This window comes from Micromonospora sp. NPDC049559, assembly GCF_040676675.1.
Classification (GTDB): domain Bacteria; phylum Actinomycetota; class Actinomycetes; order Mycobacteriales; family Micromonosporaceae; genus JBFAPK01.
On sequence record NZ_JBFAPK010000058.1, the window covers coordinates 1 to 40,790 of the forward strand.

Annotated in this window: 23 protein-coding genes, 3 tRNA genes and 1 pseudogene; 10 read left to right on the forward strand and 17 right to left on the reverse strand. The window is 70.0% G+C overall.

The window, feature by feature from the left end:
* Positions 1–128: 128 nt before the first annotated feature.
* From AB0J86_RS36760 to bla, 3 genes are all read right to left on the reverse strand, one after another.
* Positions 129–10,724: a LamG-like jellyroll fold domain-containing protein gene (locus tag AB0J86_RS36760; RefSeq protein ID WP_363862815.1), complete on the reverse strand. Its 10,596-nt coding sequence runs from the start codon at positions 10,722–10,724 to the stop codon at positions 129–131.
* A gap of 264 nt (positions 10,725–10,988) precedes the next feature.
* Positions 10,989–11,462 carry a hypothetical protein gene (locus AB0J86_RS36765; RefSeq protein ID WP_363862818.1) on the reverse strand — a complete coding sequence of 158 codons (474 nt, stop codon included), beginning with the start codon at positions 11,460–11,462 and terminating at the stop codon, positions 10,989–10,991.
* Positions 11,463–11,664: 202 nt separating this feature from the next.
* The gene (bla, locus tag AB0J86_RS36770; RefSeq protein WP_363862821.1) at positions 11,665–12,612 is read right to left on the reverse strand and encodes a class A beta-lactamase; all 948 of its coding nucleotides are present in this window, start codon (positions 12,610–12,612) and stop codon (positions 11,665–11,667) included.
* A gap of 229 nt (positions 12,613–12,841) precedes the next feature.
* Here bla and AB0J86_RS36775 point away from each other — a divergent pair, with 229 nt between their 5' ends.
* Entirely contained in the window at positions 12,842–13,744 is a 903-nt protein-coding gene (locus AB0J86_RS36775; protein ID WP_363862824.1) for a serine hydrolase, read from the forward strand.
* A gap of 110 nt (positions 13,745–13,854) precedes the next feature.
* On the opposite strand, the gene AB0J86_RS36780 is transcribed toward AB0J86_RS36775, so the two are convergent.
* Positions 13,855–14,685 carry a GntR family transcriptional regulator gene (locus AB0J86_RS36780; RefSeq protein ID WP_363862827.1) on the reverse strand — a complete coding sequence of 277 codons (831 nt, stop codon included), beginning with the start codon at positions 14,683–14,685 and terminating at the stop codon, positions 13,855–13,857.
* A gap of 225 nt (positions 14,686–14,910) precedes the next feature.
* Between AB0J86_RS36780 and AB0J86_RS36785 the strand changes: the two genes are divergently transcribed.
* Positions 14,911–15,432 (forward strand): hypothetical protein, encoded by a 522-nt coding sequence (locus AB0J86_RS36785; RefSeq protein WP_363862830.1) that lies wholly within the window; start codon positions 14,911–14,913, stop codon positions 15,430–15,432.
* Between the two features lie 55 nt (positions 15,433–15,487).
* Here AB0J86_RS36785 and AB0J86_RS36790 read toward each other — a convergent pair whose 3' ends face one another.
* Positions 15,488–16,147, reverse strand: coding sequence for a helix-turn-helix domain-containing protein (locus AB0J86_RS36790; RefSeq protein WP_363862833.1), 660 nt, complete (start codon positions 16,145–16,147; stop codon positions 15,488–15,490).
* Positions 16,148–16,228: 81 nt separating this feature from the next.
* Here AB0J86_RS36790 and AB0J86_RS36795 point away from each other — a divergent pair, with 81 nt between their 5' ends.
* The 3 genes from AB0J86_RS36795 (at position 16,229) to AB0J86_RS36805 (ending at position 19,316) form a co-directional block, all read left to right on the forward strand.
* Entirely contained in the window at positions 16,229–17,791 is a 1,563-nt protein-coding gene (locus AB0J86_RS36795) for an MFS transporter (protein ID WP_363862835.1), read from the forward strand.
* Positions 17,792–17,891: 100 nt separating this feature from the next.
* Positions 17,892–18,383, forward strand: coding sequence for a hypothetical protein (locus AB0J86_RS36800; protein ID WP_363862838.1), 492 nt, complete (start codon positions 17,892–17,894; stop codon positions 18,381–18,383).
* 165 nt (positions 18,384–18,548) lie between these two features.
* A complete protein-coding gene (locus tag AB0J86_RS36805; RefSeq protein WP_363862841.1) occupies positions 18,549–19,316 on the forward strand; it encodes an alpha/beta fold hydrolase in 768 nt (255 codons plus the stop codon).
* Between the two features lie 18 nt (positions 19,317–19,334).
* On the opposite strand, the gene AB0J86_RS36810 is transcribed toward AB0J86_RS36805, so the two are convergent.
* Positions 19,335–20,306 (reverse strand): hypothetical protein, encoded by a 972-nt coding sequence (locus tag AB0J86_RS36810; RefSeq protein ID WP_363862844.1) that lies wholly within the window; start codon positions 20,304–20,306, stop codon positions 19,335–19,337.
* A gap of 420 nt (positions 20,307–20,726) precedes the next feature.
* Between AB0J86_RS36810 and AB0J86_RS36815 the strand changes: the two genes are divergently transcribed.
* Together AB0J86_RS36815 and AB0J86_RS36820 are read left to right on the forward strand one after the other, a co-directional pair.
* The gene (locus AB0J86_RS36815) at positions 20,727–21,515 is read left to right on the forward strand and encodes an MIP/aquaporin family protein (RefSeq protein WP_363862846.1); all 789 of its coding nucleotides are present in this window, start codon (positions 20,727–20,729) and stop codon (positions 21,513–21,515) included.
* Between the two features lie 123 nt (positions 21,516–21,638).
* Entirely contained in the window at positions 21,639–22,547 is a 909-nt protein-coding gene (locus AB0J86_RS36820) for an alpha/beta hydrolase (protein ID WP_363862849.1), read from the forward strand.
* Here the strand turns inward: AB0J86_RS36820 and AB0J86_RS36825 are convergent.
* The 6 genes from AB0J86_RS36825 to AB0J86_RS36850 all read right to left on the reverse strand — a co-directional run bounded on the left by AB0J86_RS36825 (position 22,509) and on the right by AB0J86_RS36850 (position 33,249).
* A complete protein-coding gene (locus tag AB0J86_RS36825) occupies positions 22,509–23,258 on the reverse strand; it encodes an alpha/beta fold hydrolase (RefSeq protein WP_363862852.1) in 750 nt (249 codons plus the stop codon). The genes AB0J86_RS36820 and AB0J86_RS36825 overlap by 39 nt on opposite strands.
* Before the next feature lie 26 nt (positions 23,259–23,284).
* Positions 23,285–25,441: a xanthine dehydrogenase family protein molybdopterin-binding subunit gene (locus tag AB0J86_RS36830; RefSeq protein WP_363862854.1), complete on the reverse strand. Its 2,157-nt coding sequence runs from the start codon at positions 25,439–25,441 to the stop codon at positions 23,285–23,287.
* The gene (locus tag AB0J86_RS36835; RefSeq protein WP_363862857.1) at positions 25,438–26,421 is read right to left on the reverse strand and encodes a xanthine dehydrogenase family protein subunit M; all 984 of its coding nucleotides are present in this window, start codon (positions 26,419–26,421) and stop codon (positions 25,438–25,440) included. Before AB0J86_RS36835 ends, AB0J86_RS36830 begins: the two co-directional genes overlap by 4 nt.
* Entirely contained in the window at positions 26,418–26,876 is a 459-nt protein-coding gene (locus AB0J86_RS36840; protein WP_363862878.1) for a (2Fe-2S)-binding protein, read from the reverse strand. Before AB0J86_RS36840 ends, AB0J86_RS36835 begins: the two co-directional genes overlap by 4 nt.
* 893 nt (positions 26,877–27,769) lie before the next feature.
* Positions 27,770–29,392 (reverse strand): fibronectin type III domain-containing protein, encoded by a 1,623-nt coding sequence (locus AB0J86_RS36845; RefSeq protein WP_363862860.1) that lies wholly within the window; start codon positions 29,390–29,392, stop codon positions 27,770–27,772.
* 83 nt (positions 29,393–29,475) lie between these two features.
* A complete protein-coding gene (locus AB0J86_RS36850; RefSeq protein ID WP_363862863.1) occupies positions 29,476–33,249 on the reverse strand; it encodes a glycosyl hydrolase family 18 protein in 3,774 nt (1,257 codons plus the stop codon).
* Between the two features lie 408 nt (positions 33,250–33,657).
* Here AB0J86_RS36850 and AB0J86_RS36855 point away from each other — a divergent pair, with 408 nt between their 5' ends.
* The gene (locus AB0J86_RS36855; protein WP_363862866.1) at positions 33,658–34,587 is read left to right on the forward strand and encodes a LysR family transcriptional regulator; all 930 of its coding nucleotides are present in this window, start codon (positions 33,658–33,660) and stop codon (positions 34,585–34,587) included.
* Positions 34,588–34,974: 387 nt separating this feature from the next.
* A pseudogene (locus AB0J86_RS36860) lies at positions 34,975–35,869 on the forward strand (IS982 family transposase).
* A gap of 240 nt (positions 35,870–36,109) precedes the next feature.
* Here AB0J86_RS36860 and AB0J86_RS36865 read toward each other — a convergent pair.
* The 5 genes from AB0J86_RS36865 to AB0J86_RS36885 form a co-directional block, all read right to left on the reverse strand.
* Positions 36,110–36,184: transfer RNA gene (locus AB0J86_RS36865), tRNA-Val, on the reverse strand.
* A gap of 13 nt (positions 36,185–36,197) precedes the next feature.
* A tRNA-Cys gene (locus AB0J86_RS36870) sits at positions 36,198–36,268 on the reverse strand.
* Between the two features lie 34 nt (positions 36,269–36,302).
* Positions 36,303–36,375, reverse strand: a tRNA-Gly gene (locus AB0J86_RS36875).
* 287 nt (positions 36,376–36,662) lie between these two features.
* Positions 36,663–37,679, reverse strand: a complete 1,017-nt coding sequence (locus tag AB0J86_RS36880) for a TAXI family TRAP transporter solute-binding subunit (protein ID WP_363862869.1) — start codon at positions 37,677–37,679, stop codon at positions 36,663–36,665.
* A gap of 5 nt (positions 37,680–37,684) precedes the next feature.
* Positions 37,685–39,880 (reverse strand): TRAP transporter fused permease subunit, encoded by a 2,196-nt coding sequence (locus AB0J86_RS36885; RefSeq protein ID WP_363862872.1) that lies wholly within the window; start codon positions 39,878–39,880, stop codon positions 37,685–37,687.
* Positions 39,881–40,096: 216 nt separating this feature from the next.
* On the opposite strand from AB0J86_RS36885, the gene AB0J86_RS36890 reads away from it, so the two are divergent.
* Positions 40,097–40,699 carry a TetR/AcrR family transcriptional regulator gene (locus AB0J86_RS36890; RefSeq protein WP_363862875.1) on the forward strand — a complete coding sequence of 201 codons (603 nt, stop codon included), beginning with the start codon at positions 40,097–40,099 and terminating at the stop codon, positions 40,697–40,699.
* Positions 40,700–40,790: the final 91 nt, after the last annotated feature.

Genomic DNA, 40,790 nt, shown 5'->3' on the forward strand with positions numbered 1-40,790 from the left:
AGATCTCCACCCCCCCCACACCCCCCTTTCCCTACCCCCCGCTGTTCCGAACTCCGGCCCGCCGGACTTTTGTGGGCGACCGGCCCCTCACGGGGCCGGCCCGCCGGACGTTCATGGTTCGCCGCGGATCATCCGCCGCTGTGACCGGTGAGCATGTTGACGATCTTCTCCCACACCTCGCTCATCACGTTGTACTTCTCGGTCGCGTCGGTGCCGTTGCGCGGCGGGCGCCGCTGGCCCGGGTACTCGGGCGGGCCCGGGTCGTCCCGCAGCGTGATGCCCCGGCCGTACTCCGTGTCGGGGGGCTTGATGCCCCAGGTCTTCGGCTGCTCCAGCGGGTCACCGGCGCGGGCGGTACCGTCCGTCGGACGTACCCGGCCGAGCTGCTGGTCGATGTCGTCCCAGTTGACCCCGTCGGGACCGTCCCCGGGCGGGCAGTTGTGCACTAGCACCGCCGTCTCGCCGGCCAGCACGTAGTAGGTGTGCACGTCGGCGACGGTGAGGTCCCGCATGTCCCTGCCGCCGAGGTGGTTGCGGACGGCGGCCACGAGGACGCGCTCCCCGTCGGCGGTCCGCAGCTCGTGGCCCGGGGTCAGCTCGCCCGCGTCCACCCACCTGTCGATGGTCTCGTCGAAGAACGGGTGGTGGGCGGTGGTCCGCAGCACCTCCGTACCGGCGAGGGCCGCGACGGCGACGGGTCCCGCGACCGTACCGGCCGCGCCGGCCCGCGCCCCGGCGATTCGGGCGACCCGGGCGACCGTGACGTCGGTCAGCTCGGTGTCCCGGTTCAGGTGCAGGTCGGTGACGACCTTCGGGGCGGACCGGCCGGTTTCCGGATCGGTCGTGGCGACCCGGTCACCGACCTTGACGTCCTTGATCGGACGCTTCGAGCCGTCGGCGAGCAGGACCTTGGTGTTCGGATCGAAGCTGTGCTTGCAACCGGAGGCCGCCCGGCCACGGTAGAAGCCGCCGACGGCGCCACCGATGGCGGCACTGGTGAGCACGCCCCGCAGGTCGACCCGCCCCGTCATGGCCAGCTGGGTCAGCGCGTCGCCGACCCCGCCCGCGGTCGCCCCGGTGAGCACCCGTCCGCCGAGCGAGCCGGCGATGCCGCCCATCCTGCCGGCGAGCGCACCGGCGACCTTGCCACCGATCGCCCCGCCCGCGGCGCCGAGGGCACCCTGGGCCGCTCCCACGCCCGCGGAGGCGAAGGCGTCTCCCCAGTTGTGGATGTCGCCCTGGGCCGCGTCCTTCGCCAGGTTGATCACCGCTGCGGCACCGACCATGCAGGCCACAGCGCCGGCCCCGGCGGTGGCCGCGGTGCAGGCGATGCCGGCGAGGATGGCACCGCCGATCGCGACGGCCTCGATGATGGCGTTCTTGTTGTCCTTAACCCACTTCTCGGTCGCGTTGTACGCGTCCTTGACCGTGTTCGCGGCCTGCTTCACGACGCGTACCGTCTTCGCGACGATCTTGCTACCGGCCTGCTTGGCCTTGTGGTACACGGCCTGCGCCGCCCGTTTGACCTGGTGGACCTTGTGGGCGACGTATTTCTTGGCCTTGTGATAGGTCTTTTTCACCCACCGTTTGGCCTTGTGGTAGGTCTTCTTCACGAAGCGCTTTGCCTTTTTGTAGGTGTGCTTCACGAAGCGCTTGGCCTTCTTGTACGCCTTGCTGACCTTCTTCTTGACCGCGCGGACGGCCTTGCTGACCTTCTTCTTCACCGCGTGGTAGGCCTTGCTCACCTTCTTCTTGGCGGCGCGGACGGCCTTGCCGACCTTCTTCTTGACCGAGCTGGCCTTCTTCTTGACCTTCTTCCAGAGGCTGCCGATGCCCCAGTGCCCGGTCGGGTCGGTCACGGTGAGCGGGTTGTCGTCGGCGTAGGCGAACCGGTTGGCGTTGACCGAGTCCGGAATCGGGTCCTCGTCGGCGGTGTCCCGGGTGTCGAACTGCGCGGTGTCGGTGTTGTACCAGCGGGCCCACATGTTGACCCGGCCGGTGACGAAGTCGGTCCACTCCGACTGGTAGCCGAGATGTCCCAGCATGCCGGCGGTGGCGACGACCCGGCCGAGCGGGTCGTACGTCGTCGAGCCGGTGAGCGCGGTGCCGGCGGCGGTGAACTGGCCGACCACGTCGGTGTGCAGGTCCGTCCAGGCCAGGGTCAGGTTCGAACCCGACGCCACGCCGAGCAGGTCGTCGTCGGCGTCGCGGGTATAGGTGGCGGTGCCGTCGGCGGCGAGGGTGTTGCCCGTACCGCTGTAGGTGAAGCCGGGCCGGATCAGCCGGCCGAGGGCGTCGTAGTCGTACGTCTCCGTGCCGGCGGGTGCCTGCTGGCTGCGTACCTGCCCGAAGGCGTCGGCCCGGGTGGCGTACGTGAGCGAGCCGCTGGTCTCCGAGGCCAGCGTGCCGCGCGCCGTGTACTGGTACGAGTCACCGCCCGCGCTGAGCAACTGGTTGCGCTGGTCGTACGTGAAGACCGTGTTGCCGATCCTCGTCCGGTTGCCGGCCTTGTCGTACTCGTACGCCGTGGTGGTGGTGCCGTCGCTGGCCGAGGTGAGCCGGTCGGCCAGGTCGTACGTGTAGGTGTTGGTGGTCGAGCCGGCGAACCCGGTCGTCGTCTTGGACTTCTCGTTGCCGTTCTCGTCGTACCCGTAGGTGATCTTCGCGATCGTGGCCCCGCCGGGGGTCTTCAGCTCGTCGCCCGTCAGCCGGTGCAGGTCGTCGTAGGAGATGCTCCGCCGGTTGCCGTTGTTGCCGTACGTGACGCTGTCGACCTGGTCCATCCGGTTGTAGCCGTACGCCACCTGCACGCCCGCCGCCGTGTTCACCACGGTCTTGACCCGGCCGGCGGTGTCGTAGCCGTAGCCGGTGGTGCCCGCCGCGTCGGTGCGGGCGGTCATCTCGCCGTCCGGGTTGTAGGTGAAGGAGGAGTTGCCGGACGGGCCGGTGGTCGAGCGCAGCAGGTCCCGGTCGTCGTAGCTGAACGTGTTCGTCCCGCCGGGGGCCGACACCGACGTCAACCGCTCGGCGAGGTCGTAGCCGAAGACCCGGTCCGGGGTGGCCACCTCGGCGCCCGTACCGGTCTGCCGCTTGAGGTTGCCCATCTCGTCGTACGTGTTGGTGACGACCACCCCGCCGGGCTGCAGCTCGGAGCGGGCCTGGCCGGCCGCGTCGTAGACCGTGGTGAACGTCCGGTCGGCCGGGTTCGGGTATCTCGACGTGGCCGGCTCGATCTCCGACTCGGGCAGGTCCCAGCTGTTGTACGTGGTGATGAACGAGCTGCCGCGCCCGTCGGTGAAGCGGGTGCGGTTGCCGTTGACGTCGTAGCCGAACGTCGTGGTGATCGCGTCCGTGCCGCTGACCGGTTGCCGCTCGGAGACGACCATGCCGGTGACGTCGTAGGCGAAGGTGACCCGGGTGCCCCGGGCGTCGGTCGAGGCGAGCACGTTGCCCTCGGGGTCGTACTCGGTCGACTCGGTGGTGAGCAGGACGCCCGCGGCGCTGTACGCCCGGGTCGCCGTGCTCCGGCCCGCCATGTCGTAGGTGACCGTGGTGTAGGTGCCGTCGGGCATGGTGGTGCGGACGAGCCGGCCCGCGCCGTCGTAGGTGTAGCTGGTGACGTTGTTCGCGCCGTCGGTGTCGGTCGCCTGCTCACCGGCCGCGTTGTACGTCGACTTGGTCAGCACGCCGGCCGGCGAGCGTTCCTGCGCCAGCCAGCCGCCGAAGCCGTACGTGTAGGTGGTGGTGTAGCTGGCGGCGTCCTGCCGTACCGCCTCGGTGGTGGTGGTCTTGCGGCCGAGGTAGTCGTACGTGGCGGCGGTCACCGCGCCCACCGGGTCCGTCTCGGAGAGCACGTCGCCGAGCAGGTCGTAGGTGTACCTCGTCTCGCCCAGGTTCGGGGCGATCGTCTTGGCGACCCGCCCGAGCTGGTCGTAGACGTAGCGGGTGGTCCGGTTCAGCGGGTCCGTGGTCGCGGTCAGCTGCCCCTGGTCGTCGTAGTCGTAGCTGGTGACCGGCCGGATCGGGGTGGTGGAGCCGGGCGGCGTGTAGGCGGGCTGCCGCACCTCGTCCACCCGGCCGGCCGCGTCGTACGCGGTGACCGTGACGTTGCCGGCCGCGTCCTTCGTCTCGACCTGTTCGCCGAAGGTGTTGTAGCCGGCGTACGTGATCGGACGGGTGGAGACCGGGGTGCCGCCGCCGCTCTCGGCCAGCACCGGCGGCGAGATGGTCGCCACCCGCTCGCCGTCCTCGTCGTACTCGTAGTCGGTGACGTTGCCGTTCGAATCGGTCTCGGCGGTGACCAGACCGTCGGCGTCCCGCTGGTAGCTGGTCCGGACCACCCCCGCGTCCTTCGCGGGCGCGGTGCCGGCGTAGACGCCGCTGATCTCCGACGCCGTCAGCGCCCGCGAGTACGCCTGCGCGTCGCTGATCGAGCCGGACCAGTAGTCGGTCAGGGTGCCGTGGTACCTGACCCGGCCCATGGTCAGCGGGCCCCGGGCCGTCCACGGGACGCGGGTGGCCGGTACGGCCGTGGTCGCCGACAGCTGACCGTTGACGTAGAGCCGAATCTGCCCGGCCGCCGGGTCGTACACGCCGGTCAGGTGGGTCCACGTGTTCACCGCGGCGGCCGTCGCGGACCTGACCTGCACGGTGGAGGTCGACGGGTCGTCCCGGTCCGGCAGCACCAGCGACCAGCGGTCACCGGCGTTGTGGTCGAACTTGACGTAGAAGCCGCTCTCCGAGTCGCCCTCCTGAGCGATCACCGTCCGGTTGCGCGACGCGTCGGTCAGGTACGCCCAGGCCGAGACGGTGAAGCCCCGCGCGGTGTCCAGCACCGGGCCCGCCGTCTCGATCACCGAGCTGGTGGCGTTGAAGCTCGCGGCTCCACCGCGCGCGGTGGACCAGGTCACGTTCGTCGCGGTCGCCGGACTGTTGCCGGCCGAGTCGGCCGCCCGCGTGCCCGTCGTCTCGTTGAGCCGCCAGCGCCCCATCGGCGCCATGGCCCCGTTGTGGGTCGTCTCGGCCAGCGGCCGGCCCACCGGGTCGTACAGGGTCTCCTGCCGGGCCACGAGCCCCGCCGGGTCGGTCAGGGTGCTGGCGACCAGGTGGTCGTCGCGGGAGTACTCGTAGGCGGTGGTGCGCTTGAGGGTGGCGGGGTCCAGCGTGGACGACTTGACCCGGCCGGCGGCGTCGACCACGGCCGTGGTGGTCGTCGCGCCGTTGTTGCTCACCGTGGAGACCAGGTTGCCGGCCGCGTCGTACGCGTTCTCCTCCACCACGAACGACTCGCCGGTGGTCGGGTCGCGGCGGGTCACCTTCGCGGTCAACCCGTTGTCCGTGTACGTGTAGGCGGTCACCCAGCCCATCGCGTCGGTCTCGGAGGCGAGCCGCCCCGCCGGGTCGTACGCCTTGGAGGTCACCACCACGTCCCGGGCCGGGCCCGGCTGGTTCGGGTCGCCGGTGAAGCCGACCACGGTCGAGGTGAGCAGGTTGCCCTCGGCGTCGTACGTCGAGGTGGTGACGCCGCCGTCGGGCTCGGTCTCGCGGACCACGTTGCCGTACCCGTCGTACTGGAGCCGGGTGGTCTTGCCGGCCGAGTCGGTCGAGGTCTCCTGCTGGCCGCGCGCGTTGTACGTCGACGACTCGGTGCGCGGCGCGTCACCGCCGGTGGTGTCCGCCACGGTCTGCGAGGTGACCAGGCCGTCCGCGTCGTACACGGTCGTCGTCACGGGCGTGTGCACCGCGCCGCTGACCCGGTTCGTCACCGGCGGCTCGGTCTGGGTCGTCACCCGCCCCAGCCCGTCGTACCGGTACGAGGTGGTCAGCCCGGCCGGGTCGGAGTCGCTCGCCTCGGTCTCGGTGAGCACCCGCCCGAGACCGTCGTAGGTGAAGGTGGTGACCTTGCCGGCCGGGTCGGTCACCTTCGCCACGTCACCGCTGCGGTAGTAGACCACCGACTGCTTCGCACCGCCCGGCGTGGTCACCGTCATCGGCAGGCCCGCCGGGGCGTACCCGCCGTCGAGGGCCGCCACGGTGGTGCCGTCCGTGTACGCGGTCGTGGTCACCCGGCCCAGCGCGTCGGTCGCCGTGGTCCGGTTGCCCTTGGCGTCGTAGGCGTAGCTCGTCAGGTACGTGTTGTCCGTCGCCGACGCCGACCGCCCGTCCCGCTCCGTCAGCAGCACGTCGTTGCGCGGGTCCGGGGTCAGCACCTCGCTGGTGGCGTCCGGGTAGTACGTCATGTAGACCGTGGAGCACCTGTTCGCCGACCGGTCCTGGCAGGTGGTCTGCGAGACGACGTTGCCACGGACGTCGTGCTCGCTGGTCGTCACGTTGCCGTTCGGGTCGGTGACCGTCCGCAGGAAGCCGGCCACGTCGTACCCGTACTGGGTCTTGTTGCCCAACGCGTCCGTCTCGGCGACCTCGTGGCCGGTCGACAGCTCGTACACGTGCTGGATCGTGTGGTCGCCCGGATCGGTGATCGTCACGATCTTCACCGGGATGCCCGAGGTCTTGTTCGCCGCGGCGAACTGCGCCGAGACCTGCGCCGCGGACAGCTGCGAGCGGAAGTACGCCACGTCGGCGATCTTCCCGGGGAAGTACCCGACCGGGTTCGCGCTCACCCCGGGCCAGCTGCTCCACTTGCCCGCGCCCACGAACGCCCGCCGCGCGTCCGTCCCGACCAGCGGCTTGGCGAGCGTCCCGACCGCCTTGCCGTCCAGGTAGAGGGTCTGGGTGCCGGCCGCGGCGGCCAGGACCACGTGGTGCCACTTGCCGTCGTTCACCGCGCCGGTCGACGTGACCGGCGCCTTGCTGCCGGTCCAGACCTGGCCGCGCAGCTTGCCGTCGGTGCCCACGTACAGCGCCGGCGTCCAGTACGTCGACGCGGCCGGGTCCTCGATCGCACCGGTCTGGTACGAGTACAGCACCCCGCCCGCGGTCGAACCGGACGGCATGTTGAACCACATGCTCACCGACGCCGGGCTCGTCGTCGGCACGTCGGCGGCCGGCAGCGACAGGTACGACGAGGTGCCGTCGAGGCTCGCCACGGTGGCGTCCTCGAACGGGCCGCCGCTCGCGCCGAGGGTGACCGTGCTGTAGGTCGCCACCGCGCCGTTGACCTCGTTGATCGCGTCGACCGTGCCGGTCTCGGCGAGCCGCCAGTAGTCGGACGGGCCGCCGGAGAGCACCGCGCCCGCGTACACCTGGCTCGACCCCGAGACGACCGGCGGGCCGAGCTTCCACACGCCGCCGTTGGCGTCCGTCACCTGCCGGACCGCGCCGGTGACCGGGTCGTAGTCGACCACCGCCGAGGCGTTGCCCGACGGGCGTACCACCGACGTCAGCGGCCGGGCCGCCGCCTTGCCCGCCGAGTGGATGTTGGTCACGTCGGCCGCGGTCAGCGGGCGGTCGAAGAAGCCGACCTCGCCGATCGTGCCGGCGAAGTACGTCGCGTAACCGGTGTTGTCCGTCGGCTGCTGGTGCGGCTGGTCCGGCCAGTTGCCGCCGATGAACCCGCCGCCGAGGTAGCTGTTCGCGGCGCTCGCCGCGTCGATCATTTTCACCGCGCCGGACTTGGTGCCCACCAGCGCGCCGTCGAGGTACAGCGACTGGCCGCTGCCGGCGGCGGATAGCACCACGTGGTGCCAGGCGCCGTCGGTGACCGGGGCGGCGGTGGCGATCGGCGCGGCGCCGCCGGTGGCCCAGAACTGGCCGTACAGCTTCCCGCTGCTGCCGATGTAGAGCGACGGGGTGTAGTTGCCCGGCGTGGTGGGGTTGGTGACCGGGTCCGCCTGGTAGCTGAAGAGCACCCCGCCCGGCGTCGTCGTCCGGAACCACAGGCTGATCGACTGGTTGCTCGCGCTGGTCACCAGCTTCGACGGCAGCTGCACCCGCGACGAGGTGCCGTTGAAGCCGCCGGCGGTCGCCGTCGAGCCGGGCAGCGGGCCGGCCTGGCCCAGGTTCACGTCCGTGTACCCGCCGCTGTCCGTGCCCTGGCTGGCCAGCACCGCGCTCGCCGCCGCCGCGACGCCGGCCCCCTCGGCCAGCCGCCAGTACGACCGGGGTCCGGCGTTCTGCACCGCCACCGGGTACCGGGTCGCCGTGCCGTACGTGTAGCTCGTGCAGGCCGTCGTCGACGTCGGCGGGCAGACCTTCGTCAGCAGGTCCCCGTCGTAGCTGTACCGCCAGGTCAGCACGGTGCTCGCGTCACCGGGCCGGACCGGGTCGGTGTAGACGGTGGCCACGTGCGGCGCGAGCGCCCCGGCCGGGGTGTCCCAGGTCAGGTACAGCGACCGGCCGGAGGCCGAGGTCACCTTCGTGACCCGGCCGGAGGTGAAGGTCAGGGTCTCGGTGCGCCCCTGCGCGTCGGCCAGCGAGGTCAGCCCGAACTGGCCGGCCGTACCGGTCGCGGTGGTGAACGCGTACGTCGTCCCGTCCTTGTCGATCAACCGGTATCCGCCGGTCACCGCCGTGAACGAGGCGAACCGGCCCGACGGCGGCGTGAACGAGCCGTCCGTGTTCCGGCCGAACGCGACCTCCTGCCCGCCGGGGTAGGTCACGGCCACCGTCTGCAACCCGCCGGCCGCGTCCCGCTGCTCGGTCGCCTTGGCGTCGAACAGGCTCGACCAGCCGGTACCGAACGCCAGACCGGAGCGCGGGTCGAGGCTGTTGTACGACCGTTCCACCGACAGCGCCGGTCCCACGGTCTGCACCGTGGCGTCCGTGGCCGACGTGGTGTAGTTGCCCACGTTCGGCTCGTACCCCGCGCCGCCGTTCTGCGCCAGCGCGGAGGTGATGAACGGCTGCGGCACCGGGGTGGTGAAGTCGTTCAGCCGCTGCGACGTGCTCACCAGCGAGCCGTCCTTCGCCCCGACCGTCCACCGGTACGACTCGGCCCACTTGAGCTTGCCCGCCGGCACCGACCAGCTGCGCGAGGAGATCCAGCCCGAGTCGGCCACCACGGTGCCGTCGCCGTCGTAGACCAGGAACTGGTACGTCAGGGCGTGCGGTGAGTCCGGGTCGTGCGCCGCCACCAGCAGCTCCGGCGTCAGCGTGGTCACCGCGCGACCCGACGGCGGGTACTGCGCGTCCACCTGCGGCGCCTGGTTGGTGTACGTGACCTGGAGGTACGGGTCCTTGCCGGCGGGGCCGTTGAGCGAGGTGAACCGCTTCCAGTGGGTCGAGTCGGTCTGCGACGCGGTGACCGCCAGGCCGTAGTTCGCGCCGCCGTTCGCCCAGTTCTGGAACGTCTCGACCGACAGCGGCACCGTCATCCAGGTGCCGAGGCTGCGGTCGCCCCCGCTGTTCGTGCAGGCCGCGCCGGGGTTGGCGGTCACCGATCCGATCGCCGGGCCGAAGGACGGCCCCGGGTAGCTGGTCACCGCGGCCGAGGTCCAGGACTGGGTGATCGGGTTGACCGAGAACGGCTTGGGCTCGCAGGTCGCCGCCCAGGAGTCGAAGATCTTCAGCGACACGGAGGTGATCGACGACCCGCCGTACGTGGCGTCGAACCCGCCGAAACCGATGAACGAGTACGCCTTGGAGGCGCCGCCGTTGTAGGTGCCCACCAGCAGTTCGTCCTCGCCGCTGTGGTCACCTGACTGGTCGTTGCGGGCGTACGTGTCGGTCGAGCCGATCAGGTTCGCCGTCGGGTCCACCGTCACCGGGAAGACCCGTGCCGGGTCGCGCAGCCATGCCTCGTCGACGGTGACCCGCAGCGCCGGCCCGCCGTCGGAGGTGACCAGCTGGTAGGAGACCCCGTTCGAGCGGGTGAAGTCGCCCGACTGGCGGTCGAACCGGGAGTCCTCCATGTACCCGGGCGGGATCGTCAGCCGCACCGCGCCGGCCGTGTCGCGCAGCGACACCGACCCGCCGGCCTCCAGCCGCGGGGTCAGGCCCTTGAGCCGCAGCGGGAAGACCCAGGAGTTGCCGGCGTCGGCCGAGTGCAGGACCAGGGACTCCTTCACCCCGCTGGCGGTCGCCGACAGGCGCACGTCGACGCCGGGCAGGACGCCCCGGTAGGTGAGGCTCTCCCCGGACGGCTCCGGGGCGACGGCGGCGGCGCCCCGCAGGCCGTACGCGAAGGCGTGGTCGACGTCCAGCCGCAGGCTCGCCAGGGCCGGGTCGGCGGCACGGCCGGCGAAGCTGAGGTCCGTTCCGGCGGCGCGCTGCCGCAGCCGGCCGTCCCCACCCGGGACCAGGGTCCGGTCGATCGGCCGCCACGTCCCGTCGGTGGCCCGGTAGTTGACCGCCCGCTCGTACACCTTGCGGGTGTAGGAGCCGTCGGAGTTCGCGTACACGTCGGAGTTCGCGGTCGCCGCCGCGCCCATCCGCCGGCTGGACCTCGGGTCGAAGCTGTGGTCACCGGCGCGCGCCGGCGTCGTCGACCGTCTCGCCTCGGCCGACGGCGGCGCGTACGGCTCCACCGCCCCGATCCCCCGGCCCGGCGCCCGGCCCGCCCCGCCCCGCGCGCGGGTGGCGTCGCCGGGGACGTAGTGGCCCTTGCCCGCGGCGGTACCCGACGGTTGCGCCGGCAGCCCGAGGACGGCGGGCAGGGCCCATCCCGTCGCCGGACGCAGCCACGACCAGAGCCAGGACATCGGGAAGTCGCGGCCGGCCGGGGCGACCCCCGCCGGTACGGCGACCGTCAACATGAACAGGACCCCGGTGACGACCGCGATCCGACGACGCGTCCGGTGCCCACCTCGGCGCTTCGGTGCCCCCATGGCGATCCTTCCCAAGCCGGAGATCATCGCACTCTATCGATCAGGCGGCCGGCCAGGAGGCGCGTCTTTCCTGGTCGATCGGCTGGCGACTTTTTTCGTGGGAGACTATATAGTCGTTGGTTTCCTTCATGCAGGGCGCGTGCGGTGCCGGTGGTCGACGCCAACCACCGTGGATCGAACAAAGAGCAGGTCAGAGGGGCACAGGCGGGCGCTCACACCGCCCGCGGCCCCCGCGCCGGGCGCGGTGTCCGCTGTGGACCTCCGTCACCTGGCGGGGCCGACCGCCTCCGTGACGGCGCGGCTCGCCGCGGCCCGTACCGCCTCCGGGGCCGACTCGCCCACGACCGAGACGTTCGGCGCGGCCGTACCGCCGCCCACCGTGACGAACCGGGCGTCGGGGAACCTCTCCGCGCCCGCCCCGACCGCGGCGACCGGTGCCGCACCGACCGCGAGGACGAGGGTGCAGCGGCTCTGCACCAGGCTGGCCAGATAGGTACGGGCGTTGTCGGCGGTCTGCTCGCCGCTGACCTTGAGGTACTGCACCCTGGCGAGCGTCTTCAGCGAGGCGTCCTGCATCCCCGCCCAGACCGGGGCGGCCTGCTCGCCGGTGATCCCCCGCTCGTCGGTGAGCAGGCACGCGGTGACGTCCCGGTACTGCCGGGCCAGCGGCTGTGGTGGCGGCGACGGCCACACCGCCCAGGTGACCAGCCCGGCGACCACGACCGCGAGCGCCGCCACCGCCCACCACAGTCGCCGCCCACGCCACCGCCCGACGGCGGCCAGCCATCCGGCCGGGATCCACCTGCGCCTGGGTCGCCCGCTCAGCCGTGCCCGTCGTCCCACCCCACCGCCCAACACGCGCCGGAGACTACCCCGGCGGCGGCCGGACCGCCGTCCCGCCGTTCTGGTCCCTGGGCGGGTGGGAGCCGGGTGACGCGGGTCAGGCTATGGTGGACACCACGTACGCGGCGGCCTCGGCGAGCAGCGCCTGGTCGTACCGGGCGTCCCTGGTGGCCTTGCTGGACATGACCGAGATGACGAGCGGCGCGGCGTTCGGGGGCCACGCCACGGCGATGTCGTTGAGGGTGCCGTAGTCACCGGTCCCGGTCTTGTCCGCCACGGTCCAGCCCTTCGGTACGCCGGCCCGGATGCGCTGCGCGCCGGCGGCGGTGGCGTTGCGTTCCAACAGGTCGCGCAGGAACGCGCGCTTCTCCGCCGGCAGGGCGTCCCCGAGCAGGATCTTCTGGTAGTCGGTACCGATGGCTCGGGGCGAGCTGGTGTCGCGCGGATCTCCCGGGGTGGCTTCCGTGATCGTCGGCTCGATCCGGTCCATCCTGGTGACCGTGTCACCAAGGCCGCGCAGGTACGCCGTGAACCGTGCCGGTCCGCCGAAGTCGCGGAGCAGGAGATTGCCGGCCGTACCGTCGCTGTAGCGGACCGCGGCGTCACAGAGGTCCCGGATCGTCATCCCGGTGGCCACGTGCCGCCTGGTGATGGCCGCGCTCTTCATCAGGTCGGCCTCGGTGTACCGGACGACCGTGTCCAGGTGCGTCATCGGCTTGTCGTGCAGCACGGCCGCCGCCGCCAATCCCTTGAACGTGGAGCAGAACGCGAACCGTTCGTCCGCCCGGTACGCGATGGTGGCCCCGGTGCCGGTGGCGAGGGCGTACACCCCGAGACGTGCGTCGAACCTCCGCTCCAACTCGACCAGCCGGTCGTGGCGCTCGTCGGCTGTCGCGGCGGAAGAAGAGGGCGCGGCGGGCGAGGTCCGCGCGGCCGTCGACGGTCGCGTGGCCGTCCCGCCGCCCTTCGTGCACCCGGCCAGCGGCACGAGTGCCGCCACCCCCAGGAGAGCGCGACGGGTGATGGCCGGTTGTCGTGACGTCATGGTTCCCCTCCGCTGAACGAGTGACGACCACTGGCGAAACTCCGCTCGCCACCGTGACCGAGTAACCCCGGACAAGATCCCCATGCCGGAATCTGTTCCGCGAATCAGTATCTATCGGGATACACAGCCCAGGCCGGACGGAAAGCAGTCTGACATCCGGCCGCACATGCCGTCCAAGACGGAAATGCGCGGACCAATGCCGATTCGGCATAGCTATAAGCTGCCAGCCGTGGCGACGACCAAGGTCCTGCGCGAAGCGCGGGAGCTACTGCACGACGGCGGTCTGCGCGGCTCGTTCCTGGTGCGTAACCTCGACACCGGCGACGAGCTCGCGATCGACGCCGACCCGCCGTTTCCGATCGCCTCCCTGGTCAAGGTGCCGCTCGCGATCGCCACCCTGGAACGGGTCGGGCGCGGCGAACTCGACCTGGCCACCGCGATCACGGTGCGGCCCGGCCGCGTCACCACCCCCGGCCCCACCGGCCTGACCAAGTTCCGGCACCCCGCCACCGTCGCGGTCGAGGATCTGCTCTACCTCAGCACGGCGATCAGCGACGGCACCGCGGCCGACGCCCTGTTCGCGCTCACCCCACCCGCCGCGGTCACCGCGGAGCTGCGGCGACTCGGCTACGACGGCATCACGGTACGTCACCTCATGGGGGACCTCACCCAGACCCCGGCCGAACGGTTCGAACCTACCGAGGCACACCTCGCCCACTCCCTCGCCATCGGTGCCGCGACAGCGGGCCAGGGGCATCCCGTGGCCCAGCTCGACATCGGGCGCGCGAACGTCGGGTCGGCCCGCGCCTTCGTCGACCTGCTGGAGGGAGTGTGGCGGCCGACGACGATCCAGCCCGCCACCGCGGCGCGGGTCCGCGAGCTGATGCGCAACAACGTCATCCGGCACCGGCTGGCCCCCGACTTCAGCTCCGACGCGTCCCGGTGGTCGTCGAAGACGGGTACGTTGCTCAACCTCCGGCACGAGGTAGGGGTCGTCGAGCACGCCGACGGGCAGACGTTCGCCGTCGCGGCCCTCACCGAGTCCCGGGTGCCGGCCGTGCTGCAACCCCAGGCCGAGGCGCTGATGGCGCAGGTCGCCCGGACGCTGCGCGACACCTTGCGAATGGCCTGACGGCCGGAAACCCACGACGACGCGGTACGGCCGGTCGGCCAGGCCACCGCGGCCCAAACCCCATTACGCCTGCCGTTCATCCGACCGGGGAAGACAGCTCCGGGGAGGCTTCAGGACCACCGTTCGCCCGCGCCGTTCCAACGTCGCAGCTGGATCGGATAGACCAGCTCGATGCGGTCGCCCGGGTAGACGGCGTCGACCACCTCGACCACGCGGCCCTCGACGTCGAGCGAGACCCGCCGCACGGCGAGCACGGAGACGCCCGGTTCGACATCGAGCCGGTCGGCCTCGTCCGGCAGCGGCGGACGCGCCGTCACGCGCTCCTCGATCCGGTCGACCTCGACGCCGACCGTGGCGAGCTGATGCTGGGTACCGCCGGGCCACGGCTCGTTCCCGGCGTCGAGCAGCTCCGGGTTCCGCGCCGCCAGGTCGTACGGCAGGTACGACCGCGCCAGGCTCAGCGGCGCCGTGTCGGTACCCGGGCGCGTCCAGTAGACCCGCCGGAGCAGCCTCGTACCGACCGGCGCCCCGAACGCGCCGGCCAGGTCCTCGTCGGCGCGCAGCTCGCCGTACTCGGCGTGGAACGTCAGGTCGGCGACCGTCAGCCCGGTGTCGAACTCCACCCCGCCGGTCGACCGCCGCTCCTCTTCGGACTTGCGGACACGGTCCTTCTCCCACTGGTACCGCTCGGCGTTGTACCGGGTGACCCGCTCGCGCGGCGCCCGGACGTACGTCCCGCGCCCCCGCTCGACCCGGACCAGGCCCCACTCGCGCAGCTGCCGGATCGCGTTGCGCACGCTCGTACGGGACAGGTGGTAGCGCTCCGCCAGCTCCAGCTCGCCGGGCAGGACCGACCCGGACGCCAGCTCGCCGCTGGCGATCCTCTCCCGCAGGTCCTCGGCCACCTGGACGTACCTCGGGCGCCAGTCCCGTCCGCTCAACGCTGGCCCCCATAATCCCTGGTCAGCAGCATCTCCGCCGAGGGTACCCGGGAGATCTCCGCAAGCCTGCCACCCGAGCTGTCGAACGGCGGAAAATCGCCCTCGCCGCCGCCCGAGCCCCGCTCGGCACCGGTCGGGCGGCGCCGCCCGCCGAGGGTTCGCCGAGGGCAGGCCGGGTAGACGCGGTACCACGTACCCGACGGCGAGTCGAGCCGAGGTGGTCCCATGTCGCGTGCCCATCGTGGCCCCCACGCCGGATCCGACCGTACCGACGGTCGGCGGACCGGCCTGGCGAATGCCCTGCTGGCCGGTGTCGCCGCCACACTCGCTCGGGAGCTGGTCAGCTCCCTGGACATGGCGGTCCGGGGCCGGCCGTACAGCGACACCCACGAGCGGATGGTGCGGCGGATCGCCGACGGCACCCACGTGAGCGTCGGGACGGAGAAGCCCGCCAGGCACCGCCTGACCGGCCTCGGGTTCCTGCTCGGCTTCGCCAACGGGGTGCTGACCGTGACGGCCTTCGCGCTGCTCACCGGGCGGCGGCGCCCACCGCTCCCGGCGGCCGCGGCACTGGTCGGGGCCGGCGGCATGCTGGTCGCCGACGCCCCGATGGCGGCGCTCGGGGTGGCCAGCCCGCGCCGCTGGGGCGCGCAGGGCTGGTTCGAGGACGGGCTGCCCTACGTCGCCTACAGCCTGGTCGCGGTCACCACGCTGGACCGGCTGGAGCGGGCACGCGCGCGGCGGTGACCGGGGCCCCGGGTCAGGGCGGGGCCGGCGGCGGCGGGAACCGGCCCGGCCGGGTTCAGTTTTCGACCGGCGGCCGGCCGATGGAGGCTATCGGGCGCAGGCGGGTCAACACGTCGAGGTTGCCCGTCGCGATAAGTCCGGCCCGTGTCGCCGCGGCGAGGTCGATCGCTCCGGTGAGCAGGTCGAGGGCCGAGCGGGGCCGCCCCTCCAGGGTGAGGTCGGGGGCGAGGGCCCGCCCCACCCTGGCCTGGACGCCTCCCGGGCCGATCTCGATGAGCGCCGCCCTGCCGGACGCGAGCAGCTGTATGACCACCGGCGGGGCGCCGGGGTCCCCGTCGGTGGTGAAGCACGAGCTGGCGTAGGCCAGCCAGTGGGGCTGGAAGGCATCTTCCTCGCGCTCGTCGGCCAAGAGTTGCAGGCCCCACATTCCCAGCGCCCTGAGGACCGGCTCCAGGGCCCGCCCGGTCGGGCTGAGCGCGTAGAGGGTGGTGGCGATGGGTGGCGGTGCCTCCTCGCGGCTGATCAGCCCGGCCTCCTCGAGCTCCTTGAGGCGGCCGGAGAGCAGGTTGGAGGCGATCCCGGGCAGGCCGTTCCTCAGGTCTGTGAACCGGCACGGTCCCTGCAGCAACAGTTCGCGGACGACCAGTAGGGTCCAGCGCTCTCCCACGAGGTCGAGGGCGCGGGCGATCGGACAGTACTGGCGATAACTACGCATCGCACAAGCGTATCAAGCAGGTAGTTGACCAGCAACACTCCCTGGTTGACTTTTTAAACCGTGTGACAGTAATTTTCAACCATGCCCCGTACGCGGTCCAAGCCGCTCATCCTCGTCGCGCTCCTCCTGGCGGCCTTCGCCGTCAACCTGGACACCACCCTGGTCAACGTGGCGCTGCCGACGCTGATCCGGGAACTGGGCGCCACCGACCGACAACTCCAGTGGGTGGTGGACGCCTACAACCTCGTCTTCGCAGCCCTGCTGCTGACCTCGGGAAGCCTCTCGGACCGCTTCGGCCGCAAGGGCATGCTGGTCGGCGGCCTGGTGGTCTTCGGCGCCTCCAGCCTCGTCGGCGGCTTCGCCACGTCCCCCGGGGAACTGATCGTCGCCCGGGCCGTCATGGGCCTGGGCGCGGCCATGACGTTCCCCGCGACGTTGTCCCTGCTCACCAACGTCTTCACCAGCCGCAGGGAGCGGACTCTGTCGATCGGCCTGTGGGGGGCGACGTCAGGCGTCGCCATCGCCCTGGGCCCCATCGTCGGCGGCTTTCTGCTCCGGCACTTCTCCTGGTCGAGCGTCTTCTACCTGCTCGGACCCGTGGCCGTCGCCGTCGTCGCCCTGGTCGCGGCCTTCGTCCCACCATCCAGGGACCGGTCCTCCAAGCACCTGGACTTCCCGGGACTCCTGCTATCCGCCGGCTTCATGGGGCTGCTCGTCTACACCATCATCGAGGCGCCCAGCCACGGCTGGAAATCCATCCCGTCGATAGCCGGCTTCACCGGCAGCGCCGTCCTGCTGGCGGCGTTCGTCATGAGCGAGCGCAGGGCCGCCCAACCGATGCTCGACGTACGACTGTTCAGGAACATGCGCTTCAGCGCCGCCAGCGCCGCCGTCACCATCGGCTTCTTCACGCTCTTCGGATTCATCTTCCTGATAACGCAGTTCTTCCAGTTCGTCCGCGGCTACAGCCCGCTCTCCACCGGCGTTCACCTGCTGCCGGTCGCGCTCTCCGTGGCCATCGGGTCCGTCGTCGGTACCAACCTCGCGGTCCGCGTCGGCACCAAGGCGATCGTCACGGCCGGGCTCGCCCTCCAGGCGATCTTCTACTTCTGGGTGGCCGCCGACCTCTCACCGACGCTGGACTACTCGATCATCGCCACCCAGATGGTCGTCTACGGACTGGGCATGGGCCTGACCACCGCACCCGCCACCGAATCGATCATGGGGGCGGTCGCGACCGACCAGGCGGGTGTCGGATCCGCCGTCAACGACTCCACCCGGCTACTCGGCGGAACCCTCGGCGTCGCCGTCATCGGCAGCGTCTACGCCTCGCTCTACAACTCGCGGCTCGGCGCGACCCTCCCCGCGGCACTTCCCGGCGCGCTCACCAACACCGCCCACCAGTCCGTCGGCGCCGCGCTCGAAATCTCCCACCAACTGGCCGCGCAGGGACAGCACGCCACCGCGGACGCGGTACGACTGGCCGCCGTGCACGCGTTCAACCACGGATTCAGCATCGGAAGCCTCGTGGCCGCCGGCGTCGCCGTCGCCGGAGCGCTACTCGCCGCCGTCTTCCTGCCCAACCAACCTCCGCAGCGCGCCGAACCGAGAGAACGCTCGGCCCAGCCGATCGAAACGCCGTAGTCCACACCACACCGCCGCCGAGGAATCCGTCGTAAGAGCCCACCCCGCTTCCGTCGACAAGGGCGCCGTCGCGGATGTGTCTCCCACCAAGGAAAGCGCGATGCCAAACACCATCATCTTCGGGTTCAGCGTGGCCGCCGGCCTGCTCGCCTGGGCCACCATATTCAAGACGTTCGTCTGGCCGCGGCTCGGCACGTTACCCATGCAGCGGCGCTACGAGCGGCTGCTCTCCATCCACTTCTTCCGCTACCTGGGAAGCGTCTTCTTGATCACGGGCGTGACCGCCCACGAACTACCGTCCGGGTTTGCCGTGCCCGCGGTCGCCGGCGACCTGATCGCGTTCGCGCTGGCGTTGCTGGCCTTCGCCGCACTGCGCCGGTCGGGCGGGAAGCAACTTCAGAACTCCCTGATCTGGCTCTTCAGCGTGGCCGGCACGCTGGACCTGCTGGCGGCGCTGACCGCCGGATATCTGCTCATTCCGGATCCGGGCGACTTCGGCGCCGCGTATTTCATTCCCACGTTCTACGTGCCGCTGTTGCTGGTTTCTCACTTCTACATACTCAGGATCTCGCTGCGGCCAATGCGCGGGTAATTCGACGGCCCGCCGGCGGCACACCCGCCGGCGAATCTGCGGCTACCGCCCATACCACGCAGGTCGTCGCTGCTACGGTCGCCTGGTGACTGTGAGTCAATTGGCGGTAGCACGCGACGGACATCGGCTGTACGCCGAGGTGAGGCCGGGCGCCGGGGTGGCCATGTGTTGCTGCACGGCTTTCCCGACAACCTCCGCCTGTACGACCGGCTGCTGCCACACCTGGACGAGCGGCGGCCGGTCGTGCGGTTCGACTTCCTCGGCTGGGGAAGCTCCGACAAACCTGCGGGCTACCCGTACACGGCCGACAACCAGACGCTCGACCTCGCCGCGGTGCTGGACGCGGTCGCGGACCGGCTGGGCCAGAACCGAGTGGTCCTCGTGGCACACGACTCGTCCGGGCCGCCCGCCATCGACTGGGCGCTGGACCACCCCGACCGGGTCAGCGCGCTGGTCCTGCTCAACACGTACTACCAGTGGCTGCCCGCCCTGCGCCTGCCACTGGCGATCGCGCTCTTCTCCACACCGGGCGTACGCGCCGTCGCCCGCGCCCTGGCCCACCGCCGCCCCCAGGTGCAGAAACGCCTCTACAGCTGGCAGGTGGCCGGGTTCATGAGCGACCCCGCGGCGCGTCGGGAACTGGTTCCGGAACTGCTACGAGCATTCCCGTCCACCCAGCCCGCGTTCTGGCGCCTCAACGAGGATCTGTTCGGCACGCTGCTACGCAGACGCCGCCGCATCCCGGACATGCGCCGGTTCACCCCACCCGTACGGGTGGTCTTCGGCGCGCGGGACCGGAATCTCAACACCCGGGTCGCGCTACGGTTCGCGGAACTCTTCCCCAACGCGGACCTGCACCTGCTGCCCGACGCGCGACACTACGTGCAGGTGGACGAGCCCGAACGCGTCGCCCACCTCATCAACACCGCGTGACCCCGCGAGAGTCAGCGGTCAGGCCGCCGCCGGTGGCGGGGCGGGCGGCGGCAGGAACCGTCCGCGCGCCGCGGCCACGACCGACCGTACGGCGACGCCGCCGATCAGCGCCGTGATGGCCGCCAGCACCAGGTACGCGTAGACGCGGCGACCCCACGGTTCGCCGGCCGTGAGCCAGTGCAGGGTGGTCGTCGCCACCGCCGACCAGGAGAACGTGAACGCCCAGAAGCTCGGGGCGAAGTTCAGCCGCAGGTAGAGCGGGAGCAGGCGGATCTGCGCGAGGACCAGCAGCAGCCCGTACCCGGAGATCAGCATCACCCAGACGTCGATCCGGCCGCCGTTGCGGGCGAAGAGCGCGAGCCCGGCCACCGCCGAGGGGGCCACCTCGATCGCCAGCGTCGGTACGAGCGGCGCCGGCAGCGGCGGCCGGACGAACAGCCGGTTCAGGATCAGCGAGCCGAGCACGAGCCAGCAGACGAACCCGAGCCCGAGCATGACATCGGCCAGGGTGCGCTGCCCGACGGACGACGCGGCGGCCGAGGCGATGAACCCGCCGGCCACGGTGGGCAGGAAGTAGCCCGGGTGGATCTGGTCGACGTCGACCCGGCCGTAGATCCACTGGCCGGTTATCCAGGCGCCGAAGGCGAGGACGAGGACCAGGAAGACGTCGACGAGGACCCGTCCCAGGGCCAGGTCGTGCGGCACGACGCCCTGCGCGGCGAGCAGCGTCGGGGTGATGACGGCGAGCGATAGGAACGGGCCGGCGATCGGGTCCACCAGGTCGCCGACGAGGGCCCTCGGCCGGGGCAGCGCGTACGCCGCGTACGCCACCAGCACGGCGAGCCACGCCAGGGCGGCGAGCGCCAGCACGGCGTTGCCGACCCACCTCGGCACGTCGCCGTCGCGTCCGGCCACGATCCAGGTGTTGCCCAGGCCGGCGAGGCCGAAGGGGATGCCGAAGAAGTTCGGCGGAATCCGGACGGCGGCCACCTGACACCTCCCCTGGCGGGGGCGGTCCCGCGCGGGCGATCCGGCTCCCATCCTGCCCAGAACCCGATCCGCCGCGCGGTCGATCGGGTCAACCGCCGCGCGAGAACTGTTTCGCGCCCACGGTCCAGGCAGCAGGGGAGGCGGACATCCGGCCGGAAATCGTCAATCTGGCGGACGACGCCTTGAATGATCGAGAACCCCGGAGTTGGCAACGTATCGGGAAGGACAACAACAACAGAACGAAGGACGGAGCACGCCTTCGCCATTAGTCTTACCGTCTACGGAGATAGCGTCGAAGCGCTCGCTTCGCGCGAAGCAGGCAAGCGTACCCGACCACGCTGCCGCCCTGAGAACCTGTAGGAGGGCGCGGACCACCAGCTTCCGCCGGAGATCCGCCTTTCCCCGAGCGAGGAGTCTCGGGTGTCCGATCTCGACATATTCGTGGGTGAGACCTCCGGCACCGCCGCGCTGGTGCTGCTCGGCGATGGCGTGGTCGCCGGCGTGGTGCTCAAGCGGTCCAAGGCGTTCGGTGCCGGCTGGCTGGCGATCTGCTTCGGCTACGGCCTCGCGGTGATGGTCGGTTCGTACCTGTCCGCGCCGAGATCGGCCGCCTCGCTCAACCCGGCGGTGACCCTGGCCCTCGCGATCAAGGGCGCGATCGCCTGGGACACCGTCCCCCTCTACGTGGGCTCGGAGCTGCTCGGCGCCATGATCGGCGCCTTCCTGGTCTGGGCGGCCTACCTGGGCCAGTTCAAGGCGTTCCTGCGCGACCCGAACGTGCTCGCGGCACAGCCGCCGGAGGGCCTGATCCACCACGGAGCCGCCCCGAGGGCCGGCCCGGTGCTCGGCATCTTCTCCACCGTGCCGGCGATCCGGCGCTACGCGCAGAACTTCCTCACCGAGGCGATCGGAACGTTCGTCCTGGTCATCGCCGTCCTGACCCAGGGCCTCAACCAGAAGGGCACCGGCCTCGGCCCGATCGGCTTCCTGATCGTCGCCCTCGTCGTGGTCGCCATCGGCCTGTCCCTCGGCGGTCCCACGGGGTACGCGATCAACCCCGCGCGCGACCTCGGTCCCCGCATCGTCCACGCCCTCCTGCCGCTGCGGAACAAGGGCGGTTCGGACTGGGCGTACGCCTGGGTCCCGGTGTTCGGGCCCCTCGCGGGCGCGGCCCTGGCCGCCGGATTGTACGAACTCGCGTTCGTGTGAGCCCGGACCGACAACGCCCCCTTTCCGTTAGCTCGACTTCTTCCACAGCGCAGCAGCCGAACCAGGCACGCCCGGCCCGCCACTGTGCGAGTGCGTCGAGGGAACACGTGAGGAGGTACGGCAATGCAGGGGTTCCAGCACAATATGTTCGATCACGCGGATGTCCGAATCCACTACGTGACCGCGGGCACTCCGCCGGGCAATGGCGGTGACGATCGAACGATCGTGTTGTTGCACGGCTGGCCCCAGACCTGGTGGGAATGGCGCTTCATCATGGAACCCCTCCGATCCGACGGCTGGTTCGTCGTGGCTCCCGACTACCGAGGGGCCGGTGGATCGTCGAAGCCCGAGGGCGGATACGACAAGCAGACGATGGCGGGCGACATCAGGGCACTGCTGCAACATCTCGGCGTGCAGAACCCGATCACCCTTGTCAGTCACGACCTCGGGATGCTGGTCGGCTACGCGTACGCCACCCTCTATCCGGACGACGTCGAGCGCCTCGTGCTCATGGAGGCTCCGATCCCGGGCACCCAAGCGTACGAGAGCACGCTGGCGACGACCGCGTTCAGCCAGTCCAAGCTCTGGCACTTCCACCTCCACGGCGCACCGGACAACGTCGCCGAGACGCTCATCGCCGGCAGCGAGTTTCCATATCTGCGCTCCTTCTATGTCAAGTTGAGCGCGAATCCCGACGCCATTCCGCTGTCGGAGGCGAAGCGATATGTCGCCGACTACACGGCTCCCGGAGCCATGCGCGCCGGCATCGAACTCTTCCGGGCCTTCGAGCAGGACGCGGCCGACAATCGGCGCATCCTCGCGGAGAAGGGCAAGCTCAAGATGCCCGTGCTCGGGCTCGGCGGGACCGCGAGCTTCTTCCTTCCGGTGGCCGAGAAGATGCTCTCGGAGGTCGCCGAGAACGTCACCGTCCGACCCATCGAGAATTCGGGCCACTGGATCGCCGAGGAACAGCCGGAGACGCTCGTGCAGCGCCTACGCGAGTTCGTCCAGGCGACCGGGGGGGTGACCTGACGGAGTTCGTGGGCCGCGCGGCTTCGGCATCGCGGGCGGGTCGGCCCGTCCGGAGCCGATACCGCGGCCCACCGTCGTGAGCCGGCAGCCAGCCCGCGGCCCCGGAGGCGCCCACCACGGGCCCCTCGACCAGTCCTGTGGGGGTCCAGTCGCCGGCTTGCAGCGCGGTGGCCAACAGCCGTCGGGCGAGGGGTTGGTCTCGTTCGAGGCGAGGTCGAGTCGCAGCGCCCCGATCAGGTCGGGATCGCCCCGAAGGGCGGACAGGACCAGCGCCTCCGCGTTCTCTGGCAGGGTGAAGTACGGGCCGGGCGCATTGCCCGACGCTGGCATGACCGCAGCGACGTACACCGCGTGCGCCACCAACTCGGGAACCTGCTGCGCCACCCGGGTCAGGACTGGACCGCCCATGCTGTGGGCCACCACCGTGACCGGGCCGCCACGTCCGAGCTGTTTCATCTGAAGACCCAGCAGATCGGCCGCGTGGTCGAGGTCCACAGCGGCCACCGGCGAGACTTCGGTGGCCAGCGCCGCCGGGTCGAACGGACGCATGGTCAGGCACTCAGGCCGGCGGGCACGCAACCCGTGTCCGGCCATATCAACCGCCAGAGCCGGGCGGCCATCCGGCACGAGGTAGCCGATGACCTCGTTCCAGCACCAGGCCCCATGCCAGGATCCGGGCAGGAGCAGGATCGGCGTAAAACCGGGAGACATGGCCACTCCGTTGATATGAGGGTCGGTCACAAGAGTTTGTCCTGGGTGAACGGGACATCCCGGAGGCGGAGGCCGGTGGCGTGGTAGATCGCGTTGCCGATCGCCGCGGGCACCCCTGTTCCGGGTGTCTCACCAAAGCCGCGTGCGCCAAGTGAGGGTTTGTGGTTGTCGTCCGCGCGATCGACGAACAGGGCTTCCACCGACGGGACATCGGCGCAGACCGGGACCAGGTAGGCGGACAGGTTGGGGTTGACGACCCGGGCCGTGTGAGGATCCACCATCGTGTGCTCCATCAGCGCGAAGCCCAGGCCCCAGGTTACGCCGCCGATCACCTGTCCGCGCGCGGTCCGGCGGTTGAGCACCCGCCCTACGTCGTAGACGGCCACGACGCGGCTCACCCGCAACGCGCCGACCCGTGGCCGTATCCGGACCTCCACGAACACTGCTCCAGACGTGTGTCCGGGTACGTTCCGCCTTTCGCCCTGCACCTCGAGCACGCTGCCACGGCGACGCATGACGCCGCGGAAGGTGTCACGGCGACGACGGTCGCCTCGGGCGTACAGCCGACCGTCCTCCACGACGACGTCCTCGGCCGGCACGCCATACAGATCGGAATGGGGGTCGGCGACAGCGAGACGTACCACGGTGTCTCTCGCGGTCCTCGCCGCCTGATCCACCGGACCGACCACGCTCGGCATCGTGGACGATCCCGCCGAGATCGACGCACGGGGAAACTCGGTGTCGCCGAGCAGCGTCGTGACGTGGCCGAGCGGTACGCCGAGCCCATCGGCAGCGACCTGAGTCAGCACGGTGTAGGTGCCGGTGCCGATCTCCTGGCTCGCGGTCCGCAGGGTCGCCCGCCCGTCCAGCCCGATGGTGAGCGAGGCGAAGGACTCGATCGAGTTGAAGCTGTGGAACTCGGTGGCCATGCCCCAGCCCACGTACTCGTCGCCAACCCTCATGGACCCCGGCCGGGGATCGCGCCGCTCCCAGCCGAACGCCTTGGTCCCCATCCGGTAGCACTCCAGCAGGTGGTCGCTCGGGTCGGTCGTGGTGTGGTTGCGTACCCGAACCTCCACGGGGTCGATGCCGACCTCGTAGCTGAGCTCGTCCAAGGCGGTCTCAAGAGCGAAGTGAGCAGTCGTCTCGGGTGAGCGCATGTAGCTGGACGTGTGCAGATCCAGCTTGACGCCCATCTGCCGAACGTGCACGTCCGGGCAGGTGTAAAGGTTGATCGTAGAATCGCTGAAGTTGTAGACCCCGTTCTCGGTACGGCTCAGCTGCTGCGTCGAGGTGTCGACGATCGCGGTCAGCACACCCTGCCGGGTCGCGCCCACCCGCAGCCGGCGACTGAACTCGGAACGGTGGCCGTTCGAGGTGTACATCTGCGCCCGGGACAGCACCAGCTTTACCGACCGTCCGACGAGCCTCGCCACCTCCGCGGTGAGCAGAGTGTGGGGATAGACGGGCCCCTTGGCGCCGAAGCCTCCGCCGAGGTAGGGCGAGACCACCCGGACCTTGGTCAGATCGGTGATGTTGAACGCCTGAGACACGATCATGCGGGTGAAGACGACGCCCTGTGCGCTCTCGTAGAGAGTCAGCTCGTCGTCCTTCCAAACGGCGGTGGTGGTATGGGGCTCGATCGGATTGTGATGCTGCATCGGGCTGCTGTAGGACCGCTCGATCCGGACCGGTGCCTGCCCGAAAGCTGCCTCGGCGTCACCGCGGACGTACTCGTTCTCCCTTTCACGGAACGCGGGCGGCAGGAACGCTTCGTCCATCGCGTCTGCCAGCCGTACGACGGCCTCCTCGGCGCGGTAGCGCACGCGCACGAGGTTGGCGGCCTCCTGTGCCTGTTCCAGGGTTTCGGCCACCACGTAGGCGACCGGCTGCCCGTTGTGGTGGATACGGGTATCCTGCATCGGCACGAAGCCCTTGGTGTACGGGAATGCCGGCACCGTGAACCTCCGCATGTCGCGGTGGGTGTAGACCGCCACGACTCCGGGGTGGGCCAGCGCCGCACGGGTGTCGATCTCGAGGATCTCTCCCCGGGCGATCGTGCTCATCACCATGAAACCGTGCAGCGCGTCGGTCAACTCGTTGTCCGCGGCGTACCGGGCCGCGCCGGTGACCTTCACCCGGCCGTCCACCCGCTCCACACCCTGACCGACCAGCTCGGTCATCGCATGCCTCCGAGATCGCTGAGGACGCTCGCCAGCGCCCGCTGAACGAGTTGGACCTTGAACCTGTTGTCCTCGTACGGCGTGGCCTCCCGGACGAGGGTCCGGCCCGCGTTGTCGATCGCCGCCTCCGTGAGCGGACGGCCTCGTAGCGAGGCCTCGACGCGCGGGTCCCGCCACGGACGTGTGCCTATCCCGCCGAATGCCAGTCGCACGTCCTGCACGACACCGCCTCTCAACTGGAGCGCGGCCGCCACGGACACCACAGCGAACTCGAAGGTCGCCCGGTCGCGCAGTTTCAGGTAGCGCGAGTGGGTGGCCAGGGACGTGCGTGGAACGTCCACCCCGGTGATGAGGTCTCCGCTGCGTATCACCGTCTCCTTCGTCGGGGTCGACCGGGGTAGGAGGTAGAAGTCGGACATGGGGACGGCCCGGGCTCCGTCAGGGCCGAGCAGACGCACCCATGCGTCCAGCGCCGTCAGCGCCACCGCCAGATCGGAGGGATGCGTAGCGATGCAGTGGTCACTGCAACCGAGAATCGCATGCCCGCGGTTGTACCCGTTGATCGCCGGGCAGCCACTGCCGGGAGCACGCTTGTTGCACGGTGAGGCCGGGTCACGGAAGTACCCGCACCTGGTGCGTTGCAACAGGTTCCCACCGATCGTGGCCATGTTGCGTACCTGTGGGGAAGCCGAGGCCAGCAGCGCCTCCGACAACACCGGGAACGCCCCCCTCAGCCCGGAATGCTCGGCGACCTCCCGCATCCGGGCCAGGCCACCAACGCGCAGCCACCGGGAGTCGAGAGCGATCCGGTTGATGTTCAGGTGGCTCAGATCCACCAAGTGGTCGTGAACCTCCGCTCCGTCCCGCATTAGATTGAGCAGGTCGGTTCCGCCGGCGATGAACGTCGAGTTCGGTGTTCTGGCGGCGATCCGTACCGCGTCGGCCGGATCTTTCGCGACTGTGTACCCGAATGCCCTCACCGCCCGATCTCCTCTGCCGCGTCGGCTACAGCCGCGACGATGTTCTGGTAAGCCGCGCACCGGCACAGGTTTCCGCTCATCCACTCTCGGATTTCGGCCTCGGAACCTGTGTGACCTTCGTGGATACAGGCCACAGCGGACATGATCTGACCGGGCGTGCACGCGCCGCACTGAAACGCGTCATGACGGATGAACGCCTCCTGTACCGGGTGCAGGTCATCGCCTCGCGCCAGTCCTTCCACGGTGGTGACCTCGGCGTCCTGCGTCATGACCGCCAGGGTCAGGCAGGACTTGATTCGCTCACCGTCCAACAGCACCGTGCACGCGCCGCACTCGCCCCGGTCACAGCCCTTTTTCGTGCCGGTCATGTGGAGGCGTTCACGCAGCGCGTCCAGCAGGGTCACCCTCGGCTCCACTGTGACCGCATGGCGCTGCCCGTTGACCGACAGGGTGATCTCGGCCGCCGCGCCGGCGGCGACGGTGTACGCCCTGGCGGCCGCGGCGTGCGATGGTCCGGCGACAGCCGGACTCGCGCTGGGTCCTACTGTTGCCCACGCCATACCCGCTGAGGCCGCCGTAACGGACATGAGAAACGTGCGGCGGCTGAGGTCCCCGTTGTCGGGGCCGACTTCCCCGTCTGTCACGGCTGAGCCGTTCTCGTCACTGGAGGTTTCCATGCTTCGCCTTTCGTAGCGGGACTGGGCCGACTCCGCCGGAGCCGCCGATTACGAGGTCTGTTGTTCACCCGGGCGCTGCGCGGCGGCACGGCGGCCGTTCCTTTGCAGCCCGCCCGTGACGACGGCGAGGCGCTGGGCGCCGCCTGAACTGGTCTGTGATGCGGTCATGCCATCAACGCTGCCGTGTGGCCCCTTGCGGTAACAGATGCTCCCGAAGGAGGGGATGACGCCCCCTCCTTCGCTCCCGTCGCGGTCAGGTCCATCCCACCGCGTGCCAACCAGCAGCCCCTCCGGGCGCTTGCGGTCGTGTGATCAAGACGTACTGGTCACGAGTCAGGGCCATCATGCCCGGCAGTCGCCGCCGGGCGAGGGCATCTCGACGGCGGACGAACCCCGGCCACAATCGGTGGCCGGAAGCATCGACAAAGGCATCCGGCGGCGGCGCCGAGCATCCACCGGCGCTTGCTCCTCGCTCAGGTCGAGCGGGTTGCCGGGCGCGTGGTGCAGCTGACGGCGTACGCCGTCGGACAGGCCCGGTCTATTGCCACCAGCAGAGTCTCGGATTCACTGCGTGGCAGCGGCCGCACGACGATCTCCGACCATCCAGAGCGGACCGAGCAGGTCACTTTGGTCCCGACATGCGTTCCTTATAGCGTTTGCTCCTCGCGAGCTCAGCCTTGCGGGTAGGTCACACCGGGGAAGTCGTGCTGCGCCTGGACGAACTGGTGCTCCCACTCGGCCGGCCAGCCGAATGCCGTGGTCGCCAGCGGTTTGAGGTTCACGCCAGCCGCGCCGCTCCAGAAGTGCACGAACTCGCCCCAGTTGAGGTCGCGGGCGTACGCCCCGTTGTGCTGATGGAAGTTCGCGGCCAACAGTTCGAAGAAATTGGTCAGCGGAGCGGTTCTACCGTGGTCCCGCCAGATCGGATAGAACCAGTCCCGGAACCAGTACGTGTCGGTGCGCGGATTGTCGTAGGTGGCGGTGACGAGGTGGTGGTACGCGCGGTTCGCATCGGCGGTCATCCCGAGGTTGACGTACATGTCGTACCCGTAGATCTCGCACCAGGCGCTGTCATTCCAAATGGGGAAAGCCGGCGAGTTGCGGACTCCCAGGGAAGAGCCCTCGACGATATGCCCGATCTCGTGAACGATGATGTCCCGATGCCAGTCGGTCGCCTGGTTCCAGTTGTCGACGCCGATGTCGATGACGTTGCGATGGTCGTGGTGCCCGTCGAAGACATTGGCCGGATGCCCACCGCCGTACCGGCCCTCGTGGAAGATGGCGGCGAGCCGGGGGTTGCTGAACGAACCGTAGGTCTGCTTGGTGTACCGCCACATGGCGGTGGTGAAGGTGTCGAGCCAGCCGGCCTGCGCCGGATCCACGTCCGGGTCGAGGTAGACCCCGACGTCGTCGTTGTACGTCGTCCGCGTCAGTGGCTGGACGTGTTCGTTCCAGTGCTCCTGCCAGGTCGCGGGGAGGTTCGGATCCCCCGTGGTGGCGTCCACCGTCGCGTACCCGGAGCGGCCGGTGCCGTTCTCCGCCCGGACGCGGTAGTGGTACCGGGTGTTGCCGGAGAGCCCCAGGCCATGGAATCGGGTGGTGCCGACCGGTAGGTCGCGTGACCAGTTCCAGTTGGTCCCGTCGATCGACCGCTCGATACGGTAGCGGGTCTCCCACCGGGTGTTGTCCTGCCAGCTGAGGACGATCTGGTCGCCGGAGACCACCTGGGCGGTCAGCCCGCTCGGCGCCGACGGCGGTGGGGTCGTCGCGGTCGTCGTCCCGAGGATCTGCCATTCGGCGAGCTGGGTGCCCGCCGCACCGGCGTTGGCGGTGATTCGTAGCCGGTAGTAGTGGTACGCGGTGGTGTTGGGAAACGTGTACGACTTGCGCGAGTGACGCGCGACGAACCTCTGATCGCTGCGGCTGTCCAGCGTCACCCACGTCGTTCCGTTCGGTGACGCCTCGAAGACCCAGCTCCGTGGATCGCGATCGGGGAAGTCGTTGGCCGAGGTGATCCGGTAACCGGTCACGGTCGTCGGATTTGCGGCCAGGTACTGCAGCCAGGTCGTGGAGTGGAGGGTGAAGTACTTCGAGTACGGAGTGTTGTCGATGGACTTGTCGGCCTCCTCGCCGGCCCAGTCGTTCCACTCGGCGGTCAACGCCCCGGGCACGTCCGTGACGTCGATCGGATCCATGGCGTACGCCGATCCGCCACCGATGACGACGAGACCGGTCGTGGCGACGGCGACGGCGGTGACCGCCGCCCAGGTGTGTCTTGGTCGTGAGGTGAGCAACTGTGTCTCCGTTTCGTTGGTGTCGACTCGCCGCCGGGTTCTCCGGCGGAGGACGACAGAGGGGCGCCCCGATCCCTGGTGGGTCAGTTGGCCGGGCCGATCAGCTTCCACGGCTCGTGGTCGGCGTCCGGCCCGGTGCCCGGGATGTTGCCCTGAGTCCACCACTTGGCCTGCCAGACCTTGCCGCCGTACTTCACGGTGGTCTCCTCGACCGGCTGGGTCGCCGGGTTGTAGACCCGGGTCGCGTCCCAGGCCGGGGCGGAGCAGCCGCCCGCCGGTGGGGCCGCCGGCGACGATCCCCGGTTCTGTTCCGACCGCAGCGCGAACCGCTGGGTGTCCAGCCGGAGCGTGGTGTTCACCGGTCCGGTGGCCGGCAGGTAGTAGATAATCGGGATGTCCAGGCTCTTGCCCGGCGGGATGATCTGGCAGTAGTCCAGCTTGACGCCGACCCGGTGGAAGTCGCCGCGCAAACCGCCGCCGGCGTTGGGGCCGGTGTGTCCCGCCTCCACCTGCCACTTACCGCCCTGCGCCCCGGTCTGCCAGTCACCGTCCTTGATCAACGGTGGGGTGGAGGTGGGCAGGTCGAAGCGGAGCTCGACGTCCTTGCCGCCGCCGATGGTGACGGCGGTGTTGTTGGTGACCCGGAGCGTGGGTTGCATCGGCCACAGGTCCGCGGCGGTGGAGCCGTACTCCACCAGGTCGACGGTGACGTCGAGCGCCGCCGACGGCATCGTCACCGAGCTACCGGCGTTGCGACTGGCGCCGTAGGCACCGATCCGGGCGAGCCGCTCGTGCAGCCGCGTGGTCATGGCGTGGCCGATGCGGCAGGGATTCTCGTCGGTCACGGCCGCCGGGCAGTGGTAGTCGCCGCCCAGCTCCCACATCATCACGCCACCGGCACCCTTGTCGATCACGTAGTTGGCGACCGCGTCGATGCCCTGCATGTCCGTCGTGGACAGGAAGACGTCCTTGCTGTCGTTCCACAGCCAGGAGGTCTTCGTGGTGTCGTCCCAGTGCCGGACGTACGCCCCGGTGAACTCGTCGGACGGGTCGGCGTCCGGTGTCAGGCCCACGTTGTCGGCGTACCTGGGCATGACATACCTTTCCAGGTTTTTGGCGTGCCACATGGGGTTGACGCCGGCGCCCAGTTCCTCGCCCTCGGCGGTCTTGTCGTGCCAGATGTTGTCGATGCCGACGGCGCCGTTGCCGCACGGCCGCGCGATGTTGGTGCCCGGTGGGCAGTCGGTCCCCGTCGAGGTCCCCCACATGCCGGACTCGCCACCGGTGACGCCCTGCCAGCCCCGCGTGTAGTACGGGATGCCGATGTTGATCCGGCCCGCCTGCATCGCACCGCGCAGATAGTGGAACGCCCAGTCGGTGTTGAAGTAGCCGACGCCGTCGTACTCCGGGGTTGTGTAGAGGTCTCCCAACTCCCCGTCCCGGCCGTCGTCGTAGAGCGGGGCGTTCGGCCCGACCACGTCGTTCCACGTGCCGTGGAAGTCGTACGACATCAGGTTGGTGAAGTCCTGGTACCGCAGCGCCTTCTGGTTCGCCATACCCCGGACCAGATAGCCCGACGCCGACGACGCGGACGTCAGCAGGTAGTACTTGTCGTCCACCGCGGCGGCCCGGTCCAGCGTCTCCCGCAGCGTCCTCATCAGCGCCGTGTAGCTGGCCGGCAGTCCCGGCCGCCTTGAGCGCGCCGTGTCCCAGTCGTTGGGGTTGCCGGTCTGGTCCAGCGTCGTCGGGTACTCGAAGTCGATGTCCACCCCGTCGAAGCCGTAGTCCCGCAGGAAGTCCACCACGGAGTCGGCAAAGGTGTTGATCCCGCTCTGGTTGACCGTGCCGTCGGCGTTGGTGGTCATCGAGTAGAAGCCGCGGGACTCGGCCCAACCGCCGACCGAGATCAGCGTCTTCACCCGTGGATGCAGCTCCTTGTAGCGGGTCAACAGGTTGAAGTGCCCCCGGTACGGCAGGTCGAGGTCCATCTCCGCGCCGGGTACGCCGGGCCAGGTCATGCCGATGGCCGGATTCTCGGCACCGGCGGCGCCCACGGAGATCTGGTTGTTCTCGATATGGGCGAAGGCGTAGTTGATGTGCGTCACCTTTGACCATGGAATGTTCTTGACCAGGTAGTACGGCGTGCCATCGGCTCCGGTACGGCCCCCGTTGAAGTAGCCGATCACCCGCCGGGACCGGCCCTGACCGAGCCACTCCCGGCCCTCGGAGTCGTAGACGTCGCAGTACGGGGTGGTCGCGCCCGCGGTCGGTGGCATCCCGTCCGGGCGACAGGTGTGATGGGCACCCGTCGCCGGTTTGGCACCGCCATCATCCCCACCGGGATGCGCCTCCACCGGGTCGCCCACGCCGCCGTTCGTCGCCGGGTCGAGCGGGTCGGGGACGTCGATCCAATCAGCGTCCGCCGCGCCGAGAACGCCGTCGTAGAACGCGACGGCCATCTTCTGGTAGCCCCTGTCGTCGGGGTGCAGCCCGTCAGTGTGCTGGTTGGCCGTCGTCACCGCGTTCATGTCCACCAGTCGCACCTGCTTTCCGGCTTGCTGCCGGGCCGCTACCACGCCGGGGATCGCCTGGTTGTAGGCGACGATCCGCGCCTGCGTTGCCAGATCGGCGGCCGGAACGATGGTCGAGACCAGCAGCGTCACCCCGGGGGCCCGCTGGAAGATCTGGTCGATCAGGCTGCCGAGCCGGGCCGGAGCACCGCTGGGATCGACATTGTTGGTCATGTCGGTGGTGCCGATGTGCAGTAGCACGACGTCGGGCTGGTACGTCGTCATCGCGGCATCCGTGATCGCGGCGATGTCCTCGATCGTGTGGCCAACGTGCCCCTCGTTGGGCAGGCCAGACGGACCCGAGCGTTGCGATCCGACCAGCTCGACCGAGTCAAGCATCTGGCTGACACCCGACAGGTAACCGGAACCATCCGAGCTGCCGACCCCGAGCGTGATCGAATCACCCAACGGCATGATCGTGGGCCTGGCATCCGCGCTCGTCATGAGCCGCTGAATCATGTTGATTATGGTCTGAGAGACGCCTGAATCGAGCGCCTCGGCGATCGCCTGAAGGGCTCCCCGCCAGAAGGCGAATTTGAGCGCCCACGTCCGGAGCGTCCGCTGCGCACCCGCGATCAGCTCGGGGGTGCCCGCGGTGAGATAGTTTCCCAGCGCACCGAGCGCGGCGCCGCCGGCCGCGCCCCACATCGCCATCGCGAGCGCCTTGCCCCACACTTCCGCGTTGATCGGCTTCCGATCCACAGCGGCGCTGACCAGCTCGCCGACACCCGCGCCCATGCCTCCGGCTACGGCTGTGCAGACCGGTGTGGCCAGTGGGGCTCCGACGTTGAAGGCCGCCATGCAGAGTGTCCAGGAGATAGTGGACGCGAAGAATATGGCAGTGCCGACCGCCATAGCCTTCCAGATCCCCTCCCAGAATCCCGTGCTGCCGATGTCCACGGCGGCCACCACGATCACGATGCTGTCCCCGACGGCGTGAATGTCGCCGACGAAGTCGACGTCGGGAACCTCCGGGTAGTAACCGATGCTGTCCCCCAGGACCCGCCGCGTAATAGCCTGACTCAGGGACCTCCCCGGAGCACCCCGCATATCGGCTCGGATGGTGGACACCACCTGCTCTATTCCCTGCCGCAACACCCCCGGCGGCGCCTCGACGTTGAAGTCGATGACCGCCACGAGGTCGTTGTCGTCGTCGGCCAGCGTGCCCAGGTTGCCGGCATCACCTGCGCAGCCCAGACGCAGCCCGGCGCTGTTCTCCTCGATCGGCTCCGGATCGAAGGAGGAGCCGAACCGGGCACAGCCGGTGTCGGAGGCGACGGCGGACACCGGGGTGGAGACAACGGCAGCGGTGGCGAGCAGTGTGGTGACCAGTAGTGGAATCAGCGTCCGACGCGCCGACCATCGCCTCCGCACGGCGAGCGGCGGGCCGGTTCGTGGGTGGATCGTCACGACAAACCTCCAACGGATGTCTTCGTGCCACGCGCGTGGTCGTCGACGAGTCCGGCCAGGCACACCGATGGCGAACACGCGCACGCCGGTGGCACTCGTTCGAATTCGGACCGGCTTCGGCGGGGCACATCAGAAGGTGCCGGCCGGTATCTCCACCCTGCCGTCGGACGAGGTCTCGGGTCCAATGACACTTCCGTATCGCGCGATACAGATCGCGGATCATCGCAGCTCGCAGCGGTCGAACCGCTATTGCCGGGTCGCGGGCGCGAGGACTACCGTTCGAACATGTCCGAACCGCCGCCATCCCCTGTGGACCTCGATTTGCGGCTGGTGCACTGCTTCACGGTCATCGCCGAACACGGGCACTTCGGCCGCGCCGCCGAGGCGCTGCACCTCACCCAACCGTCCATGAGCCGGCAGATCCACCGCCTGGAACAGCAACTCGGCGCCCGGCTGCTGCACCGCACCCCGCAGGGCAGCCGTCTGACCGAGGCCGGCGAGGTGTTCCTGCCGCAGGCGAGAGCGCTACTACGCACCGCGGCCCAGGCCGTCGCGCGCACCAAGGCCGCCGCCCAGCCCAGCCGCATCACCGTCGGCTACACCACCGGCATCATCATCACACCGGTCGTACGCGAGATGCGCCACCGGCATCCCGACGTCGCTGTGCACGCCCGGCATCTGGGCTGGCACGACATCCACGCCGCGCTGCTGGAGCATCAGGTCGACGCGGTGGTCAGCCGGCTGCCGTTCCCCACCGACCGACTGCACGTCACGATCCTCTACGACGAGCCGCGCGTGGTGATCGTGCCACTGGGCCACCGGCTGGCCGGCAAGGAACAGGTCACCCTTGAGGACATCGCCGACGAGCCGGTACCCCGACTACGCGAAGCCGGCCCGGAGTGGAGCGCCTTCTGGCGCATCGATCCACGTCCGGACGGGCGCCCCGCGCCCGACGGGCCCACCATCGACGCCCCCGAGGACAAATTCGAGCTCGTCGCCGCCGGGCAGGCGGTGGCCATCTCCGCCGGCCTCAACATCAAGGGCCTCCGCCCCGACCTCACCTCGATTCCACTGCACGGCGTCGAACCCGCTCACGTCGCGCTCGCCACCCGCGCCGACGACCGCAGTCACCTGGTCGCCGCCTTCCGCAGGTACGCGCAGGCCCAACTCACCGGTCCCACACCCAACAGCCCGGCCGGCTGCGTCGATTCATGACAGGGGGCATATCGCCATCCACCAATCACTCAGTGGACAAATCCACACGTCAAAACGCCCCATCAACCATGATCAAACCGAGGCGGACAGGGAACGACGGCCACCGGACGGGGCCGAACGCGAGAGATGCTCGTCGCATGAGCACTACCTAGCGGGGGTGCTACAGCATCTGGCCGTAGAAGGCTACGCAGTGTTGAGCCCTCGACGGCGGTCCGGATCCTTTCAGCGGCGCGCAATCCGGCACCGCTCGCCCCCTCTCCGAGTGACCGCCCAGGGTCCGGTGGTGGGCGGGTGAACTCAAAGCCTGGTTGACCTCGCCCTAGACGAGTAGTTCCGAAGTCTGGGGACGATGTCCGGGCATGAGGAGAGGGCACCGATGATCATGTTGTGACGCAAGACCTCGACACCCTCTTGACCGCACTGTACGTGAAGATCGACGACAGCATCCGCACACCCCGCTGGCGTGGCCGCCCACCGTTGCTGACCGACTCGGAACTGGTCTGCCTGGCCGTGGCCCAGGTCCTCCTCGGCGCCCGCTCAGAAGGGCACTGGATCCGCTACGCCCGCGTCCGCCTGCGCCCCTGGTTCCCCTACCTGCCCCAGCGGCCCGGCTACAACAAACGGCTGCGCGCCGCCCTACCGCTGATCAAGAAAACGATCCGGGCCCTGGTCCGCGACAGTGGCTTCTGGTTCGACAACCACTGGATCGTCGACTCCACCCCGGTGCCGTGCGGTATGTCCCGACCCACTGTGCAGCGCTCCGACCTGGCCGGGTGCGCCGGGTACGGCTACTGCGCCTCCCACTCCCGGTTCTTTCTGGGGTTCGGGGCTGTACCTGGTGTGCACCCCGACCGGTATGCCGATCCTGTGGGCACTGGCCAACCCGAAGATCGACGAACGGGAGGTCCTCGCGGCGATGCTGGAGGTGGAGGCCGGCGTCGTCGCAGAACACCCGGGCATCCTGCTGATCTCGGACAAGGGCTTCGCCTCGAGGGCGTTCGAACAGCGGTTGGCCGACCACGGCATCGCACTGCTGCGCCCGTCACGCAAGAAGGAGAAGACCCGTTACGGCGAGCCGATGCTCAAGAAGGTCCGGCAGTTGATCGAGTCGGTCAACGACACCCTCAAGGGCCAACTCGACCTGGAAGAACACGGCGGACGAACCTACACCGGCGTCGCCGTACGGGTGGCCCAACGCCTCCTCGCGATGGCCGCCGCGATCTGGCACAACAACAAGACCGGCGCACCCGTCACCCGGTCACTGATCGCCTACGACCACTGACCGGGATTCGGAACTACTCGTCTAGGTACCTCGCGGTTCGAGTCCATGCCGGCTGGTCTGCCTGGGTGGACCCCTCAGATCAGCTGACTTCTCCTCATTCGGCCGGGCTTGCCGGTGGCGCCCCGGCCCGGAATCGGGCGTGGATCACGTGCTCCCAATTTGCTCCCAATGTAAGGAGCACAACGACAACGGCTCGTTACCGGGAATCCGGTAACGAGCCGTTTGACCTGCTCATACAGCTGGTGGGCGATACTGGGTTTGAACCAGTGACCTCTTCCGTGTCAAGGAAGCGCGCTCCCACTGCGCCAATCGCCCTCGCTTGTTGCCGAGGTGGAGACGGGATTTGAACCCGTGTACACGGCTTTGCAGGCCGTTGCCTCGCCTCTCGGCCACTCCACCGAGGTTGCCCCCGACCTTCGTGGCGGCATCTCCGAGCGGACGACGGGACTCGAACCCGCGACCCTCACCTTGGCAAGGTGATGCGCTACCAACTGCGCTACGTCCGCTTGTCTCCGGTGTTTCCTGGTGACGGATGAGAACTTTAGCCGAGGCCACCAGCAAGTGCCAACTCGGGGGTCCCCCCGGCGAGCCTGCCGGCGTACGCAGCGAAAACGACCAACCCGGCGGCGGCGGCGCCGTACGATGGCCGCCCGACCCCGCCGCGAACCGGGCAGGCGGCGCCATATCGGGCGGGTAAACCGCCGACGGCCGGCCGACACACCCCCTATACCGTCCTAGGAACCTGGACTGAAGAGGTGGGCGGGGCCGGCCGTCGGGCCGATCGAGAACCGGGTCAGCCGGCCGCGAGGTCGTCCAGGGCCGCGACGGCGCCGCGGTGCAGCTGGATCGGGCCGGTCTTGCGGGCGGTGGCGAGGCTCAGCTCCCGCGCCGCCGCGTTGGCCTGCTCCAACTGGGGCTTGCGCTGGAACAGCGCCTTGGTCAGGACGCAGACCAGGTTCGGGTCCAGGTCCTCCTTCACGAGCAGCACGTTCGGCACCACGATCGTCTTCAGGTCGCCCGACATGCCGTACGCGGACGCGGGGATGACGCCCTCCTCGTACACCGGGTTGATGTTCTTCAGCACCGGCAGCAGGGGCGTGATGTCCAGGAAGGAGACCTGCCCCTTCGCGGTGGTGAGCAGGTCGGTGATCCCGGGCGTGGGCAGCCCGCCCGACCAGAAGAGCGCGTCGATCGTGCCGTCCTTCATCCCGTCGACGGTCTTGGTCAGGTCCAGCCGCTGTGCCTTGATGTCCTTGGCCGGGTCCAGGCCGGCGGCCTGGAGCAGCCGGTTGGCGATCACCTCGGTACCGGACTTCGGCGAGCCGGTGGAGACCCGCTTGCCCCGCATGTCGGCCATCGTGGTGATGTTCGCCCCGTTGCGGACGATGACCTGGGTGAAGTTGGTGTGGATGCGGGAGAGCGCCCGCACCGGCTGCGGCTTGCCGTCGAAGCTCGCCTTGCCCTGCACCGCGTCGGCGGCCGTGTCGGCGAGGGAGAAGGCGACCGAGTACGTCCCGGCGACCAACTGCTGGATGTTCTGCACCGAGGCGCCCGTCTCCGCGGCGGTCGCCTTGACCTTGCCGCCGCTGGCCTCGGAGATCTGTTCGGCGTAGGCGTTGCCGAGCGCGAAGTAGACGCCGGTGGAGTTGCCGGTGGCGATGCCGACCCGGGTCTCCGTGGCGACCTCGCAGCTCACCTCCTCGCCGGTGTCGGTACTGGCCTGGTTCCGCCGTCCCCCGCAGCCGGCCACCCCGGCCAGCAGCATCCCGGCCGCGGCTAACGCGGCCACCGCCGTTCTTGCCCGCTTCATCTCGCTTACCTCCCGGAACGTGGTTCGACCTGGTTGCCGGTCCCGCCGGAGAGCGCGTTCGCCCCGGCGGCACCGCTGCCGGTCCCGCCGGAGAGCGCGTTCGCCTCGGTGGCACCGCTGCCGGCACCGTCGGGGGACCCGTCGCCCCCGGTGGCACCGTTACGCCGCCGGGCCAGGCCGATCAGGGCCGCCACGGCGAGGAGTACGACCCCGGCTGCGATCGAGACCGGGTGCAGGTAGAGCAGGAGCAGCCCGGCGAGCGCGGCGAGCAGCCGCTCCGACCGCCCGGCCGGGCCGACGCCGAGCAGCCAGCCGCCGGTCGCCACCGCCAGCGCGGCGACGCCGAGGCAGGCCGCCGCCGTGGCCCAGAGCACGCCGAGGACGGGCCCGCGGGCGAGCAGGTACTCCCCGGGGCCGGTGAGCACGAACGCGATCGGCGCCAGGAACGCCGGCAGGGCGTACTTGAGCGCCTGCCACATGGTCGGTACGGTCCGGCCGCCGGTGATCGCGGAGGCGCCGACGGCCGCGAGCGCGGTCGGCGGGGTGACCTCGGAGAGGACCGAGTAGTAGAAGACGAACATCGCCGCCGCCGGGGCCGGTACGCCCAGGGCCAGCAGCGCCGGCCCGATGATCACCCAGCCGATGATGAACGACGCGGTGACCGGTACGGCGAGGCCGAGCAGCGAGAGCGCGACGGCGGCGAGCACGACGGTCAGCGCGAGCACGACCGTGGGGTTGTCGCTGACCGCCCGCGCCCCGCTCACCAGCAGCGACGCGAACTGGGCGCCGAGCCCGGTCTTGGTGGTGATCGCGGTGATCACCCCGGCGGCGGCGCAGACCGCGGCGACCGGCAGCACCCCGCGCACCCCGACGGAGAGCGCCTCGAAGACCCGGCGCGGGGTGAGCCAGCCGCGCCGGTCCAGGAAGCTGAGCGCGAAGGCGAGCAGGGTCGCGTAGACCACGGACTTGGTGGCGCTGACCCCCGTGGCGAGCAGCACCACGATCACCAGCAGCGAGGAGAAGTGGTAGCCGAAGCGGGCCAGCAGCCGCCAGGGCCCGCCGGTGCCGGGCTCGACCGCCCGTACCGCGAAGCGCCGGGCGTCGATCTCGACGGCGAGCAGGATGCCGAGGTAGTACAGCAGCGTCGGGATCATCGCCCAGCCGAGCACCGTCAGGTACGAGACCTCCAGGTACTCGGCGACGATGAAGGCGGCGGCGCCGAGCGTCGGCGGGGAGAGGATCGCGCCGACGCCGGCCGCGGCGAGCATGCCGCCGGCCTGTTCCGCCGGGTACCCGGCCCGGCGCAGGATCGGCCAGGTCACCGCGCCGATGCTGACGGCGGTGGCGGTACCGGAGCCGGAGACCGTGCCGAGCAGGAAGCCGGAGGCGACGGCGGTGCGGCCGGCGGCGCTGCGGGAGCGGCGGAACGCCGCGACCGAGAGGTCGACGAAGAAGCGCCCGGCGCCGGAGAGGTCCAGCACGGCGCCGTAGATGGTGAAGAGCACGATGTAGGTGGCGGCGACGTCCAGCGGGGTGCCGTAGAAGCCGCTGCCGGAGTTGTAGAGCGCGTCGACGATCTGGCTGAAGTCGAGGCCGGCGTGCGCCACCGACCAGCTCTGCGGCAGGTACCCGCCGTAGTAGCCGTAGCCGAGGAAGACCAGGCAGACGGCGGGGAGCACCCAGCCGGTGGTCCGCCGGCACGCCTCCAGCAGCAGCACCAGCAGCAGGCCGCCGAGCAGCACGTCGGCCGGGGCGAGCAGCCCCTGCCGGTCGAGGAAGGCGTCGTAGCCGCCGCCCGCGTCGCCGAGCGCGACGGGCAGCACCGGGTAGAGGCAGACGACCAGGGCCAGCCCGGCCAGGATCCAGTCGCCCACCGTCGGCAGGTCCCGGCGCGCGGGGGCGTCCTCCGCCCCGGGTACGCGTCGCGCGGGCTCCTCCGGTACGCGTCGCGCCGGCCGGCCGGGCAGGCGCAGGCCGGAGCGGTAGGCGAGGAAGACCAGAGGCAGCACCCCGGCCAGGAAGATGATCAGGTAGTACTGGCTGCCCTGGGGCAGCGGGACGAAGACCTGCCAGAGCGTCAGCAGCGCGACCGCGAAGGCGACCACCGCCACGCCGACGGCGACCGGGCCGGTCAGCCGGCGGGCGGGTCGCTCCTCGTCGTCGTACGCGACGGCCGGCGCCGCCGGGTCCGCAAGTTCCACGGTGGACAGCGATGATTGCGCAGCTGGATCGGCGTTGACGCGCTGCGCGGGGACAGGAGCCGGACCCTCTGGCATGGACGGACCCTACTACGATCCACCGACGCGCGTTGATCCCTTCGCGCGCGTCCGGCGCGGCGGCGCCGCCGGCACCGGCCGGGGCCCGGACCCCGTGTCGGTGACTCCGCGTGCTCGGAGCGATAGGTTACCGTAGCCGACGTGACGCGACGTTCCGCCGAGGTTCGCCTTGATGCCCTGCTCCGTACCGCGTGCGAGGTGATCGTGGAGCGTGGACTGGCCAACACCCGGACCGCCGACGTGGCGCAGGCCGCCGGGGTGAGCCAGGCCCTGGTCTTCTACCACTTCTCCACGAAGGAACGGCTGCTCGCCCGCGCGTTCGCGTACGCCGCCGAGCAGGATCTCGCCCGGCTCGACGCGGTGGTCCGCTCGTCGGCCACACCGCTGGTGAAGCTGAAGCGGATCCTCAAGCTGTACGCGCCGAGCGGGCGGTCCCAGTCGTGGGCGATGTGGATCGACGGTTGGTCGGAGTCCCTGCGCAGCCCGGAGTTGGAGAAGGTCTCCCGCCGGCTGGACCTGCGCTGGAAGGAGGACCTCACCTCGGTGATCTCCGCTGGGGTGGGCGACGGCACCTTCACCTGCGACGACCCGACCGGCGCCGCCTGGCGGATCAACGCGTTGATCGACGGTCTGGCGGTACAGGTGGCGGTGCACGACCGGGTGATCTCCCGGCGGCAGTTGGCCGAGTGGGTCCGCCACTCGGCCGCCCGCGAGCTGGGGCTGGATCCGGCCGAGCTGGAGTAGACCCGCCCGGGGGGGGGGTGGGGATTAACGTGATATTTTTATGAAGAGAAAAACAGTTGGGGGAGCGGCAGGGGCGGGGGGGGGGGTGGGC

Excerpts from the sequence above, each read along its gene's own strand:
- AB0J86_RS36795 (WP_363862835.1), top strand. The coding sequence starts at position 16,229 with ATGCCCCGTACGCGGTCCAAGCCGCTCATCCTCGTCGCGCTCCTCCTG.
- AB0J86_RS36880 (WP_363862869.1), bottom strand. The coding sequence starts at position 37,679 with ATGAAGCGGGCAAGAACGGCGGTGGCCGCGTTAGCCGCGGCCGGGATG.
- bla (WP_363862821.1), bottom strand. The coding sequence starts at position 12,612 with ATGACGTCACGACAACCGGCCATCACCCGTCGCGCTCTCCTGGGGGTG.
- AB0J86_RS36800 (WP_363862838.1), top strand. The coding sequence starts at position 17,892 with ATGCCAAACACCATCATCTTCGGGTTCAGCGTGGCCGCCGGCCTGCTC.
- AB0J86_RS36820 (WP_363862849.1), top strand. The coding sequence starts at position 21,639 with ATGCAGGGGTTCCAGCACAATATGTTCGATCACGCGGATGTCCGAATC.
- AB0J86_RS36830 (WP_363862854.1), bottom strand. The coding sequence starts at position 25,441 with ATGACCGAGCTGGTCGGTCAGGGTGTGGAGCGGGTGGACGGCCGGGTG.
- AB0J86_RS36855 (WP_363862866.1), top strand. The coding sequence starts at position 33,658 with ATGTCCGAACCGCCGCCATCCCCTGTGGACCTCGATTTGCGGCTGGTG.
- AB0J86_RS36785 (WP_363862830.1), top strand. The coding sequence starts at position 14,911 with ATGTCGCGTGCCCATCGTGGCCCCCACGCCGGATCCGACCGTACCGAC.
- AB0J86_RS36790 (WP_363862833.1), bottom strand. The coding sequence starts at position 16,147 with ATGCGTAGTTATCGCCAGTACTGTCCGATCGCCCGCGCCCTCGACCTC.
- AB0J86_RS36825 (WP_363862852.1), bottom strand. The coding sequence starts at position 23,258 with ATGTCTCCCGGTTTTACGCCGATCCTGCTCCTGCCCGGATCCTGGCAT.
- AB0J86_RS36760 (WP_363862815.1), bottom strand. The coding sequence starts at position 10,724 with ATGGGGGCACCGAAGCGCCGAGGTGGGCACCGGACGCGTCGTCGGATC.